This is a genomic window from Micromonospora sp. NPDC048835, from assembly GCF_040649995.1.
GTDB lineage: Bacteria > Actinomycetota > Actinomycetes > Mycobacteriales > Micromonosporaceae > Micromonospora.
On record NZ_JBEZGM010000040.1, the window covers coordinates 1 to 43,109 of the forward strand.

At 67.3% G+C, this 43,109-nt stretch carries 30 protein-coding genes; 14 read left to right on the forward strand and 16 right to left on the reverse strand.

Going from position 1 to position 43,109, the window contains the following annotated elements:
• Window positions 1-380 precede the first annotated feature (380 nt).
• The 4 genes from AB0C15_RS29765 (at window position 381) to AB0C15_RS29780 (ending at window position 1,474) form a co-directional block, all read left to right on the forward strand.
• On the forward strand, window positions 381-542 hold the full coding sequence (locus AB0C15_RS29765) for a hypothetical protein (RefSeq protein WP_357357520.1): 162 nt from the start codon (window positions 381-383) through the stop codon (window positions 540-542).
• A 52-nt stretch (window positions 543-594) separates the two neighbouring features.
• Window positions 595-933 (forward strand): hypothetical protein, encoded by a 339-nt coding sequence (locus AB0C15_RS29770; RefSeq protein WP_357357522.1) that lies wholly within the window; start codon window positions 595-597, stop codon window positions 931-933.
• 69 nt (window positions 934-1,002) lie between these two features.
• Complete coding sequence (locus AB0C15_RS29775; RefSeq protein WP_357357524.1) at window positions 1,003-1,206, forward strand: DUF4926 domain-containing protein; 204 nt, start codon at window positions 1,003-1,005, stop codon at window positions 1,204-1,206.
• On the forward strand, window positions 1,190-1,474 hold the full coding sequence (locus tag AB0C15_RS29780; RefSeq protein WP_357357526.1) for a hypothetical protein: 285 nt from the start codon (window positions 1,190-1,192) through the stop codon (window positions 1,472-1,474). The genes AB0C15_RS29775 and AB0C15_RS29780 overlap by 17 nt, the downstream gene beginning before the upstream one ends.
• 53 nt (window positions 1,475-1,527) lie before the next feature.
• Here AB0C15_RS29780 and AB0C15_RS29785 read toward each other — a convergent pair whose 3' ends face one another.
• The 5 genes from AB0C15_RS29785 to AB0C15_RS29805 all read right to left on the reverse strand — a co-directional run bounded on the left by AB0C15_RS29785 (window position 1,528) and on the right by AB0C15_RS29805 (window position 12,334).
• Window positions 1,528-1,779: a hypothetical protein gene (locus AB0C15_RS29785; RefSeq protein ID WP_357357528.1), complete on the reverse strand. Its 252-nt coding sequence runs from the start codon at window positions 1,777-1,779 to the stop codon at window positions 1,528-1,530.
• Window positions 1,776-2,081 (reverse strand): DivIVA domain-containing protein, encoded by a 306-nt coding sequence (locus AB0C15_RS29790; RefSeq protein WP_357357530.1) that lies wholly within the window; start codon window positions 2,079-2,081, stop codon window positions 1,776-1,778. The genes AB0C15_RS29785 and AB0C15_RS29790 overlap by 4 nt, the downstream gene beginning before the upstream one ends.
• A 324-nt stretch (window positions 2,082-2,405) precedes the next feature.
• Complete coding sequence (locus tag AB0C15_RS29795) at window positions 2,406-3,677, reverse strand: serine/threonine-protein kinase (RefSeq protein WP_357357533.1); 1,272 nt, start codon at window positions 3,675-3,677, stop codon at window positions 2,406-2,408.
• A 48-nt stretch (window positions 3,678-3,725) separates the two neighbouring features.
• Window positions 3,726-5,909 (reverse strand): UvrD-helicase domain-containing protein, encoded by a 2,184-nt coding sequence (locus AB0C15_RS29800; RefSeq protein WP_357357535.1) that lies wholly within the window; start codon window positions 5,907-5,909, stop codon window positions 3,726-3,728.
• Window positions 5,906-12,334, reverse strand: coding sequence for a DEAD/DEAH box helicase (locus AB0C15_RS29805; protein WP_357357537.1), 6,429 nt, complete (start codon window positions 12,332-12,334; stop codon window positions 5,906-5,908). Before AB0C15_RS29805 ends, AB0C15_RS29800 begins: the two co-directional genes overlap by 4 nt.
• Window positions 12,335-12,471: 137 nt before the next feature.
• On the opposite strand from AB0C15_RS29805, the gene AB0C15_RS29810 reads away from it, so the two are divergent.
• Together AB0C15_RS29810 and AB0C15_RS29815 are read left to right on the forward strand one after the other, a co-directional pair.
• Window positions 12,472-13,326 carry a hypothetical protein gene (locus tag AB0C15_RS29810; RefSeq protein WP_357357540.1) on the forward strand — a complete coding sequence of 285 codons (855 nt, stop codon included), beginning with the start codon at window positions 12,472-12,474 and terminating at the stop codon, window positions 13,324-13,326.
• A 45-nt stretch (window positions 13,327-13,371) separates the two neighbouring features.
• On the forward strand, window positions 13,372-14,778 hold the full coding sequence (locus AB0C15_RS29815; RefSeq protein WP_357357542.1) for a CBS domain-containing protein: 1,407 nt from the start codon (window positions 13,372-13,374) through the stop codon (window positions 14,776-14,778).
• A gap of 294 nt (window positions 14,779-15,072) precedes the next feature.
• Here the strand turns inward: AB0C15_RS29815 and AB0C15_RS29820 are convergent, their stop codons facing one another.
• From AB0C15_RS29820 to AB0C15_RS29830, 3 genes are read right to left on the reverse strand one after another with little or no spacing between them, the layout of a single operon-like run.
• Entirely contained in the window at window positions 15,073-15,516 is a 444-nt protein-coding gene (locus AB0C15_RS29820; RefSeq protein WP_357357544.1) for an NUDIX domain-containing protein, read from the reverse strand.
• A 26-nt stretch (window positions 15,517-15,542) separates the two neighbouring features.
• The gene (locus AB0C15_RS29825) at window positions 15,543-15,716 is read right to left on the reverse strand and encodes a hypothetical protein (RefSeq protein WP_357357546.1); all 174 of its coding nucleotides are present in this window, start codon (window positions 15,714-15,716) and stop codon (window positions 15,543-15,545) included.
• A 41-nt stretch (window positions 15,717-15,757) separates the two neighbouring features.
• Window positions 15,758-18,637 (reverse strand): AAA domain-containing protein, encoded by a 2,880-nt coding sequence (locus AB0C15_RS29830; RefSeq protein WP_357357548.1) that lies wholly within the window; start codon window positions 18,635-18,637, stop codon window positions 15,758-15,760.
• Window positions 18,638-19,027: 390 nt separating this feature from the next.
• On the opposite strand from AB0C15_RS29830, the gene AB0C15_RS29835 reads away from it, so the two are divergent.
• From AB0C15_RS29835 to AB0C15_RS29860, 6 genes are all read left to right on the forward strand, one after another.
• Complete coding sequence (locus AB0C15_RS29835; RefSeq protein ID WP_357357550.1) at window positions 19,028-22,132, forward strand: N-6 DNA methylase; 3,105 nt, start codon at window positions 19,028-19,030, stop codon at window positions 22,130-22,132.
• Between the two features lie 202 nt (window positions 22,133-22,334).
• The gene (locus AB0C15_RS29840) at window positions 22,335-22,673 is read left to right on the forward strand and encodes a hypothetical protein (RefSeq protein WP_357357553.1); all 339 of its coding nucleotides are present in this window, start codon (window positions 22,335-22,337) and stop codon (window positions 22,671-22,673) included.
• Window positions 22,674-22,677: 4 nt separating this feature from the next.
• Entirely contained in the window at window positions 22,678-24,048 is a 1,371-nt protein-coding gene (locus tag AB0C15_RS29845) for a hypothetical protein (RefSeq protein WP_357357554.1), read from the forward strand.
• Entirely contained in the window at window positions 24,041-24,535 is a 495-nt protein-coding gene (locus AB0C15_RS29850; RefSeq protein WP_357357557.1) for a hypothetical protein, read from the forward strand. Before AB0C15_RS29845 ends, AB0C15_RS29850 begins: the two co-directional genes overlap by 8 nt.
• A gap of 259 nt (window positions 24,536-24,794) precedes the next feature.
• Window positions 24,795-25,676, forward strand: coding sequence for a helix-turn-helix transcriptional regulator (locus AB0C15_RS29855; protein ID WP_357357559.1), 882 nt, complete (start codon window positions 24,795-24,797; stop codon window positions 25,674-25,676).
• Window positions 25,669-25,863 (forward strand): DUF397 domain-containing protein, encoded by a 195-nt coding sequence (locus AB0C15_RS29860; protein ID WP_357357561.1) that lies wholly within the window; start codon window positions 25,669-25,671, stop codon window positions 25,861-25,863. Before AB0C15_RS29855 ends, AB0C15_RS29860 begins: the two co-directional genes overlap by 8 nt.
• A gap of 429 nt (window positions 25,864-26,292) precedes the next feature.
• On the opposite strand, the gene AB0C15_RS29865 is transcribed toward AB0C15_RS29860, so the two are convergent.
• From AB0C15_RS29865 to AB0C15_RS29900, 8 genes are all read right to left on the reverse strand, one after another.
• Window positions 26,293-31,209: a class I SAM-dependent DNA methyltransferase gene (locus tag AB0C15_RS29865; RefSeq protein ID WP_357357563.1), complete on the reverse strand. Its 4,917-nt coding sequence runs from the start codon at window positions 31,207-31,209 to the stop codon at window positions 26,293-26,295.
• Window positions 31,206-34,007, reverse strand: a complete 2,802-nt coding sequence (locus tag AB0C15_RS29870) for a helicase-related protein (RefSeq protein WP_357357565.1) — start codon at window positions 34,005-34,007, stop codon at window positions 31,206-31,208. The genes AB0C15_RS29865 and AB0C15_RS29870 overlap by 4 nt, the downstream gene beginning before the upstream one ends.
• 13 nt (window positions 34,008-34,020) lie before the next feature.
• Window positions 34,021-35,085, reverse strand: coding sequence for a serine/threonine-protein kinase (locus tag AB0C15_RS29875; protein ID WP_357357568.1), 1,065 nt, complete (start codon window positions 35,083-35,085; stop codon window positions 34,021-34,023).
• A gap of 309 nt (window positions 35,086-35,394) precedes the next feature.
• Entirely contained in the window at window positions 35,395-35,805 is a 411-nt protein-coding gene (locus AB0C15_RS29880; RefSeq protein ID WP_357357570.1) for a hypothetical protein, read from the reverse strand.
• Window positions 35,805-37,154 (reverse strand): WXG100 family type VII secretion target, encoded by a 1,350-nt coding sequence (locus AB0C15_RS29885; protein ID WP_357357572.1) that lies wholly within the window; start codon window positions 37,152-37,154, stop codon window positions 35,805-35,807. Before AB0C15_RS29885 ends, AB0C15_RS29880 begins: the two co-directional genes overlap by 1 nt.
• A gap of 29 nt (window positions 37,155-37,183) precedes the next feature.
• Window positions 37,184-37,498 (reverse strand): type VII secretion target, encoded by a 315-nt coding sequence (locus AB0C15_RS29890; RefSeq protein WP_357357574.1) that lies wholly within the window; start codon window positions 37,496-37,498, stop codon window positions 37,184-37,186.
• A gap of 7 nt (window positions 37,499-37,505) precedes the next feature.
• Window positions 37,506-37,925 carry a YbaB/EbfC family nucleoid-associated protein gene (locus tag AB0C15_RS29895; RefSeq protein ID WP_357357576.1) on the reverse strand — a complete coding sequence of 140 codons (420 nt, stop codon included), beginning with the start codon at window positions 37,923-37,925 and terminating at the stop codon, window positions 37,506-37,508.
• Window positions 37,926-38,094: 169 nt separating this feature from the next.
• Window positions 38,095-39,999, reverse strand: a complete 1,905-nt coding sequence (locus AB0C15_RS29900; RefSeq protein WP_357357579.1) for an N-6 DNA methylase — start codon at window positions 39,997-39,999, stop codon at window positions 38,095-38,097.
• Window positions 40,000-40,102: 103 nt separating this feature from the next.
• On the opposite strand from AB0C15_RS29900, the gene AB0C15_RS29905 reads away from it, so the two are divergent.
• Together AB0C15_RS29905 and AB0C15_RS29910 are read left to right on the forward strand one after the other, a co-directional pair.
• Window positions 40,103-40,660 carry a DUF4352 domain-containing protein gene (locus AB0C15_RS29905; RefSeq protein WP_357357581.1) on the forward strand — a complete coding sequence of 186 codons (558 nt, stop codon included), beginning with the start codon at window positions 40,103-40,105 and terminating at the stop codon, window positions 40,658-40,660.
• A 100-nt stretch (window positions 40,661-40,760) separates the two neighbouring features.
• On the forward strand, window positions 40,761-42,536 hold the full coding sequence (locus tag AB0C15_RS29910) for a DUF6119 family protein (RefSeq protein WP_357357583.1): 1,776 nt from the start codon (window positions 40,761-40,763) through the stop codon (window positions 42,534-42,536).
• Window positions 42,537-43,109 lie beyond the last annotated feature (573 nt).

Here is a 43,109-nt window from a genome sequence, read left to right on the forward strand (position 1 = left end):
TCGGCAACGAGTCACCCAAATGATCATTGACGCCGAACCCTATCGGCAACCGACCGAACCGATCACCACAGACATAGAAGCGTCTTGCAGTTTCGGTGGTCAAGATGCGCAGATCTGCCCAACTTGTCGCGACAGAAAGTGCAAGATCGCGGCCCGGCTCGGTCGATCATGGAGTTGTGGTGCCGGTTTGGCGTTGTTTTGGGGCTTTTGTTACCCACCACAACTCCATGATCGACGATGCGACGCGGGGTGGCGAGACGCCTGGCGCCACACTCTCGGTGCTAACGCCCCGCGGGGCATACACGGAGCGCGACTGGTTGATAGCGTGCCGGTGATGTCGGCTGGTTGCCGCCGACAATGGTCCCCTGGGGAGGGTCGACATGTGGGCCGACGACGCCGCACTCGACGCGGCGGAGCGCCGACTCGACGAGACGGGATTCCTCGCAACGGTGCGTGGTAACGACTATCGCGTGCCCGACCTCCGAGGAGATCAACTCCGGCTGGTTGGCGAGAAAGCGACTCGGATCCTCGGATACCACTGACACCCACCAAGCATCACTTGCAGGTGCCACAGCAACTACTGCCGAGGAAGTAATGGCTAGCATCATCGTGCTGAGACCCGGCGTCGATTGGACCGCGACCGGTGGGTTGTTCGATTGGACGCTCGAGTTCCTGATCTCCCGTCTCTCGGAGCGGCAGACCGCCGACCACCTGCAGGAGATCGTCGACAACAACCTCGGCTCCCTCTGGATCGGTGACTTGCCTGCGCCCACTCAGCAGGAGATCGTCAGCCACTGGCGCGACGGGCTGGTGACGACTGGCGAGCGACAACTGCCGGAGACCGAGCACAAGGTCGACGTCATCCGCCATCTTCAGGAGTTGGTGGACGCCACCTATTCCGCAGGGTTTTCTGAGACGCAAGACCCTGGTTAGCCGATGAGGCCCCGCAGCTCTGCCGCCGGCCGCACGATCACCAGTTCCCGCGCGAGGAAGGATGACAGGGTGGCGCTGTACGACGTGGTCGAGCTTCGAGAGGCCCTGCCAGGTGAACAGCTGCCTGCGGGTGCGGTAGGAACCGTCGTCGACGTCTTCGACAGCCCCCTGACTGCGTACAACCACGAGTTCACCGACACCGATGGCCGCATCGTCGCCATGGTGCCCCTTCGGGCCGACCAGGTGATGCGGCGCGATGGCCACCTTCGATGAATGGCAGACGGCGTACGACGTCGTCTACCGTGCGCTGCCGGCCACGTCGGATTTTGCCTGCCCGAACTGCGGCCAGCCGACCTTACGGATGGCCATCACCGCACAGCCCGCAGCCAATGCCGGGTACGTCTCGTTCTGGTGCGACACCTGCCTGGAGGGTATTCACGTGTGTCGGGCGCCTATTCCGGATGGAGTCACCGTCCGACCGATGGACCTGCCGCCTGAGGAACGCCACCCTCGCGTCCCTAACTACCGCCTGGTGACGTGACGACCGATCGAGGGCGGGGCCCGCAGCGACCTCGGCTGGAGCGGTCCGACTGGTCAGCGGCGTAGGCGGCGGGAGCAGGCACCATCATGGCCGTCACGGAGCAGGCAGCGCCGGCCGCCTGGCATTCGCAGGTCACAGAAGACCCGGTGCCGGACGAGCTGATGGTCCTCTTCGGAGACGGTGGTCTCCCCCGGGTCCGTCGTCGGCAGCACCAGCATCCATCGGCCGATGACCCGGGCCAGGCGTTGCGCGGCGGGAAGGTCGGCGGCGACGACGGGCAGGTGGACGACGAACCGCCGGCTCATCGCCCCTGGCCCTGCTCGCTGCGGGCGCGGGCCTGATCGGTCTGCCAACGACGCAGGCCGGCCTTGATCCGAGCGGTCTCGCGGCGGCTCTCGGCGAGGGCGGCGTAGACCGCGGCCATGTCGACGGCGACCCGGTCGAGGAAGGCGTACACGTCATCGGGGTTCAGACCGCGACGTCCGAACCCGACCGGCGCGAAGCGGCGCTCACGCACCTGCCATGGCAACAGACTGGTGTACGCGGCGGAGCGATAGGTCGCACCTCCGACCGCCGAGATTGTTGGGCGCTGGTTATGAGTGTTCAATTTCCGTCCGCCTTCCTGGTCGTGGACGGCTGAGTCCTGGAAAGCGCAGCGGACGTTCGGAGAGAACCTGTCGACCGCGGCGCTGTGGTCAGCTTGCGGTCGGGCAGCCCAGACTTGCAACGTTCACCGCAGGAATGGCACCGTCGCGGATGGATACTCTTTGTCGCAGCCCGCGCATGTTGCCGGGAAAGGTCATGCAACGTTGCACGATGGAATATTGGCTACGGCCACACGCCGAAGAGTCGAATCGCCCGATCGATCCTCATCAGCAGTCAACGGGAAAAGCCGTTATCTGGTCGAGGGCAGAGACTTTGCTCATTGTGGTCAGCGGATCGAGAATGGCTGGATGGCATCAGCCTGTTCGCCCATCTCAAGCTCGCACGCCAGAGCCTGACGGCGGCACTCCTGCGCAAGGTCCTGCTTGCCGTCTGACCGGTCGAGGTCTCGGGCCAGGGCCTCGAAGGCGTGCCGGGCCTGCCGAAAGTCGCCCGCCAACATCAAGAGGCTGGCGATGTCCGCTCGTAGCGACGTGACCTCAGCAGCGTCCAGCACGCCTCTGCCTTCTGGCACCGAGCGGAGGACTCGCTTCAACACCTCGGCAGCCTGGACGAAGCACTCATTTTCGGTGAGTTGCCTTGCCTGGGCCCGCAACTTCGCCAGTTCCTGTTGTGACCTCGGCGGCGGCACCGGAACTGCGTGCGGTGTTGCGCTGGCCTTCCTGTTGTCGGCTCGGCCAACCACGAGCCCTTGCGAATCGTCCTCATCGAGGAACGGCATCAGAAGCTGGCGAACCTCGCCCGCCGACGTCGGCCTTTCGGCTGGACTCTTAGCCAGGAGGCAATAGAGGAGGTGGGCCAGGTCGTCGGGTACGTCCGATCGGTACTCGGTAATGATGGGAGTCGGCGAATACAGGTGACGGCGCATCATGTCCGGGGCGTTCGACGCCTCGTAGGGAGGGTTCCCGCTGAGCATCTCGAAGAGGACGCAGCCCAAGGCGTACAGATCGGCGGACGGCCCGACCGGGCCGCCCTGGGCCTGCTCGGGCGCGATGTAGGCGGGGGTCCCAAGGGTACGACCGGTTGCGGTGAGGCGGGACGCTTCGGCCGGGCCGAGCAGTGCCGCCACACCGAAGTCGAGCACCTTGACCACCCCGGCTGGCGTGATCATGAGGTTCTGCGGCTTGAGGTCTCGGTGCACGAGGGAGGCGGCATGGGCGGCGACGAGTACCGAACAGACCTGTGCGGCGATCGAAGCCGCCTCGGCCACTGACAGACGTTCCTGCTCGGCGACGTGGTCGGCGAGGACGATCCCCGGCACGAGTTGCATGACGAGGAAGAGGTCTTCACCGTGTACGCCCAGGTCGTGCACGGCCGGCACGCCGGGATGGTCGAGCCTCGCGGTAGCCCTCGCCTCCCGCCGAAAACGCTTGCCTGCCGTCTCACGCTCGTTCTCCGGCACCTCCAACTGCCGGAGAAACTTGATCGCCACCGGCCGGTCGAGCCGCTCGTCGAAGCCAGCCCAGACCTGGCCCATTCCCCCGCGACCGACTGGATACGTCAACTCGTACCGGTCACCGATACGGTCCCCCGCGTGCACTCACAGCCTCCCCGCATTGCATGACCTCGCCTCAGCAGAAGCCGGCACTCAGGCTAGCTGTCGCTGCACGAGCCGCCCGGTCAGGAACGGGCTGGGCGTGCCATGCCAGAACAGGGCAAGCTCGTCCCGCGCCCGGGTGGCGGCGACGAAGAGCAGAGACCTGTCGCGCTGGCGTTCGCGCTGGTAGCGCTTCGGGTCAGTGTCCCGGTACCTGCCGATCATCTGCCGCGGCACCAGGCCATCACTGACCCCAGCAATGATCATGCGCTGGTACTCAAGGCCCTTGAACCGGTGCATCGTGCCGATGTGCACGCCGTCGGGGCGCTTCGGGCCATCGGGCCCGATCTCCACCACCGCCAGGCCTTCACCTTCCAGCCGGCTGATGACCTCAGCGGCCAGGTCCTTCGTCGGTACGCAGATGGCAACCGAGCCGTCCGCTGGGTTGCCCCAACTGCGCAACTGCTCGACGATCAGATCCCGCTCCTGCCCCCACGTGGCGGCGCCACGAAGTACGGGTCGGCCACCACGCAGCAGCGACCGGTAACCGGCCAGATTCTCCTCACCGCCGTCGAGGTCGTCGTACACCTCACCGGTCATGATCTGTAGAGCGTCGGCGAGGATCTGCCGGGTCGTGCGGTAGCTCAGCGTGAGCTTGGACGACCGCCCGCGGATGTTGACGCCCAGGCTGCCCAGCGTGACGTGGTTGTCGTAGATACGCTGGTGGGTGTCGCCGGTGAGGAACATGTCGTCGGGACCTGGCGCGACCATGGCGCGAAGCATCTTCCAGTGCGCGGCGCTGAGGTCCTGCGCCTCGTCGACCACGACGTGGCGGTAGCGCGGCCGGTAGAAACCGCCGGACGATTCGCCTGCTACGCCCGTGTTCTGGGCGGTACGGTCCATTTCGAGACGGGCGGCCCGTTGCGCCACCTGTCGCCAGGTCCAGACGCCACGATTTTCCAGCCAGGTGGCGAAGCGCTCGGTCAGCTGCCAGATCTGGTCCCGCTCAGCCCGAGTGAGACTGCGGCCCCGGTTGGGGCGGCGGGCCTTGAAGTAGTCGGTCCGCGAATTGAGCACCTGACCGAGGACCACCTGAGTCCACTCGGCGGCCAGGAACTCCGCCTCCCAGCCGGTCTCCCCGGTCTCCAGAAGGAACTCATCCCACAGTTCGAGGACGCGGTTGTCGTCCACCACGCGACGGCTGCCCCCCGCCTTGGCTTCGGCCACCACCCGGCTGGCCAACCGGTCGATGTTGACGATGTCGACACGCGACACCAACTCCTGCCCGCCGAGCGCCATCAGGCGAGTCCGCAGGTCGGCGGCGAGGTTCCGATTGAAGGTGGTCAGCAGGATCGGCTTGTCCACACCGGGCGGCAACTGCCGCGCAAGGTGCGCCACCCGGTGCAGGGCGACGATCGTCTTGCCGGTTCCGGGGCCGCCACCGACCCGCGCGGGGCCGCTGTACGGGCGCTCGACCAGCTTCCGCTGGGTGGGGTGCAGAAAGATCTGCCACCGTTCAAACGCTTCGCCGAGCATCGCCTGCAGGGCCTCGTCGTCGGAGGTCACCTGGGTGGCGGGACGTTCGACGGCCGCCTCGAAGTCCTCGGGGTCGACTGGCTCGTCGGCCCGGACAGGTTCGGTGACCTGTTGAAGCACCTCGTCGTAGGGGGTGCCGTCGAAGAGCGCGAACAGGACGTCGGTGGTGAGCTGCGGTGCCCGGTCGAGCAGTTCCAGGAGTTGCGTCTCGGTGGTCAGCTCCCGGATCTGCGGCAGCAATAGCTCGGAGACGCCGAGCTCCAACAGTTGGGTGTCGGTGTAGGTGTCAAAGAGCGGCTTCTGCGCGGGCTCGGGCTCAATCTCGGGCGGTACGACCCGGCCGATGATGCTGTCACCGACGGGTGCCATGTCGACGACCTCGATGCCGCCGGTGATCCGGTTGATGCGGTACGCGTACCGGCTCAGGTCGTCGTAGACCTCACCGCGGTGCTTGACCGCGACGAGCAGGTAGTCGCGCGCGGCGATGTGCAGCAGCAGCGCTCGGTAGTCCTTGTTCACCCGGGCGGACATCAGCCGGGATTCACCGTTGAGCGCCTTGAGGTTGAGCCCGGGGTTCTCCGGGTTGTGCCGGAACTTGTGCATGAACTCGTAGACCGCCCCGATGTCGGCGCGGGTGAGCTTCATGACCTCCTTGTCGGCGCGATCCAGCATCCGCAGAGTTGTTACTCCGGTGCTCATCGACGTTCTCCCCCGCTCGTCGCCTTGATCTCTGCCGCCAACTCGTCAACTGACCATTCCCGCGCGGTGCGAACGTGCCAGCCTGCGTTCGCGTACGCCTGATCGCGGTCTTCCGTCTCCGGGTCGCCCGACGGTCCGGTGAGCACGATCGCGATTCGGCGCTCGGGCCAAGCCAGTTCGGCTGGCCACCCCTGGTCTCCCAGTTCGTAGCCGACAACCGGGGCCGGCAGGTCCTGCCGGGCGAGCTGCTGAACAAGGTGGTCCAGTGTCTTCTCGTCCGGGTCCAGGTAGCGCAGGACGTCTCGCCACGGCGACTCGGTGTCGAGCACTTCGGGCTCGGTGGTCGTCGGCTGGGCTACGGCGCCGAGCCACGTCGCCGTCTCCTCGTCGAGCGGCAGTGCGCGTTGCGCCAGCGCCAGCCCGGTGCCCTCGGTGACAGCCAGCGAGGCCGGTTCGAAGGTGTCAAGGGTGGACACAGCGAGCTGACCGGCGTCGCCGCCACCGTTGCCAAGGAACTGGATGACGTTGCCCCAGGCGAGCCACGCAGCCCAGCGGTCCTTGTGGCCTGGCCCGCTCACAGCTGCCGGCAGGTCATCGAGGACGGTCAGCGCGGACCAGGTCGGCAAGGGCTTGGCGCGTCCGTCGACGACGAGAATCACCGGGCAGTCGGCATTGTCCCGGGCGCGGGCGACCATGATTTTGCCCGGGGTCGGGCCGGGCAGCGGCTCGCCACGCAATGCCGCCAGGAGCCGCTCCGCCACACCACCGGAGTCGGTGGCGGTGTTGTCCCGGGCCTGCTTCAGAAAACCGGCCAGCGTGGCTTCCGCCCGCTTCTGCCATCGGGTGAGATCAGGCTCTGCGAGGAAGCGCATCAGCTGCTCGATCGGGTTTACCCAGATGGTCTCCTCCAACTCATCCGGGTCCGCACCAGGGAGGAACTGCCGGTACCTCTCCCGGGCCGCCTGCTTACTGACCCCGCCGTACGGGGTCCACCGCCCCTGTCCGTCGGTGCCGCCCCAGGTCTTGACGTCGTCCCAGGTGGCCGCCAAGACCAGGTAGCCGTGCGCGCGCAGCCGGGCCCGCTTCTCCGCGTCGTCCGCGAGGCGGTTGTACTGGGACGAGGCATGATACTTGAAGCCGTCGAGGTAGACGGCCACCTCCGGCGACGGGGCGTCGAGGCGTTTGAAGTGGACGTCGGGGCGGGTGCCACGAACGGTGTTCTGCAACTTCATCTGCCAGTGGGTGACGCTCTGACCGTTGTCCCGGACGAACCGCAGGTCGGCGATGCGCGCACCGTCGTGGTCGGTTCGCCGATCGATTCGCAGGCCCGAGTTGGGTGTCTCGCCAAGCGTCAACAGTTTGGTGAGGAAACGCATTTCCAGCTCGCTCTCCACCTGGTGGATCAGCGAGATCTCGTCAGTCCGGGTGCCCTCCTCGACGTCCCAGGTGTCGAGGAGCTTGTCCAGCATCCCCAACGCCTCGTCGCGGCTCATCAGGGCGAAGTGCTCGTTACGCGCATGACGGAGCAGGCAGCGGTGACAAACGGCCCTGCCTTCGTGCCGGCACACGCAGTCGGCAATCCGCTGCCGCGCCAACTCGAGGACCGCGCGGAACTCCTCCGGCTTGGCGAGGCGGTGCAGGTAGCCGGTGCCCTGCGGCTGAGTGTCGTAGACGACCACGAAGTTCCGCGTCCCGTCGCTCTGCCCGTCCGGCATGGTGGCCGAAATAGCCTGGAGGTGGGCAGGGTCGCCGCCGTACTGCGCGGCGATGCCGAGCCGGATGGCGGCGGCAAACGACGCGATGCGCTCCTGGACCACGGCGGTGGCGGCGGGGATCAGGATGCGCAGCGCCTCGGTCTCCAACTCGTGGGCGAGGATCAGGTCCACGTGGGCGTCCGGGGCGGCTGGCGACCGCCGGTACGGGCACCAGGGGCGGTGGTGTTCGGCGCCCTTCACGACTGTCGACCCCGAGGTTTCCGCCGCGAGTTGCTGACTTATCGCGGGCGCACCGTCGACCGTGGTTCCGCCGCAGGAGGTGCAGGTGTGGAACCGGTTGATCCGCACCTCCTCGCCCGCGAAGAGTTCCGCCGCCCGGTCGTAACGCTGCGCGCCGAGGTTGAAGTGACGGATCATCGCGTGTCGGCTGTAGTCGACACCGAACGTGTCGTGGGCGTGCCGCCAGGACGAATCGACCTTCGCCGGATCAACGTCGACGGCGATGGTGGTGGCATAGAAGCGCCGGTCCCGGTCGTCGCTGTCGTCGCGGATGCGGGCGTCGTCGCGCTTGTCGCGGCTGAGCACCCGGGTCGGCTGGAGGACCTGGAACAGTCGGCCGTGGTCGGCAATGCCCTGGTCCGCGCAGCGCGGGCAGGCGCTGGTGTCCTCCTTCGCGAGGTGGGTACGGACATAGCCGCACTGGGCGCAGATCCGCCACTGCTCGTACGCTGGCCGGTCCGCCGGACCGACGTCGAGCCCAGAGATCTCGTGCTTGTAACCCCGTACGTAGTAGCTGTTGCCGGGGGCGATCTCGACCAGCGCCTGGCGGGCGGGGCGGGCGTACTCGCGCAGCTCGCTGTGGAAACGGCGATCGCCGTCGACCTTGTCCTCCCAGGTCAGGGTGGCTTCGAGGTCGGTCCGGCTGTCGATGAGCGCGTAGTTCGGCAGTAGACCGAACTCGACCATCGTGCCGTGCGCGGCAGCCGCGCTGACTTCCCGCAGTCGGCAACGGACCGCACCCTCCTCCGCCTTCAACATCTTGATCTCGCGGGCGTGGTCCGGGTCGCTGGACACGAGCGTGCCCCGCGCGGCGGCGAGTTCCTGCATCCGGCGCCGCAGGTCGGCCAGTCGGGAGTCCCAGACCTCGTCGGCTTCCTTGACCCGGTGGACGATGCCATCGGCTGCGAACTCCCGCAGTTGATCGGCGGCAGCGCGAAGGACCTTGTCCCCGAACAAACTCAGGAAGCCCTCCACCAGCCGTCCGCTGTCGCGGCGACCCGCCTCGGCGAGGCCGGTCAGCCAGCCGGTCGGCCCGAACAGCACGTGTGCCCGCCGTGGCATCGGGAGCACCCCGGCGAGGCGGCCACGGGCGGCCAGGTCGATCAGGTGTGCCAGGTACTGGCGGCGCAGGATCTCCACGGCGGACAGGAAGCAGCCGGGTGGCACGATCTGGCCGGCGATCATGTCGCGCGGGTCGGCCAGGTAGTAGCGATCCCGCTCCGTCCGCCCTACCAGGGTCAGTACCAGAGCGTTGCCGCTCTTGCGGCCGGCGCGGCCCGCCCGCTGGACGTAGTTGGCCGGGCCGTGCGGGAGTGACGCGAGCACCACCGCGGAGAGAGCACCAATGTCGATGCCCATCTCCAGGGTGGGCGTGCAGGAGAGCACGTTCGGGTCGGTGTAGCGAACGCCGTCGCGGAACTCCTTCTCCACCGTCTCCCGCTGAGCGCGCGTGAGCATGCCGGTGTGTTCGCCGGTGACGACCCGAAACACCGGGCTGTCCAGGTAGAGCCGCCGGTAGTAGTCGTCGGGAGCAGTGTCGTCGCGAACGACCTGGAGATGGCCACGGCAGCGGTACTGCCGGCACGGCTGCCCGATCCAGTCGGCAACCCGGTCAGGATGCTCGGTCTGCTGCCAGTGGCAGGTGTCGCAGCCGACCCCGGCCGTGACGGCGGACGCGTCGTCGAGCCGGGTTACCCGCAGGTGCCCGGGCATCAGCCCGTACACAGTGTTGCCGTCCTCCGTGTCGCCGACCGCAACCACGTCGGCGACGGCGAGGGCCGGCAGCAGCCGGCTGAGGAAGCCGGCGGCGTCACCGGGGTCGAGGCCGAGGCAGCGCGACGTCCAGTCCTGGTACCAGTTGCCCCGCGCGGTGATCACGTCGAACTCCGAGCGGGACTTCGGCGTCGCGAGCAGGAAAGCGGGCGCGGACAGCCCTTTCGGGAACGCGGGCATCCCGGCGGGCCGGCCACCCCAGATCTGCCACCGGGTGCCCCCGCGCCTCAGGTACGGCACCAGCCACTCGTGGAACACGGCGCCGCGGACACGCAGCCGCTCCAGCAGGCCGCGGAGGAAGGCGAGGTAGCGGGCGTCGTCCGGCGGTGCTATCGCGAGGTGGCCGGGACCGGTGAGGTGGACATCCCGGCAGATCGCGGCGGCTCGCGCCGGATCGTCGAGGGCCACCTCGACGGCGACGCTGCGGGTCAACTCCAGGGTGCGGCCCTGGCGGGAGCGCAGCCCGGTCTCCATCACCGTGGCGAAGACGAGCCGTTCGCTGATCAGCTCCCAGGTCTCCCGGCTCCCGTTGTGCTCACCGCCGAGCAGGGCGTCGACACCGGGCTGGTCGTGCAGGTCCGGCGGCACCACCGTGGAAAGAATCTCCGGCTTGGCTGCCTCTTCGACCATCCGGACGAAGAGGTCGTCGAGCCCGATCGACTCCCCTGCCGTGAGCCGACCGGCGAGCAGCGAGCGCAGGGAGAACGAGTAGGACCTGTTGGCGACGAAACCGGCGCGGTGCGCCGCGTCCTGCACCGAGTCGTTGAAGAGCAGCGTCTTCTTCTCAGCCGCGTCGAGTTCCCCACCGGTGAAGAGCTGCGTGATCGCCACCGAGGCGAGGGTGGCCAGGCCGGCGCCGAGGAAGCGGACGCCGTGGTCCAGCTCGCAGGACGGGCAGCGGTCCTTCTCCGCGCCGTCGATGTCGAGCACGTCACCGAGCACGACGATGGCGTCGTCGGTGGGCTCGCGGTCGCGGTGCTCGTCGAAGGGGCGCACCCGACGGCCGTACTCCAGGACCAGCAGGCCACGGGAGCGTTGGCGTACCTCGTCGTCGGTCGCGGCGATCAGCGCGCGGACCCGGCGCTTGTCCCGGCCGACGCTGGCGCGGTAGATCTTGTCCGGGTCGGTCTCCAGCTCCTGCGGATCCTTCTCCGGCGACAACGCCATCCAGCCCGAGCGGCCGCAGTGCCGGCAGTAGATGGCCGGCAGCCGGGGGTATCGGTTGTCGGCCACCACCACGTCCACTTCTGTGGCGTACGGGTCGAGCTCACGCGGCGCTTCGCCGTACCAGCCGAAGGCGGCCTGGTGGGAGGTACCGCGCAGCAGGCGGGAGACGGCGCGTACCCAGAGGTGGGTTTCGATGTTGAGCAGCGGACGTCCGGGAGCTTCCGGGTTCTGCGCGACGGACAGCAGACCGACGAACCGGGCGAGAGCCTTCTCCGTGATCTCCGGCGGGGTCTTCATCACGCTGCCCCAGCCGGTCGCGTTCTTGCGGGGCAACACGTCGATGATCTCGTCGAGCGTGCACGGCCGCGCCTGGAGCGAATCGAGCACCGCCTTCGTCAACGGATGCTGGCGGAGCAGACCACCAAGGCGCGTCGGGTTGTCGAGACAGCGCTCGCCGACGACCAACTCCGCCACCTCAGCCATCATCAGCTCGGTATCGCGGTCGTCGACGGCCGCGAGCTGCTCCGGGCTGGGCAGCGGCAGGCTGAAGTCTTGGCTCGCGACGAACTCGCCGGCCTCGTACCGGTCCTCCCCCACCAGCGACCCGGCATCGAAGGCGACGCCGAAGACCTGCTCGGCGACCTCGCGGATCGCCGTACGACCGTCCCGGCCGCCGCCCTCGCCGAGCGTTGCGGAGGTGGCGACGGGGCAGATCGGACCGAGTGGCCGCTCCGGCTCATCGAGGCCGAGCGCGGCGGCGAGCCGGCGCAACAACATCGCCACGTCGGTGCCCTGCGCGCCGTCGTAGGTGTGGAACTCGTCCAGCACCACGTACGCCGGCTCAGCGCCCTCCCACAGCGGCAGGTCGTCGGCGCGCTGGAGTAACAGGTCCAACATCTTGTAGTTGGTGATCAGGATGTCCGGCGGGGTGCGCCGCATCTCCGACCGCTTGGTGAAGACGTGCGCGTACTCGATGGCCGCCACGTCGCCGATGTAGAGACCGGCGGTGACCTGGCTGAGCGCCGGGTCGGTGAGCAGCTCGTTGATCCGCTGGGTCTGGTCCGTCGCGAGGGCGTTCATCGGATAGAGCAGGATCGCCTTGATGCCGGCTCTGCCCTGCTGCTTCTGTCGGCGGCAGTGATCGAGCACCGGGATCAGGAACGACTCCGTCTTACCCGAGCCGGTGCCGGTGGTGATCAGGGTCGGCTCGGCCGGTTTGCCCTTGGTCGACAGCCGGGCGAATGCGTTCGCCTGATGCAGGTAAGGGGTGAAGTCGGCCGGCGCCCAGTCGAGGTGCGCCCGCCAGCCGCCCTCCGCCGGGCGGAAGGGGGTGCGGATCCGCAGGTACGGGCCACGGAAGATGCCCTGCTCCGAGTGGGAGAGGAAACCCTCCAAACCATGACGTACGCCGTCCTCGGTCAGACCGAAGGTGGTGGTCAGGTACTGGGTGAGGGTCCGACGCAGGGTGTCGGCAGCGATGGTCGGCCTCATGAGCGGATCACCGCCGCATGCTACTGCACCCCTTACCGGGGTTGACCTGCCCTGACGGTCTCATCATCGGGCGAGTCAGATTCGCGACACCCCACTGGTCGATCAGCGTTTAGGCTGCGACGACTTGAGGCCGAGCGATGGGCGCAGTTGCTTTGGTAGAGGTCGTTAGCACCAGCGAGCACATCTGTCAGAACTGCAGGGTGATCTGCAGGCAGCAGGACGGCGCTTGGGTTCATCCGGAACCATGGGCCACTCTGAAAGCCAAACAGATCTGCGACGACCCGCGGCCTCTGCGGCAAGCGAAGCCGCGTGAAATTAAGTCCGGCTCGATGCCCTCGGTCAAGCGAGACAAGCAACAAAAGGAAGAGCAATTACGCCAACTCGTGGGCGTCCCTGGAAGTTTCATCGAAGTCGCTATCGTGGGCTGGTACGAACTGCATTCGGTAAACCCTGCCCACCCCCGCGGCTGGGGTTACCTCGCCAGCGACGGGCACTACGGCTTCGGCGCAACGACGACGCAGAAGCGATTTGATGGTCCCGGCGAGTTGGCGGCAGAGGCGCGGGCACTGTTTTGGGCAATCCGGAAACTGGTGCCGCTCTACCGTGTCACCCTGCTGACTGACTACCAGGAGATCGCGAACTTGGTCGACGCGTGGCGCAACGGCGACGAGTCTGCGATGCCACCTGGCTACGACACGGCTGCGGGTGAGTCCGGGCACGAGCGCAAGCTTGTTTTGGCCGCTCGGAAAGTACACAAGCACGCTGATCTCGTCGCTGTCCGATTAGTTGACCACTACACCAAAACAGTCCTCGGCGTCGGTGCCAACGAACTGGCGCACCTCGGCTGGCAATGGTCCGCAGGAGAGATCACCAAATCTGACGCTGAAGCACGGGCGCTCGCCTTGGCGAGCGAGGTCCTCAACGTCGATCCGGTACTTGTGGCCCGCGACGATCAGGTGGACGGCGCGATCGAGGCCAACGAAGACGAGTAACTGACCGCACCTCGTACGCTGACACCTCAAAATGGAGCAACAGCCATGTCGAACAGCCCATCCCGTCCACGGCGAAAGCATCTGCTCAACGGGCGCCGCGTTCGCATCTCAGACCTGATCGAGGCGGACCTACTGAAGCCGGGCGATGAGGTCTTTTTCCAGCAGCGCATTGGGGAAGCTCCGCATCAGGCGACGGTGACTGACCGGGCCAGGCTTCGACTGCCGGATGGCCGGGAGTTCACCACACCCTCGCGGGCTGGCGCCACCGTAGCGGGGCGGCGGGCGGTGGCGGGGTGGTCTGCCTGGCAGGTGGGCCGGAACGGCCCGACGCTACATCGCCTTCGTCTGGAACTTCTCCAGGACGTCGCCAACGAGGTCACTGCGGACCAGGACACGTCGCAGGAAGAGGCCGAGGCGGTCCGTCACCGCTTCGCAACACTGGAAGCAGCACGAGCGGCGGCAGAATCCGGTCAGCCCCGATCGTTCACCGTCCGAGAGTTCATCGGCCTGTGGGGCTTGGAGGATCGGGATCGGATGGCAACCACACAGGTTGAGGCAGATCTTGCGAATCATGGCTTGACTACCAGTCCGGACTTTCGAGCCGTCAGCCTAGACCGGGTCATCCGGGTCGTCACACCGCCCGAGCAGGAGGACGGGGAAAACGAGACTGGCGAAGCCGACGACACCGTCGAAGCCACCGCCGAAGAACTGAGCGAAGAGGGCGTCGACATCGGCTTGACGCTGGAGAATCTGTTCCCCCACCGGATGTCGTTAGTCTCGGTGACGCCTTCGGCAACATTTGAAGAGGCAATCACCGCCATGCAGATCAACGACTACTCCCAGGTAGCCGTTCTGGCAAACTCCCACCAGTTGCACGGCTCCGTCTCATGGGAGTCGATTGCCGCCGCCAAGCACCGGAACCCGAATGCGAGCTTCGGTGACGCTATAGACCGCCGGGCCCGCGACCGGGTATTCGACTATGACACTCGACTCTTGGACGTGTTGGGCACGTTGCAGCAGCACGGCTTCATCTTCGTTCGCGACGACCAGCGAAAGATCAGCGGCATCGTCACGGCCGCCGACGTGGTGCGCAAGTACGACGAGACGGCCACGCCGTTCTTCCTCATCGGGGAGATCGACCAGGAGCTTCGACAGCTGATCGTGAACACCTTCGACGAGGAGACGGTCCGGCAGGCCTGCGTAGCAGCCCGGCTCACCTTCAAGTCGATGGACTCGATGTCGATCGGCCAGTACCAGGCCGTGCTAAACAACGCCGCGTGCTGGGGGCAGCTTGGTTGGCCTCTGGACCGCGGCTTGTTCATCTCGCGTCTGGACGAGCTGCGCCAGGTGCGCAACAACGTCATGCACTTCAACCCGGACCCGGTCAGGCCTACGGAGGTGGCAAAGCTTCGCAACTTCCTCAGCCTGATCCGACTCTATATCGGCTCGTGATCTCGTCTAGTGAAGGTGCTTCAGGCCCGACGTGTACGGCGGTGCGCGACAGAGCAGTCGACGGGGTAACGCGACAAGCAATCGCAGAGGTGAGTTGACCTGGCTGCACCACCTCGCAGCGGGGATGACGGTCGCCGAACTGGCTCGGCTCGCCGGCTACTCGGAGCGTGCCATGTTCCGGCTGTTGTAGGACGTATACCGGCAGATGGCGCACGCTCCCGGATCGAAGCCATCGTCCGTGCTCAGGAGCAGGGCTTGCTGCGTACCCCTTGACGCCTGGATTGCGCGCTGGTCTCAGCCTGCCAGCCGACGCTCGCGCCAGCGCTGGATGGTCCGCTTGTAGGGCTCTGGCATGTGCAGATGACGCACCTCGTCGTACGTGAACACACCGAGTTCCTTGTGCTCGGCCGAGTAGACGAGCTCCTCATCCCCGACGTAGGTAGCGCCGAAGCCCACGATGAACACGTGCCGGACTGGCGTGATCACGTAGACCCAGGAGTCGACGATGTCGACCTCGGTGATGGTCAGGCCGAGCTCTTCGGCAACTTCCCGGCAGACCCCGTCCTCGGGCGTCTCGCCCACTTCAAGCTTCCCGCCGGGCAACTCCCACTCGTCTCTTTCGTTGCGCAACAGCGGCACCCGGCCATGGTGATCGACGACGAGCTTGACCGAGATCGGTAGCTGGTACTCGAAGTACCCCGGGTTCCGCTCGACCAGGTATGGCGGTCGCTCCGTCATGCGGGAAGTCCTTCCGTATTGCGGCATCAGTTCACGGTCAGCAGGATGGCAGCAATGTCGTCGGCCTGTTTGAACCGACCACCGCTACCACCGGGTTCGCTTTCCGCGTCCCTGATCAACTTCTCCAGGTAGTGCAGCCCTCGATCATGCGCATCGGGAATCACGATGGAAGCAGCAGGCCACTTCAGCCGCACGTCCACTTCAGACCGTTGCGCCCGGTCGTGAAAGGACCTGGCGGCGGCTACCGGCGCTGGTTCACGCCAGCCAGGTCGAACGCGTCACGAGTGTCTAAGCGAGAGCGTCGACCGGACGGGCCGTCACAGCTCATACAGCCGTATCCGACGGTCGGCAGGCCCCGCCGGCCCACCTCGAAACGGACCAGCATACGGGCACAGCGACCGCAGTCGTCGCCGAGCTGTCCGCTGCCCGGCGCCGCGGCGGACCGCCGCCGCTGCGCCCGTCGAACGGCGTCGGCGAATGCCGCGTGCCGGGTACGAAGCACGACGCCGGGATCGGGACCGAGCAGCGAACCGGTCGAGGTCCAGACCACGTCGTCGATGACGGCGCTGGATTCCAGGATCGGCATGCAGGGGCGGATGTTCACGCTCTCGCGTCTGGCCTCCATCGCCTCCGCGGACAGGTAGCCGTCGGGGTCCGGCTCCACCCAGACCGTCACCGGCTCGGTGTCGACGTCCTGTTCGGCGATCAGTTTCAGCGACGGCAGCAAAGGCTTCAAATTCACCAGTGGCGCCCGAGGTAGCCACATGTCGGCGGAGGTGGCATCCGCCAGATCGGCGTTCAGCAGCTCGATGAGGCCGTGGGTCACCCGTCGGGTGACCGGCGAATGAATGAGCACCTCCTCCGCCGTGCGGATCCGCCCCCGCTCGACCAGCCGTGCGAAGAACCGCCACACCGCGTCCCTGGCGGTGCGCTGCCGGTGCAGTTGGTCCAGAGCAACGACGACCACGAGGTGGTCGCGGGCGCGGCTGGCCGCCACGTTGAGCAGTCGGGCACCCGTGCCGCCGGCCTCTCCCTCGGTGAACCAGCGGTGCAGCGGACGTACACCGCGGCCGGTGTCCACGGTGTCGTAGACGACGATGTCCCGCTCTCCGCCCTGGAACCGGTGCACCGTCGAGGCGGCCCAGCCGTCCTGCCCGGTCTCCGGCAGCAGTGACGCCAGCAGACCGGCCTGCGCGGCGAAGGGCGAGATGACACCGAGGCTGGACACGTCGTCGTCCGAGCCGGCTACGAGCCCGGCGATCAGCTGCGCGTGCATCAGGTTGTACCTGGAGGACATGCCCTGTTTGCGGGCGGTCCGGGCCGCCAGCCGTGAGGTGTCCAGCAGGACGAGTTCGCCGTCGGCCCAGGCCGCCCTGCTGTTTCGTGGCCTGGTGGAAACCGTCGGCCCGGTAACGAGTGGGCTCTCGGGATAGAACGCCTCGCTCACCACACCGTTGATGCGACCGCGCATGCGGTACTGCTTGGTGAGTGCCGCGAGCCGGCCGGGCGCGGCCTGTCCCTCCACCGCGAGGTTCACGGCGGCCTTCTCGAAAGGGCTCTTCAGTAGCCACTCCTGCGCGGACGGGGTGTCGGCGACGACGACCGGTGGCAGCTGACGGAAGTCGCCCGCGACGATCGTGTGGCCGCTGCCCGCGCCCGCCACCAGCATCGCGAGCGCCGTCGTGGTCATGCTCGCCTCGTCGAGGATCACCACGTCGAAGGTCAGTTCGCGGAGCGTCCGCAGCACCACCTGGTGCGAGGTGGCTGCTACCACCTCGGCTTCGCGGCACACCTGCCGGCGGACCTGGTGCAGTGCCTCGTCGAGTTCCCGGACGAGGGCGGTCGCCTCGGCCAGGCCCCGCTCCAGGGTCAGCCGCTGCTCCTGGTCGGCGTCGGTGAGATTCGCGTGCCGCCGTTGCAGGGCCTTGAGCCGCAGCCGCAGATCGCGAATCTCCTGCCCCTCCCGAACTCGCCTCTGGGCGAGGACAGCACCGCGCTTGGCGGCGATCTCGTCGATCAGGACGTGCCCGTCGGCCCGTCCGACGAGGTCGGTGTCGGAGGGCTGGCCGAGCCGGACCAGCCCTCCGCCGGCCAGCTCGGGAATCTCTTTGAGGACGGCCTTGACCGCGATGTCGACGGCGGCGTTGGTGGGGGCGGTGAGCAGGACGCGCAGCCCGCGTACGCACAGTTCCGCCACGAGGGTGCCGATGGTGGTCGTCTTTCCCGTCCCCGGCGGTCCCCGGAGCCAGGTGACACCCGGGGTGAGGGCGAGCTGGACGGCGTACCGCTGGCCGTGGTTGAGGTGTTCGGCCGTGACGGTCGGCAGGTCGTCCGGCGCGGCGGTCCGGCCGGCGCTGAGTAGAGCGACGGCGGCCTCGGCGTTGAAGCCCGGCCCGCCGTTGGCCAGCTCGCGGAGCCGCTTGCTCTGGGAGGAGAGCAGCCAGGAGAGGTCGCAGCGCAGCACGGCTTCCTCCGGCACGGTCGCCGCCGGCGGCACCGACAGCGTCACGACGTTGCCGAAGACCGACACCACCTCCACGTCGATGGGCATGCCGTCGACGACGAGCGTCGCCTGGGCGCCTTCGGACACCCCGAGGTCACCCTCGGCCTCGAACCGCATGAGCCTCCGGGAAGTGGTCTCCGCGACCACGAAGCCACCGCTGACGGGTACGTCCTGGAGGGTGCGCCGGTCGGTGACGGCCCGGAGTTCCTCATGTAGCGCCCGGGTCGCCTGGTCGGCGATCCGGGGCCAGGCGGCGGGGACAGGCCCGGCCGGTGGGGTCGGCTCGTCCATCGGGACGCCGATGGAGGAGGCCAGCCGACGGATCTCGGCGGCTGCGCGCCGGGTGCCGGGTGGGGTGGGCGGGCTCGGGTGTGGAGGGGCCATGTCGGTCTCGGCGGCCGGGGCCGCCCAGCCGCGTGGTTCCCAGAGGTGGCCCCGCAGATCGGCGAGACCGTGCGTCGTGCACGCGATGTAGAGGTCGGTGCTGTCGGTGCGTACACCGGCCTGCCGCAGCGCGGCGAGCAGGTCCTCCTGCGGCATCGGCCCCTGCGAGAGCGCCTGACGCATGGCCTTGACGAGCTTCCGCTCCGCGCCGGCACCCATGTTGACCCCCGCCACCCGCGGTCACGGCGACGGCTCCGCGTGGTAGCAGCGCCGCTGTCCTGCGCCTGAAATACGCAGGTGCCGACGGGTGTTGTCCGCACCACATTAGGAGCGGGGGCGTCGCAGGTGGCTGGCCCGGCCGGGCACGATAATCGGCCCAGACCGCAGGCCGGTCGCATCCATTTGTGATCATCTCTGACCGTCCAGCCGATGACACGAGCGGTCCCGGCGACGGGACCCACGTCAACGCGCCGATGCCCAACTGATCCGCCTAGCCGGCGCGGACAACTTCACCCTTGAGGCTGACGCAGACGCGATAGGCGCCTAATTCGCAGTCATGAAAGCGACAGATTCTCGCGATGCCGCAGTCTATCGTGGACCTACAGAACGTGGTCACACTGTTACATGGCGCGCTCGGATGGCAACACCGACCAGAGCCAAGACCACTACCGACCGGACACTGCGGGCAGCACGCCCGCAGGTGGCCACGATTCATTGCAGTCTCTGCTGGCGCGACTTGCGGACCGGAGTAGGCCACGCACGGAGGCCACACTCCAGGCAGACATCCGTCAACTCCTGCTCAGCATCGATCTCGGGCTATCTGCGGACGAGTTGGGGGAAGTCAACCTCGAAGCGCCCGCAGGTCAGGGCCGACGGATCGACGTGGAGATCGGCCGCACCGTCATCGAGGTCAAACGACAACTCGGCCATGGGCCGGCGCTGCGTCGGGCAGAGCAGCAACTCGCCGGTTACCTCCAATTCCGCACCTGGGAAACCGGTCAACGGCACCTTGGTGTACTCACTGATGGCGCGACCTGGCACGCGTACGATCTGCGGCTAGGGACCTTGACCAGGGTGGACACGCACACCCTGACGGCTGCCCGCCCGTCCGGATTGAGGCTGTTCTACTGGCTCGAGGGTGTGCTGGCCACGAGCCAGCGGGTCACGCCGACCCCAGCGGAGATCGCCCTACGGCTCGGGGCCAGCAGCAGCTCCTTCATCATCGATCGGGCAGCGTTGGCGGCGCTGTACCACGAGCACCGGGACGAGCCGACGGTCCGGCTGAAACGACGACTCTGGGCCGACCTGCTCGGCAGGGCACTCGGTAAGCAGTTCGTCGACGATCCGATGCTGTTCGTCGAGCACACCCTGCTGATGAACAGCGCGCATATCATCGCGCACCTCGTGATGGGCATCGACATCAGCAGGTCCGAGCCAACAGCCCTGATCCGCGGGGAACGCTTCGCCCGAGCCGGGATCCTGGGCGTCGTCGAACACGACTTCTTCGGCTGGACCACCGAGATCCCCGGCGGGCCCGACTTCGTCCAGAGCCTCGTTCGCCGTCTCGCCCGGTTCGCCTGGGTCGAGGCAGACCACGACGTGCTCAAAGAACTGTACGAGTCGATGATCGGTACCGAGACGCGTAAGCGGCTGGGCGAGTACTACACCCCGGGCTGGCTGGCCGAGCACATGGTCGACTCCGTGGTCACCGACCCGTTGCGTCAGCGGGTGCTCGACCCGGCGTGCGGCTCCGGCGCTTTCCTCTTCCACGCCGTGCGTCGTTATCTCGCCGCAGCCGAGGCGGCCGGTCATCAGCTCGGCCCCGCCTTGACGCAGCTCTCCCATCAGGTCATCGGCGTGGATCTGCACCCGGTGGCGGTGGCGCTTGCGCGGATCACATATCTGATCGCCATTGGTCTACCACGGCTGTCCGGTAGGCGTGACGTGATCACTATTCCGGTGTTCCTCGGTGACAGCATGCAGTGGCAGGAACGACTGGATCTTTTTCATGAGGACCACATCAAGGTCGACGTCAGCGACGTTCCCGGCAACGTGCGGGAGCACCTTCGGTTCCCCAAGGCGCTCCTCGACGACGCCGGGTGCTTCGACGAGATCGTGAAGGGCCTTGCCGACATCGCCGCGAAGCCCCGCGAATCCGAGGGCACGCCCACAATCGAGGCGTTCCTCGACCGGATGAAGATCATCGCCGAGCATCGGCCGATGCTGCGGCAGACTTTCGAGCTGATGTGCCGGCTACACGACGAGAGGCGGGACCACATCTGGAGCTACTACACCCGCAACCTCACCCGCCCAATCTGGCTGGCCAGCCAAGACGGCGACACCGATCATCGGGTCGATGTCCTGGTCGGCAACCCCCCATGGCTGTCATACCGGCACATGACTCGGGAGATGCAGACCGGCTTCCGGGAACTCTCCACCGAGCGCGGATTGTGGCACGGCGGCAAGCACGCCACTCAGCAGGATCTGTCCGGTCTCTTCGTCGCTCGTTCTGTTCAGCGGTATCTCAAGGTCGGCGGCAGCTTCGCGTTCGTGATGCCCGGCGCGGTGCTCACCGCAGATCACTTCGCGGGCTTCCGCAACGGCTGGTACAAGGACGCGGGTGAGGAGACGGGGGTGGCATTCACCGGCTCCTGGGACCTGCGACGCCTGCGACCCCATCCCTTCCTCATCGGCTCCGCCGTGGTCTTCGGCCGCCGGGCAGGGCTGCGCGGCTACCGCCACCTGCCCTCCATCACCGAACAATGGGCCGGCCGCATACCCGTGACACAGGACGCCTGGCACCTGGTCGAAGCGGTCGTCACTAGGAAGCCGTTCGACCTCCGACACACCCTCGCCGAGTCGCCGTACCGGCCACTGATGCGAAACGGCGCGACGGTCACTCCCCGCTTCCTGTTCTTCGTCGACTCGCAGCCGAACGGACCACTCGGCCTACGCTCCGGCCGGCGGGCGGTGCGATCGGCACGCCGGAACAAGGAGAATTCGCCCTGGAAGGACCTACCCGCGCTTGAGGGCGTCGTGGAGTCGGAGTTCGTCCGGCCGGTGCTGCTCGGGGAGAGCCTGCTGCCTTACCGGATCCTGCCAGCCCGAGAAGCGGTCCTACCTCTGGACGGCACGACGCTCATGGCCGGCGCCGCCGCCCGGCTCGACTATTTTCCCGGCTTTGCCGACTGGTGGCGGCAGGCCGAAGCTCTGTGGGAAGCCCATCGGCGCAGCGATCGTCTCAGCCTTATTGAACAGCTCGATTTCCGACGCAAGCTCACAAGCCAGATGCCTGCTCCTGCGCTGCGACTGGTCTACTCCAAATCCGGGATGCACGTCGCCGCAGCGTTGGTGAACGAACCGGGTGCCGTCATCGATCACAGCCTCTACTGGGCACCGATCTCATGCCTGGAGGAGGGCCTCTATCTGTGCGCGATCCTGAACAGCCCACTCCTCACCGAGCTCGCCCGACCGCTGATGTCCTATGGAAAGGATGAGCGGCATGTGGACAAACACGTCTGGAAGCTGCCCATCCCGCTCTACGACCCCGCTGACGGTGCCCATCAGCGCCTCGCGAACCTCGGGGCGGCTCAGCACGAGGTGGTCTCCCGCTTAAGCCTCGACGAACGAGCCGACTTTACGGCCCTGCGCCGCATGGTTCGCAACGAACTCGCACGTCACCCGACCGGCGGCCAAGTGGACGCCGAGGTGGCCCGCCTGCTCGGCTGACCGCCTACGGCCCGACTTCGCCTTGCAGGTCCCGCCGTGGTCAGTCCCCGACGAGGATTCCGCCGACGACGAGCCCTTCGTCCTCATCGAGGTAGGTTCGGTCGTGGAGGGTGACTGGACGCCCTGGTGGCGGTTGACCCTGCCTTCTACGCTGGACGGCACCGCTGAGCGGCACGCTTCGCCGTGAATACGGGGTGATGAGATGGCAGGCGGTTTTCAGGTGGATCCCGGCTCGCTGACTGGAGCGGCAGCGACCCTGCACGACCTGGCCCGGCAACTACAGACCGGCCAAATTGATCTCTTCGTGCTCGACTGGGCCGACGACCCCGCCAGCCACCCGGACCTGGCACAGGCGATGCGCCGATTTGCCGAGTTCGCTCACGACCAGCACCAGGACGTTGTCGCGCTGCTGGCCGCCCTGTCCCTGCGGGTCGCGGCCTCGGCCGACAACTACGAGCAGACCGAGGCGACTATGGCGGCGGACATGAACGCGTTCCTCACCCAGTCCACATATCAGCCCGCCGACCAGCGCAGCTCTTGACGCCGTGGCTTACCGGGATGCGGCGCGCTACATCGAGGGAATGAAGCCGGGCATTGTCAACGCGGTGGCCGATGAGTGCCTACGGGCGAAGAGAGTCATCAGTGCGGTGTCGCCCACGCTGGATGGTCTGCGCGGCACCGTGGAGTGGGCTTCCGACCATGCCGACATCTACGAACAGCGCCTCAGGGAGACCGTCGATCTCGTCGACGGTCTGCACGACGGGTTCGACAAGGCCGGCGTGGCCATCGACGAGTACGCGGAGGCGCAGGCTCGGGCGCAAGCTCTGGTAGCCGAGGGAATCACCGCCGAGGGGCACCTCCGCGCTCTCATCGCGCCGATCGTGGCCACTCAGTCACCGGTGGTACGCGCATCGGACGCGCTACGGGCCTGGAACGACCTGCGGACCAGCACCGGGGCCATGGACTGGCTCGTCGAGTTCAGCGTCCAGGATGAGATCGACAAAGTGCGGGGCGACGCCGAGCGACTGTGGCAGACCGCCACCGGCGCGTACGAGGAAGCGGTCCGTATCGAAACCGACGCCCGCACCGCGGCAATCGCCCTTCTCGCTGCGGCCTACCGCCTGTTGCCTGATTTCCTGGCAAATTCCGCGCTGAGCGCCAAAATCGTCGATGGAACGCCAGGGTTGCGCGACCTCCGGGGCAAGTACCAGATCGGCCCGCCGACTGTCCCGGCGCTGACGTTCGACGACGACTTTCCGTACGACCCCAATGCCACGCCCACCCCTGGCGACTACGCGAGTTGGAACAAGTGGCAGGCCATGCTTCGTGCCGGTCAGACGGCTCGGCCCGACCTGGATGACGCCCTCGACCTGTATGCCCATTACCGGGACGGCACCGGCACCGAACGGCGCGTCGATTTCGAGGAGGGCTACCGGGAGGATTCGAACATCCGGGGCGCAGTCGACAGAGAGATCTCGACCGCTCAGCGTGAAGCCGAGCGGCTCTACCGGGAAACCGGGCAGGTCGCCTTTCAGATGACCGGTGATCCGGCGACGGTCGACGGCATGGGCCTCTACCCGACCACGGAGAACTGGCAGAAGAGCCTCGGCGACTTCTCCATGTACGGCACGTCCGATGTCGTGGTCGACGGTGACCAGATCACGATGAAGATCAAGGTCCACGCCGAGGACATGTACAACTTCAACAAGAGCGCCGCCGACATCGCCACCGGCGAGCCCGACGACGCCAACGGCCGGTTCTCGACCTTAGGGTGGGCCAAGGAGTTCCGCACCTACGGCGAGTTGGAGCGCACCGTGACCTGGACCATCGGCGAGTCACCGAATGTCAGCGGCGGTGACGGCTCGCAGCGGCAAGCTCCCGGCGAAGACCGGGCGGATGGACGTTCCGATGGTTGATCTTCGCGCCGGGCTGCTGGCGACGGCGCTCGTCCTCACCCTCGCCGGATGCTCCGACAGCACCGGCAATGACGAGCCGACAGGGAGGGCCACCAGCGTGAGCCCGGCACCGGTACAAACCGACCGAGACCCGATCGCCAAACGGTTTCCGCGCCTCGGCGACTTCGTTGAAGCCCACTGGCAAGCAGCAACGGCCGGCGGTGACAGCCGCGGCAGCGTCCCAGGCCCGACCGACACACGCATCGAGGCCCTGGTCGTGCTGCGACCCGACACCCTGGCCACAACCATCAAAGAGTACGAGTGGCAGCCCGCGCCACCTGACTGGGACGCACCGCTGAGCGCCGAGCTGCGCCCGTTCCTGCCCACCGGCGGCACCTGGCAGGTCAGCGAGGAGTACAGCGAGGACGTGCGGACGGCACAGTACAACGGCACGGTCTATGTTGACGCCGGCAGCGGCACCGTGTTCCTGCGGGTCATCGACAGCTAAATCCCAACACCGTCGCAGAGCGGCGGGAACGCCTCACTGCGGCGGAGCCATCAACACCATTTCACCCCCGACGGTACGCCAATATTCAGCGCGTGGGAATTGCGCGCTGATGGCTCCTGTCGGGGGTGTCTTGTATGGTCAGTGGCGTAGTGGATTTGCGTGGCCGCGCCTAGTGGAATTGATTCTTGGGGGCAACGATCACGCGTTTCACCGATGGCGTCCGGATGTAACAAAATGCAACACGGAGAGGGCGGAGCCGATGGCCGACGACATGGGATCGACAGTGCCGCGACGGCAGCTCGGGCGAGCGCTGCGCGACCTACGCACCGAGGCCCGGATGACGCTGGACGGCGCGTCCGAAGCGATGCAGTTCAGGCGGCAGAAGCTGTGGCGCATCGAGACCGGCCTCGGCCCGGTCCGCTCCGTGGACGCGAAGGCCCTGTGCGAGTTGTACGGGGCGACGCCCGACCTGACCGGTGCCCTCACCGCCCTGGCCGCCGAGACCAAGGCCAAGGGCTGGTGGCACTCGTACGGCGACGCCGTCCCCGACTGGTTCGAGCTATACGTAGGCCTGGAGTCCGCCGCGTCCTTCATCCGCCGCTTCGATGAAGCGCTGATTCCCGGTCTGCTCCAGACGCACGACTACGCCATGGCGATCTACCAGCACCGCCACGAAGTGACGGATGAGGAACGCCTGCGTTTGGTTGAAGCACGGCTGCAACGGCAGACCCTCCTCCTTCGGCGGCTGCCTCGGGCACCCAAGCTCGACGTGATCCTGGCCGAGGCAGCGCTGCTCCGCAGGGTTGGCGATGCAGCGACCATGGCCGACCAGCTTCGTCGTTTACTGGAGGTCGGGCAGATCCCCAAAGTCTCGGTCCGAGTCCTCCCGCTGACCGCCGGGATCCACCGAGGCGCGGAGGCGGGGACATTCGTCATCCTCGACTTCCCACCCGGCAATCGGACCACCCCCGAGCCGCCCGTCGTTTACTGCGAGTCGTGGACCGGAGCCCTGTACCTGGACCGACCCGAAGAGTACGTAGCCTACGAGCAGGTGTGGGCGAGCCTCGATGACTTGACGCTCGATGAGGCACAATCGAGGCGGCTCATCAATAAGATCATTGGAGAGGTCCACCATGGCTGATTTGACCGAGGCCCACTGGCGCAAGAGCACCCGCAGCGGCAGTAACGGCGGCGATTGCGTAGAGGTCGCCGAAAATCTGCCCGGCCTCGTCGCGGTACGCGACAGTAAGGATCCCACCGGACCCGCACTCACCTTCTCCCCTGCCGCCTGGACCAGCTTCGTCCAGGCAACGAAAGTTGAGCACTGAGCTGCACGACGGACGGAAGCGCCTCTGGCAGACGCACCGGACGCGCTGCTGTCGCGCAATCGGTCAGAAGTGGACGTCTCCGACCACGGGCTGAGTCGACCATCGAAGAACGACCCCTGCCCCATCGCTCCTCCACGTCCCTTAAGTAGATGGCCGTGTGGAGACTCTCCAGGTTCTTGTGGCCGAACACGACCAACGCGCTCGATGAACTCATCACGCCGCTCGCGCACTCCGGCACGCAGGTCGTCTCCAGGCGCGACGTAGAAGTCCCGACGCCCTCGGTCCGCTTGACGTCCGCGATCATCCGTCCTCCCTGCGCGGCGGTCTGCACAGCCGCAGTCCCATCGCCAATCGTCACGAAGGTGTGTCCACCGGCGCAGCCTCGCCGAACTATCTGCTCTCCTCCGCGAATGGAATAGGGAGAGCCAACTACGACGGCGACCAGCCCGCATCAATTGCATCCTGAAGCCGCTTACTGAACCCGGCATGCGCCTGCCGATACTCGTACTCCCGGTCCGCCTTATAAAAAGGCGCTGCATACCCGTCCGGCACCGAAATCTGATCCGGGTCGTCGAGATACGCTGTCAACTGCTCGTAGTGCTCCTTCGTCTGCCCTTGTCCGAAGGCGTTCCGATCGGCAACCAGCTTACGGCCCGCGCCGTCAAACCAGGTCGTCTCCTCATAGTCAACAAGCTGCGGAAAGCGCCCAGAATAGATTGCGATGAGTTCCTCGTCGGCCATTCCCAACCACACTGAAACCAACGCGTCAATCTCGACGAGTGCTGCCCGTCGCGCCCTCTCGGTGCGTAGGGGCGTCGCCGACGTCCAGACTTCCCTGAGGGGCTGCCCACCGGCGTCGCCCAATTCGGGAAGATCCGGCCAATCCGCCGCCCACGATTCACGACTCCAAGATTCGTCGAAGAGTTCGCGCCAAAGGTCGGAGTAGGCCGACGTCAGGCAATTTAACCGCAAGGTTCGCAATAGTAGCGCCTGAGCTAGGGGGTGTCCTGAGTGACCAGCGGGCATGACTCTAGCCTCTGCTTGCCGCAGATTGGCTCGGTTGGTAATACGAAGTAGGTAGTCAAGCGGAATCGAGGCCCAGAAGCCCGACGCCAGCACCGTGTCGACGGCGTCCGGAAGGACCATGGTGTGTACGGCATCGACATGCGCGGGCCCGGGGGGCACAAGCGCGGCGAATAGAGAGCGCTCCGTGTTGTAGGGAATCCGACGTCGCCAGGCATGCCGGTAGTAACGGGTAGAGGGGAGCCCGTCCCACCAGTCCTGCGCGGCTTGGAAATGGGTAGAATCGCACGCGCGGACGTAATCAGTAGCGGGGACCGAATCCACGGCCAATTCTCTAAGATTGCTCGGAGGATCGTACCTGCCGGTCAAGGGGGGTTGCTTTGCGAACGGTGTCGCAATGGCGAATTGCGGCCCACGAAGAATAACTTCGTCCCACGTCGCGGGCCGGTCGAAGGTCTTCCGCATCAGCCCTTCCTTGACGGCATTCGACTCGTCGTAGCCACGGCTTATGCGAGGGGAGAGCGCACCGAGGCGCAGCGGATAGGCTGCCAGCGCCGCGATTGCGCGATCTTCATGGACGGTCACCGGGTAGAGGAGGGGCGTCTGCTCTATTGACTCGCCAGAATCGGCACGTAGGCGCCGCCATACAGCCAACTGGCTCCGATTCACCAAAACCACCCGTGACGCATGCGGACGCAGATCCCACGTGCCACGATGTTTGATCGTAGGCGGTTCGCCGGAACCGTCATGGGTGAGCGAATCGATTAGCACGGACGGGTCAAACAACCAGCTAAGATGCGAAAAAGAGATTTCCGACTGCGTCGCGTATATGTTGACAGAGTATTGGCGACTCCAGTCAATGTCAGGGAACAGCAGACGCTGGTTCTGGAAATGCGCATGCAAACGGAGATGTCGGTAGGCAGCGAAGCGCAACGGCGCTTCTTGAGCTCCACCGAAATGGCTGTCCGGATGGATCAATCCAGCAGTGCCACGGGAAGCGCAATGGCCCCAGACTCGACACATGAACGCCCTGTAGAGATCCGGCTGGGTCCCGGCCAGAAGTGGATAAGTTGCCACGCCCGCGAGATGCACGACATGGCCCGTGTTTCCCGTTAGCTCGGCCAGCATGTAGGCGCGCGCTGTGGCCGCATCAAGCACGGCAGATCGTCGCCGTCGGCGTTCCTCAACTGGAACCTCGTTCACCAATTGGAACCAGGGATCAAATTCTGCAAGCACGCCGTCCTCATACCACCTCGGCCGAACCCACGGTGGATTGCCCACCTGAAGGTCGAACCCACCAGCCCTGAAGGCCTGAGCAAAGGCCAATTCCCAGTGAAAGAAGCCCTGCTGTTCGGCGATCTGGTGGGTGGCCAGAAGCCAAGGGAATCGGTCCGAAAGAGTCAAAGTTGAGTCGAGGCCGATAACACCGTCGAGCTTCCTCTCAAACTCACCTATCTCGCTCAGGCTCGTGAATGCCTTCCCGTAAAAGTCCTTGGCGGCCTCGTCCAGATCCCGTCGGCCGACGAGCGCTTCTGCGAACGTCAGCCAGTCGTCCAGGTCGCACAACGGCACCTGTTGGCGGAGTTGCTCCGCCACCGTCATTCGCCTGGTGCCCGTGGCCTTCGTCGGCATCTTCATCTGCTGCGGCTGCACGTTGCCGAAGATGTCCGCCGTCTCGTAGACCACCGGTTCCTCGTACGCCGGCTCGTCCTTGATATGGGAGACCTGGACGGGCGCGGCCGGGTACACCGGGTCGGAGCCGTCGAGGAGCCCGACCTTGTCGAGCGGCCAGAACCACAGCGCGCACCAGACGTCCATCAGCGTCTTGAGCCGCCAGTACGGCGTGCCCGGCGCGGTCAGGTCGGCAAGGATCTCGTCCCGGGGCACAGCCTCGGTGACCTGCGGCAGGTCCTCGGCACCCCACACGGCAATGTCGCGGCGGATCTCCCGCTCGGAGATGTCGAGCCGCTGCTGCACCAGCCCCCACAGGAACTCGACCCGTCGCGCCAGCGCCTGCAACCGCTGCACCTGCGAGTTCTTGCCCTTGGCCGATGGCGTGCGCTTCATCGCCGTACGCCAGGCTTTCAATCGGGCGGTCTCGGCCGGTGCCAGCTCGCGGGCCTCCTTCTCCCCCGCGACCGCGCCCCAGCCGTCGGCGGGGAGCAGGAAGTGGTGGATGGTGCCCTCGTCGATGGCCCCGTCCCGGAAGGGCTGCTCCTTCGGGGCGGTGGTGAGCCACGACTTGTCGGCGAGTTGCTTCGGTGCGTAGGTCTTGCGGCCGGCACCGATGAGGGAGTTGCCGCGTTGCAGGTGCAGGCCGAACCAGGGGGCCTGGAGACCGGCGTGCATGACGTTGAGCCAGAGCGACACCTCGGCCAGCTCGACGGCGGTGCGGTTGAGGTCGACGCCGTAGCTGTTGTGCAGGGCGATGTACGCCTTCACCCGCTGGAGTTCGAGGTGGTACTGCTCCGGGTCCAGGTCGACCTGCAGCTCGCGAGCGCGGCGGCGTAGGTATTCGGCGGCGACCTGGTTGATCGCCTCGTTGAGGAACGCGCCGGAGCCGAGGGCCGGCTCGCAGATCGTCCAGTCCAGCAGCTCACGGGCCGGGGTGATGGTGTCGTCCTGGTCGAGGCGGTACTTGAGGGCGAGCTGGACGGTGACCTCGGTCAGCGACTGCGGGGTGTAGTAGGAGGCGCTGGTCTGCCGGTCCCGGCCGGCGAGCCGGTAGACGAATTGTCCCGCCTCGTGGCAGACCCGGCTGCGGACACCGGTGTACGCGTTCTCCTTGTAGACGAAGACGTTGTCGTCGTACTCGTCGGTCTTGGAGGCCGGGATCATCCACGAGCCGTCCTTCGGGTCGCCGTTCTTGGCCACCTCGTAGAGCTGCTCGGTGGCGACGAAACCGGTGTACGACATCAGGCCCTCGTAGACCGCGCCGAGCTGGTTGATGCCGAGCTGGGCGTACGAGATGAAGCCGCCGCGGCGCTTCTTTCCGCCCTTGGTGAGCATCAGCCGGCGCAGCACCTCGTAGACGACCTTGTTACGCAGCCGGGCGTCGATCTTCGGAGCGTCCTCGTCGTCGGGGTCACTGCCAGGCACGGGGATCAGCCGGCCGATGAGCTTGGTCTTCTCCGGCAGGAACAGGTCCGACTTCATCGGCTCGAAGCGCAGCCCCTCGCCCTCGCTGGCGTTCTCGGCGATCTCCGCGCCGCCGCGCGGCCGGTGCCCGTCGTTGACCATGCGGAACAGCAGGTCGAGCGATTCGTACAGGTGGGTGCCGTCCTCGGCGGAGGGGGCGAGGCGGCGGGAGACGAGGTCACCGAGGCGGGCGAGGCTGTAGCCCTCGACGTACTGGGGGTCGTTGACCGGCAGCACGCCCAACTCGGGGCGGGCCTCGGCGTAGAGCAGGAACAGGATGCGGTACAGGTAGCGCAGCGACTCCCGGCCCAGCTCTTTGGCCAACTCGTCCAGGGCCATCACCTGCTGCGGCTGGTAGCCGGCCCGCCGGATCTGGTCGAGGACCTCGTTGGCGATGAGTTCGACGGAGACCTTCAGACCCTCACGGAGTTCGCTGGAGACACCGACGGCGTGCTGTCGGGAGCCGGCGACCAGGTCGGCGAGGGGTTCGGTGCCGCCCTCGGCGGGTGGGCGCAGCGAGTCCGCGCCGAAGAGCGCGGCGACGACGTCGAGTTCCTTGTCGTCGTTGCGGGCGTACGCCGTGTCGAGGCTGACGGCCAGGTAACGGCCCTCACCCCAGACCGTGCGGTCGGCGAGAGTCACCACGCCACCGCTGAGGATCAGCACGTAGCGGGGCTTCGGGCTGTCGGCGGCGAAGAGCAGGGAGGCGAGCTTGGCGCCCGTCTCGACGGTCTCGGTGCTGGACAGGGTGAGCGGGTCGAGCAGGCGGCCGGCGTCGTCCGGGTCCTGGGCGGCCTCGGTGTCGACCGCCCAGCCGCAGTCCAACGCCACGATGCCGTGCCCGGTGCTCAGTTCGGCGTGCGCGACGTGGACCTCGTACTCCTGGGCGTTGCGCTCGACGGTGATGGTCTGCGGCTGCGGGTCGAAGCCGAGCGCCCGCAGCACGTCCTGGTGCTGCTTGCGCAGCCGCTCCGGGTCGAAGAAGTCGACGTCGGTCAGCTCGGCTTTGGCGTCGAAGTAGGTCCGGCGCATGCCGCGTAGCCCGGCCCGCGGCGTGACCCGGCCGGACTTCTCGTCCTCGGCCCACTGCTTGATCAGGCCACCCTTGAGGGTGGTGGGCAGGATCTCGGCGAGGTAGTGCGCGGAGAGGTATTCGCCACGGTTGGTCAGCGACTCGAAGCTCATGCGGCGTTCTCCTGCGACGGTACGAGGACGGCGAGCACCCGCAGCAGCGGGTCGCCGGTGGTTTCCAGGCGGTCGAGCAGGTCGTGCTGCTCCTGGACGGTGGTGTCGACGCGTTGGCGTCGCTTCTCCCGGTGCGCACCGGGCAGCTCATCGAAGAGGCTCGCCTGTTGGAACGCGCTCAGCTGCTCGCGGTATTTGCGCAACGGCTCGGCGTTCGTCTCGGCCCACTCGTCGCGCTTGCCCTCCAGGTGCTGCCGGGCCACCTGCACGGCCTTCGGCAGCAGCCCCTTGAGCGGGCCGATGGCGATGGCCTCGGCGCGGTTCACCATCGTGGGGCCGACGTTCGCCTCGCGCAGCACCTCGTCCATCGGGCGGATCGTCGGCGACGCGGGCAGGTCGGAGACGGCCATCCACTGGACCACTGTGGGCTGACCGAGGCGGTTGGCGTAGACGCCCTGGATCAGGAACGTGGGCGCGGCCACGTTGGCGGTGAGCACCAGGGCCTGCTGGCGGCCCAGCCGGATCAGCACCTTGTCGACCAGCCAGTCGACCATCGGGTGAACGTCGCTGAGGAAGGCGATGTCCGGCCACATCGGGGTCTTGCTCTGTCGGGCCTGGTCGAGTTTGCGCTGCGCGAGCGGACGGTCGAAGGTGACCTTGAGCCGCAGGTCCTCGCCCTCCCGGTGGGCGCGCAGGTAGGAGCGGGGCAGGTCGGTGAGGCGGTGCACCAGGTCGTCAGGTGCGAGGAAGGTCAACAGCTCGTCCTCGCGGCGCAGGTCGATGTGGTCCTCGGGGCGGTCCTCGTAGATCTCGTAGAGGGCCGTGTCGACGAAGTCCTGGGTGGAGTCGAAGAGCTTGGGGACTCGAGCCTGGGGCACGTCCGCCGCCACGGGTGCGGTGCCGACGTCGCCGAAGAGGTCGGCCATCACGTCGACCTCGGCGTGCGCAGCCTGGTAGGACTCGTCCACCGACTTGCCGGCGAGCAGGTCACGGACCAGCCGATCCTCCTCAGCTTTCGCGTCGAACTGGCCCGTAACGGCCTCGACGCTACCGAGGCTGCGGTGGGCGGTCTCCTCGCGGTTGAGCAGCTTCTCGGAGACTGTCCGGTCGTCCTTGGCGTCCTCGCGGTCGGAGGTGAGGATGAGCGCGCGGAACTGCGGCTGGTGTTTCTGCCCGTAGCGGTCGATGCGGCCGTTGCGCTGCTCGATGCGGATCAGGCTCCACGGGATGTCGTAGTGGATCAGGTGGTGGCACTGCTGGTGCAGGTTGACGCCCTCGGAGGCGACGTCGCCGGTGAAGAGCAACCGGACGTCGCTGCCGGCCAGCTCGAACTCCTGCAGGATCGTCTGCTCGTCCTTGTCGGCCACACCGCCGTGCAGCACCCTGACCGCGGTCGGCTTGAGACCGAGCATGCCCGGGACGACCTCGGCGAGCCACTTGATGGTCGGCACCCGCTCGGAGAAGACCACCGCCCGGGTCGCGCTGTTCCTGCCGACGCCGATGTCTCGCAGCTCGTCGACAAGCCTCTGGAGCTTGCTGGAGTCCTGGTCGGTCATCGCGGAGGTCAGCTCCGCGAGCCGGTCCAGCGCTGCCCGCTCGGTGCCGGTGGCCTTCTTACGCCGGTTGGTCACCGTCTCGTGCAGCGCCCGGTGCGAGGACAGAAACGACTTCAACAAGGTGTACGGGAAGAGTCGGTGCTGCCCGGTGACTGGCTCGTCGGTCCACTTGCCGGCCAGCCACACGTCGGTCAGCTCGTCGAAGATCTGCTCCTCGATCGGTGTCGCCGCGCAGTGTAGCGCCTGCGACGGGCCGCGGTCGGCCCAGCGGTCGCCGATCTGGTCGCGTACCTCCGGGCTGATCTTCGTGCGGCGCAGGTAGAGGTGCGCGATGTCGCTGGCCTGGTAGTCCTTCTCGTTGGCGATGGCCGCCGGATCGAGCAGCGAGATCAGCTGCGCGAACGACTCCTTGTCGCCGTTGTGCGGGGTGGCGCTGGCCAGCAGCAGCGCGTCGGTCTTCGCGGCCAGGCGCCGGGCCAGCTCGTTGCGCTGGGTGCCCTTGTTGATGAGGTTGTGCGACTCGTCGATGACGACGGCGTCCCAGGTCGTGGCGTCCAGGTGGTGGCCGAATTGGCCGGCGTCCTTGAGAGTGTCGACCGAGATGATGGCCCGCTTGAAGTAGGTGAACGGGTTGCGACCTGCGGGGATCTCCTGCTGGATGCGCTGGATGCCCGTCGAGTCGAGCCGCACGAGTGGGATCGCGAAACGGGTCCACAGCTCACGCTGGAACTGTTCGAGGACCTGCTGAGGCGAGACCACCAGGATGCGGTCCCCTCGACCCCGGCGGATCAGCTCGGCGAGGATGAGCCCGATCTCCAGCGTCTTGCCCAGGCCGACGACGTCGGCGAGCAGGATCCGCGGCCGCAGGCCGGACAGCGCCAGCTCGACCGGTCGCTGCTGGTAGGTCAACGGGTCGAGCAGGAACCGGTCGGCGAGGGCCAGCCCGCGCTCGGTGCGCGGCAGCGGCGTACGCCGCAGCACGGCCTCCAGGAACAGGCGGCTCTGCCGGAACCGCGACGAGGTGTCCTGGATGAGGTCCGTCTCCTCGGGCACCAGCGGCGTGATGTGCTCAAGCTCGGTGAAGAAGGTCGCCTCGACGTCCTGGACGAACTCGGAGACGCCGACCGCCTTCACCATCGTGCCGTCGGCCGTGCCGGTCTTGACGCTGCGGATCAGCCACTCCTCGTCGCGGACGACGATGCGGGAGCCCGGGGCGAAGGTCGCGGCCTCGGTGGTGGTCATCGGTGGTGCCTTCCTACAGGGTCGAGCGGCGGGCGTACTGGCGGCGCACCTTGTCAACAAGCCACGTCACGTCGGTGGACGCCCTGGTGGCCGGCTGAGGATCGTGCTGGTCGGGCTCGACCGTCGGATCCGGAGGGGTCGCATCCTCGATGACCGGCGTGCCCTCCGGGTCCTCTCGCGGATCATCCAGGTCCGGCGGGACCAGCAACTCCGTGCCACCGTCGTAGGTGAGGTCGGCGACTTCCTGACGGAGGGCATGGACGCTCTTGCCGCTGGCGGCGGTGGCGACCGCGAGCAGCCGGGCACGTACGTCGGTGAGGCCGGGCCGGGCGGTGGGGTCGTAGGCGAGCATCGCGCCGAGCAACTGCACCAGCTCGGTCGGCACGCCGGAAAGGTCGGGAAGGTCGCTCGGCTCGCTGATGCGCAGCAGCAGATTCCACGAGTTGGTCGGCGGGTAGAGCCCACGCCCTGTCAGCGCGAAGACCAGCGTCGCCGCAAGCGCATAAACATCGACCGCTGGAGTGAGGTGCCGCTCACCCTTGACCTGTTCGGGTGACATGTAGGCGGGAGTGCCGACCAACGCGCCGGGCTCGGTCAGGTAGTCGTTGCGGTCGATCAGCACCGCCAACCCGAAGTCGATCAGCTTGGGACCGTCGGGGCCGAGAATGATGTTCTGCGGCTTGAGGTCACGGTGCAGCAACTTCACCTCGTGCACCTTGGCGAGGCCCTCGGCGAGCATCGCGCCGGCCATCGCGGCCAACGGCAGGGATAGCGGCCCGCGGGCGTCGACATGCTGGCGTAGCGTGGCCCCGGGAACGTACTCCACCGCCAGCCAGGCCGGGTTCGCGTACGCGTCGGCGCCCTCCAGGCGGGCCACCCGGGACCCGAAGACCAGCTTCAGGCTGTCGACCTCGGCGGCGAACCGCTCCCGCACCGTCGGCGCCTCGATCAGGTGCTGCTTGATCACCTTGACGGCGACCCGCTCGGCGGTCGGCGACACCGCGAAGAACACGTCGCCCATGCCACCCGAGCCGAGCGGCCGGACCAACTCGTAGCCGCCGATTCTGCCCAGCGTCACTCGTCCCCCTCACGATGACACCCGCCCAAACTGCTCGTCTGCCCTGTCGGCTGGGCACCTCGGCGGACGCATGACCGTACAACGTTGAACTTTCTACGAGGAAGCGTCCGAACGGCGGTTCTTCTTAGGCGCTGAATTCGTACTTCATGCGGGCTCGATGAACGAGTCCGCATCTAACCATCTTCGTCCCTGATGACGGGGTCGAGCAGTTGAGATGCGCCCCGCCCGCCAGCCGCACGCGTATATTTGTTGACGCCCGGCGCCGCTGTCCGATTTCTGACTGGCAGCGTGTCTCAATGCGGCTGCTTGTCAGCTGTTCCAGAAGAGCACATCGCGTGCCTGCCGCGAACAAGCCGTCAACTCCGGCACGCCCCGCGAAGGTACGACGTAGTCCCGCTCTCGGATGAGCGCGAGAAATGCCTCAGGCACTGCGACGCGGTGCCGCCGCACGTAGTAGGCGAGGTCCTTCCGCCAAAGCCAGTCGCCGTCGGTCATGACGGTCGAACCGTTCATCACCTGCCGGGTTGAGTCGAAGGCGTCGTCGGCGATGTCCATCACGTCGATGAGGACATGCCCCGAGTTCAGATAGGCGACCACCTGGGCCACGTCGGGCATTTCCTCAGCGGCGACGCTGTCGAAGATGCTCTCCTGCGGCTCGGCGGAGCGGGCCGGCCCGAATTCGCGGAACATTCCCGCCGCCTTCAACTGACCGCTGTCCATCAACGCCCACCGTTCGGATAGAAGGTCTTCCACTCGCCGTCACCCCGGATCATCGGGGTCTGCCCCACCGGACCATACCGGTCGACACCGACAGCGTCGGTCGGCGCCACCACGGGCACCCCGAGGGCGTCGGCAACCTGTTGCGCCGCCGGTGGCACACCGGCCTCGGGGGCAACTGTGCCGGTGTGACAGGACACCAGCCGCACCGGGCCGCCGTCGTAGTTCGGGTTGGCACGGATGGCGTCGGCGATCTGCTGCGGGTGGGTGAAGTTCGCGGGATGGTCGGCACCGTCAGCCGTCACGAGGCCAGGCCGGAACAGGCCGGTGCGTTCGCCGTGCACGACCACGTCGTGATGCCCGGGGATCGGTGCCACGGCGTCGAAGTTACGCATCGTGGCGCTGTCGTAGCCGATGGCCGTGCTGTTCGGCCGGTGGTAGACCGGGTCCCCGGCCGGGAGGTTCGCATCCGGCGATGGCGGCGTCTGCGGATGCGCGAAGGGATCCTCCCAGTCTGACCGACGCCCCATCGCGTCGAGATCTGAGTCTCCCCAATCCCCCGTGCGTCCACTGGGTGGTGCACCATGCGCCGGGTTGACCGGGTCTGCGCGGGCAGCCCGGCGCAGCAGGCCATTGAGCTCGTCGATCAGGTCACCCAGACGCCTGAGCAGCGGGGTCAGCCGACGCAGGCTGCCGATCAGCGCGCTGATCAGTTTGCCGATCCGTGCCGCCCACTTGGCCACCAGGCTGCTCACCTGGGAGATTACCAACGGAGTCGCAATGCCCAGCGTCGCGCCGGCCTCGGCCAGCCAGAGCGGCAGCCTGACCGCCAGCACCGAGACGAAGTCCGCGATCAGGTCACGAATTAACTCGCGGACCACCGCCACCAGCAGCCCGGCACCGCCCACCAGCGATGCGATTCCGCCGGCAGCCCGGGCAATGCCCTCCATCGCCCGCACCTGACCCGACATGTGTGCGCGGTAGGCCCGCGCCGAGGCTCCATCCCACTCGGCGAGCTGCGTGGAGACCGCCGCTTGCAGGTCAGCCACCGAGTCGGTGCTCTGCTTGGCGACATTCCGCCACGTGGACGCGTACGCGTTGATCTGGTCCGGGTCGCCGGCCAGCCAGTCCAGCGCGTCCGACAGCGGCTTCACGTGTTCGAGCAACCATCCGACGCCCCAACTGACAAGCGACCCGAGCGGGTCGAGCACGGTGGCCAGAGCGTCCATCGACGTGGCGACACCACCGATGGTCGAGTCGATCCAGCTACCCGACTCGATGCCCAACACCGTGTCGGCGACGTCCTCGACCAACCCGAGTCCGGTGTACCACCGGGTTGAGTCCTGGCGCACCGCCACCAAAGGGTTGCCCGCCATGTCTGTCACAGCGGCAGAGCCAACCGGCCACCGCTGCGGTCGAGGACCTGTGCGCTCGCCGCGTCGGTCGCCTCAGTCGTGGCAGCAGCCGCTCGCAGGTTGGTTGCCGTCTCACGCAGTGCCGAAGCGGACTCTCCGAGCGCGGTCACCGCCCTGTCCGCCACGGGGTCGATGAGACGAGGCAGGAACCCGCAGATCTGCCCGTACGCCTCCGCGCCCATCTGCACGTACGCCGCCGCACTGCGAGCGGTCTCCATCTGGTCGGCGGCGTCGTCGACCGTCGCGGCATGCCGCATGACCGCCGCCACCGACATGAGCATTTCCGCGTCACCAGCCACTGCTGGTGCCCCGTTCCCACCGGTCGGTCTGCTCGTCGGCAGGCTTGGGGAAGCGCCTGGCAAAGGTGTCGGCGACCGCCCGCCCGGTCTCCGAGTCGATGCCCACGGTGGCTTGCACCGCGATGTTCACCTGATCGGTCAACCCGGCCTGCGCACGGGCGACCGTGGCCATGATGGTGCTGGCAAGTTCGGAGCCGCGCATCCGCTGAACGCGGTCGTCCATCCGTAGGTCCGTCAGCGCCCCGGAGGCGGCGACCGTCACGCGGATTGCACCGTCCGCACCTGTTGCCGACGCAGCCAGTGCCGCAACCCGCTCCGACAGGTCGGCGGCAGCTTGAGCGCGTGTCGACAGCTGGGCTGTCCAGGAATGCAACATCTCCTGGGCCTCGTCCGGATCCTGACCAAGCACTCCGCGACCTCCCGCTACGCACCTCGGCACCCCGCTCCCGCCCACCACTGTGCCCCACGATCGCGCTGGGTGATGTCCCCAGCCGTCAGACAGAAATTGAGCAGAGTCGAACGATGACCCAGACCACGGGAGTCGCCCTTGACGCTCTGAGTACTGGCGGGCCGTGGCCCTATCGGATGTCGGCGTCTGGCCGAAGGACCCCCCGCGCCAATCCGTCAGCGGTCAGTTGCGCCAGTTCCGCCCCGAGCGAGGCGGCCTGCCGGATCGCTGACTCGAAGGCGACCAGGCGCCGAAACGCGTCTCCATGAACCCGCTGCTCGTCGGGCGGCAGCCGCCGCACCTGCGCCCGCCGGATATCGAACCGCATCGTCCCCGACAGGCTCGACGACTGTTTCTCGTTCGCCGACGTCCTTAGCTGACCCGCCAGGAACCACGGGTCCAACGCCGCCGGGCTGGGCCGCAGCAGGTACAGGTTGGGCCCCAACAGCATCCCCTCGGTGGTAACCACCCGTGCGGTGAGCTGCCGGGCGATCATCGGCACCACCACGTCCCCCACCGCGAGGGGAATCTCCTGCCCGAGCCGGTCGTCGACCCGCCCGGACGCCTCCATCCCGGCGAGCACGTCCTGCACGGTGAGCACGAGCAACCCGTCGGGTGCTGGTGTGGACGTGCCGGCGCGGACCGGCCCGATCAGTTGGAGGGCCCCGATCTTCGCCAACTCGCCCACAGTGAGAAACGAGCCGTTCGGTCCGTCGGGCGCGGGGAGGACCTGCGGCAGTAGCGCCGGTAGCTCGCCGACGATCGCGGCCAGTCGTTCTCTGGTGCGTACCAGATGCTCCCCCGATGCCTCACCCACGACGGCCGGTTGTCGACGTGCGGGGGTGAGGTCGACTTCCTCGTCGAGCAGTTCGATGACCGGAGCCGCACGGGCGAACCCGACCTCCTCGACGTCGCCATCCGGAGCGGAGGCGAAGGCCCGCCACACGGCCAGCACGCGCGGCGCGGTGTCGGCCAGGTCGCCACCTGCGGCGTCGATCAGCAACGCCCGCGCCGGTGGCGGCGCGTCCGTCGCGGCGCGTCGCAGCACCCACAGATGCAGGGGTACGCCGTGCGGTGCCGCCGCGCCCGGCGGAAGCGCGATGACAGCGCGCAGATGACCTCGGCGTAGCAGTTCGCCGCGGATCCGTTTGCCGGCGCGGCGGCTGGCGACGGTCGGTGGCATCAGCAGAACGGCGTGCCCGCCGACTCGCAGGTGGGCCAGGGCGTGCTGGGCCCAGGCCAGCTCGGGTTCGGTACGGGGGGTGGTGCCGACGATCCACCGGGGGTCGTGGCCGAGTTCCTCGTCGCCCCAATTTGTCGCGCCGAACGGTGGGTGGCAGACGACGGCGTCGACGGCGCGGCCGGCGAAGGCGTCGGCGCGCAGCGAGTCACCGGTACTGACCTCCCCGGGTACGTCGTGCAGGGCCAGCCACAGGCCGGCGAGCCGGGCCAGCTCGTCGTCGAGTTCCTGCCCGTACATCGAGGTGCTGCCGGCACGGGCGGCGGCGCGCAGGATGGCGCCGGAGCCGGCAGCCGGGTCGAGCACTGAGCCGCCGCCGACGTTGGCGAGCCCGATCATCAGGTCGGCGAGGTCGTCAGGGGTGGCGAAGAGGCGGCCGGGCCCCGGTGCGGAGAACCGCTGCCACAGCTCGTCGAACGCGCCCTGCGGGCCCAACTCGTCGGCGAGGGCGTGAACGTCGGGCAGCAGCGGCGTGAGTTGGGCGTCGGTGCTGGCGTTGCGGGAGCCGCGTTGACGGGCCAGTAGCAGGGTGCCGACGGCGGCGAGGCCGGCGGTCGGGGAGTCGCTGGCCGCGGCGACGTGTCGCCAGAGCCGGTCGGCGGTGGCGAGCTCGGGGAGCTTGCCCTGGGTGCGTAACCACTGCTCGACCTGGATCAGGTCGAACTCGGGGCTCGCCGTCGTTCCGCCCACGGGGGCGGGGAAGTCGGGATGCCGTTTACGCCAGTTGCTGACCGCAGCGCGACCGAGACCGGCGAGCCGGGCGATCTCCGCTGCCGTGATGGTCGGATTCTCCACGCCGCAAGTCTCCCACGCCTGTCAAGCATGAGTTTGTCTGTTGACAGCGTTGTCGGACGGTTGCTCTTATTGACCGCGCAACGGTCACTTCAGGAGGACAACGATGCGCAAGACCACGACTCTCGCTCTGCTCGCCACCGGCCTGATCACCCTGGGCTGCGGCTCGGGAGCCGCCGACAAGGCGAGCAACTCCGGCAGCGACAACAAGGCGGGCAGCTCCGGCAGCGACGAAGGCGACGCCAAGGCCGAGGAGAAGCCGGCGAAGACCGCCAAGATCGGGCAGCCGGCCCGGGACGGGAAGTTCGAGTTCACCGTCACGTCGTCCAAGTGCGGCGTCGCCAAGATCGGCAGCGACATGCTCGGCCAGCAGGCGCAGGGCCAGTTCTGCCTGGTCACGCTCAATGTGAAGAACATCGGCAAGGAAGCGCAGATGTTCGACGGCAGCAGCCAGAAGGCGTACGCGGCCGACGGCACGGAGTACTCCGCCGACACCGGCGCGGCGATCTACGCGAACAAGAACGCCGAGACGTTCCTCAACGACATCAACCCCGGCAACCAGGTGACCGGCGTCGTCGTCTTCGACATCCCGAAGAACGTCAAGCTCACCAAGCTCGAGCTGCACGACTCGATGTTCTCCGGCGGCGTCGACGTCACCCTGTGAGCTGATCACCCGCGCCGAGGGCGGGACCCGCGAAGCCCGTCCTCGGCGCACCCCTCCCTTGCACCACCGCCACCCCGACTCTCAACGCGAGGAGATCGACGTGCGCCGTGCGAGCCAGCCGACCACGACCAGGGCCACCACGACCAGACCGACCAACCGCCGTGTCGTCCGCAAGGACGTCACCCATCCGCCGTACGAAGCGCCCGCCCTCTTCGACCTCGACCTGCCCGAGCGCCCGGAGGGCACCTATCTGACGTCGGTCTACCAGCTCGAACGGGTGACGCCGACCATCGAGGGCCTGCATGAGGCGGTGAACCACCGCTACGTGCGACAGCACGACTTCCTGGTCGAGGAGCGCCTGGTCGCCGGCGCGCCGGCGCTGCTGGTGCACGGGACGGTGCCGCGCCAGCGGGCCGACTGGTGCGATGTGCTCGCCTCGCTGACCAGGGAGGAGACCGACCTGGGGTTCAGCAGTGGCGGTGCCGCGTTGCTCGTCGCGGTCGACGATAACGTCTACGCGCTCACCTACGGCACCGTCGGCCGCCACATGGTCGATCTGGACCTCGCCAATCCAGGCTTCGGGATCGGCTTCGCGGTGCGGTCGCTCGCCCCCGACGAGATCAAGCAGGTACGCCGGCGGGTGTTCGGCACCACCGGCCGGGTCGATCGCAACATGGTCCCGGGCGGTCAGCACATCCGGATGTACGGCATCGACAAGTGGGGCGAGATCGTCGGCCAGGTCTGTGGGCGGACGTTCAACCCGAACCTCACCGTCTGCCGGTCCACGGGTAAGGCCACCCCGGTCGAGGGCAGCGACACGCTGCGCATCCACCTCGGTGTCGAGCCCGCGAGCTTGCTCGCCGACCTGCGGGAGATCGACCGGGTCTACCGGCAGGAAGCTCCCTTCGCCGACCTGGAGTTCATCACCCAGATCCGTCCGGTGCCGATCACCGACCCACGGCTGCCGACGGTGGAGGAGCAGTTGGACTACCTGCTCAGGCTGCCCGATCCGGCCGAGGTCGGGCTGGCCGTGCCGGGCCGCGTCTTCAGCGAGATCGAGCGGGTCCGGTCATTCAAGCTTCGGGTGCCGAAATCCGGCCTCGCCCCGGCGCGCCTGCCGGAGCTCACGGTGGCGGACGTCCTGGCCCAGACCGAGGGCGTCCCGGACGGCGAGCGGTGGCAGTCGCTGTGCACTGGACGCGTCATCCTCTACGCCGACAAGGACGGCCGGGAGGAGATCGGCTCCACGGCAGTCTCGCGATGGATCACCGCGCAGCTCGCGCACGGTGAGAGTCAGCTCCTGCTGCACGAGGGCGGCTGGTACGAAATCGGTGACCGGCACCGCGATTTCCTCCGCGACGAGGTCGAGCAGATCCTGGCCCGCCCGGCCAGCTTCGCACTGCCGGCCTGGACCGCCGACCTGCCGGACGAGGAGAGGTACAACATCCGCGCCGCGGAGGTCTGCGGTCTGACCCTGCTGGACCGAAAACTACTGCGCACGGACCAGCACCACCGTGGCATTGAGGCCTGCGACCTGCTCGGGCCCGGCGACGAACTGATCCACGTCAAGCGCGCCAAGGGCAGCTCGGCGCTGAGCCACCTATTCGCACAGGGCGAGGTGTCGGTCGACGCGCTGCGGTACGAGGCCGACGCCCGCTCTGCGCTCGTCGAGATGGTCGAGCGGCAGCCATCGGCGCGCGTCGTCGACCTGGACTTCCGGCCCCGCAAGGTCATCTACGCGATCGCCCTCGGTTCCGGCAAGCCACTCACCGTGGACTCGCTCTTCACCTTCTCCCAGGTGGCGCTCTACCGGGCGATGAAGTCCCTGCGCAACGAGGGCGTCGAGGTCGAGGTCATCGGCATCCCGTCGGCCTGATTCGTTTACGACATCAGCTCCACAGCCTCCCGAACCACCGAGCGTCCGCTGACGACCCATCGCTCTCGCCGCACATCCCGCGCGGATTGCCACTCCGGCCACCCGCAGAGACCAGGCGTCTGGAGATTGACCATGCCTGTTCCACGCCAGACTTCCGCCATCGCTGCCGATCGGCAGCACGCACCGCTCTTTCACACCGACGACGGTCCGGCCAGGCGGATCTGGTTGAAGTCGGTGACGGCCGCCGGGTTCCGCAGCCTCGACCCGGGATGGACCTTCCAGATTGGCCCCGGACCGGGTTTCACACATGACGTCGGGCGGAGGCACGTCGCCTGCCGCCCGAAAAAAGCACCCTTCCTCTCACCGTGACGCTCCGAACTCGCCCGCGAGTGGCGCTCGGTCTCTTCAGCCACGTGCGTCTGGACGCTACGCGCGATGCGATACCGCTCCGGCTGAGCCGGGGTGACCACGTTGCCACCTAGGGCCTGTGTCGAAGTCCGTGCCAGGGCTTGAGCTGTTGGGTGAGGATCTTCGCGTGTCGGTGTTCGAGATGTAGCGAGGTCTCCGGTATCT

Bases quoted from the DNA above. Each gene is read 5' to 3' on its own strand.
- AB0C15_RS29765 (WP_357357520.1), top strand. From the start codon at position 381: ATGTGGGCCGACGACGCCGCACTCGACGCGGCGGAGCGCCGACTCGAC.
- AB0C15_RS29770 (WP_357357522.1), top strand. From the start codon at position 595: ATGGCTAGCATCATCGTGCTGAGACCCGGCGTCGATTGGACCGCGACC.
- AB0C15_RS29780 (WP_357357526.1), top strand. From the start codon at position 1,190: ATGGCCACCTTCGATGAATGGCAGACGGCGTACGACGTCGTCTACCGT.
- AB0C15_RS29785 (WP_357357528.1), bottom strand. From the start codon at position 1,779: ATGAGCCGGCGGTTCGTCGTCCACCTGCCCGTCGTCGCCGCCGACCTT.
- AB0C15_RS29800 (WP_357357535.1), bottom strand. From the start codon at position 5,909: ATGAGCACCGGAGTAACAACTCTGCGGATGCTGGATCGCGCCGACAAG.
- AB0C15_RS29805 (WP_357357537.1), bottom strand. From the start codon at position 12,334: ATGAGGCCGACCATCGCTGCCGACACCCTGCGTCGGACCCTCACCCAG.
- AB0C15_RS29810 (WP_357357540.1), top strand. From the start codon at position 12,472: ATGGGCGCAGTTGCTTTGGTAGAGGTCGTTAGCACCAGCGAGCACATC.
- AB0C15_RS29815 (WP_357357542.1), top strand. From the start codon at position 13,372: ATGTCGAACAGCCCATCCCGTCCACGGCGAAAGCATCTGCTCAACGGG.
- AB0C15_RS29820 (WP_357357544.1), bottom strand. From the start codon at position 15,516: ATGACGGAGCGACCGCCATACCTGGTCGAGCGGAACCCGGGGTACTTC.
- AB0C15_RS29835 (WP_357357550.1), top strand. From the start codon at position 19,028: ATGGCGCGCTCGGATGGCAACACCGACCAGAGCCAAGACCACTACCGA.
- AB0C15_RS29840 (WP_357357553.1), top strand. From the start codon at position 22,335: ATGGCAGGCGGTTTTCAGGTGGATCCCGGCTCGCTGACTGGAGCGGCA.
- AB0C15_RS29850 (WP_357357557.1), top strand. From the start codon at position 24,041: ATGGTTGATCTTCGCGCCGGGCTGCTGGCGACGGCGCTCGTCCTCACC.
- AB0C15_RS29855 (WP_357357559.1), top strand. From the start codon at position 24,795: ATGGCCGACGACATGGGATCGACAGTGCCGCGACGGCAGCTCGGGCGA.
- AB0C15_RS29860 (WP_357357561.1), top strand. From the start codon at position 25,669: ATGGCTGATTTGACCGAGGCCCACTGGCGCAAGAGCACCCGCAGCGGC.
- AB0C15_RS29865 (WP_357357563.1), bottom strand. From the start codon at position 31,209: ATGAGCTTCGAGTCGCTGACCAACCGTGGCGAATACCTCTCCGCGCAC.
- AB0C15_RS29870 (WP_357357565.1), bottom strand. From the start codon at position 34,007: ATGACCACCACCGAGGCCGCGACCTTCGCCCCGGGCTCCCGCATCGTC.
- AB0C15_RS29880 (WP_357357570.1), bottom strand. From the start codon at position 35,805: ATGGACAGCGGTCAGTTGAAGGCGGCGGGAATGTTCCGCGAATTCGGG.
- AB0C15_RS29890 (WP_357357574.1), bottom strand. From the start codon at position 37,498: ATGCTCATGTCGGTGGCGGCGGTCATGCGGCATGCCGCGACGGTCGAC.
- AB0C15_RS29905 (WP_357357581.1), top strand. From the start codon at position 40,103: ATGCGCAAGACCACGACTCTCGCTCTGCTCGCCACCGGCCTGATCACC.